This window comes from Cytobacillus luteolus (genome assembly GCF_017873715.1).
Classification (GTDB): domain Bacteria; phylum Bacillota; class Bacilli; order Bacillales; family Bacillaceae_L; genus Bacillus_BV; species Bacillus_BV luteola.
This window is the reverse complement of sequence record NZ_JAGGKM010000001.1, coordinates 865,073-922,162: the sequence shown is the minus strand read 5'-3', so window position 1 is coordinate 922,162 and position 57,090 is coordinate 865,073. Positions and strand designations below refer to the sequence as shown.

Here is a 57,090-nt window from a genome sequence, read left to right as displayed (position 1 = left end):
GATATACAGTTGCTTGATAATTACTTTATTGCTGCAACTTCTTCTAGCCAATCTTCTGTAGAAGGGCTTTATGCTGCAGGAGATATTGTAAAATATGACGGGAAGGTCAACCTTATAGCTGGAGCATTTCAAGATGCAGCTAATGCAGTAAATAAAGCAAAGCAATACATTCAGCCGGACGCTACGGCGGTAGGAATGGTTTCATCACATAACGAAGTGTTTAAACATAGAAACCGAGAATTAGTTCAACAACTAATTAAATAGAAAATAAAACAGTAGGTATCATCTTTTTATGATGATGCCTACTGTTTTTATTGTTTTAATGAAGGAGATCTAATTCTGGACTATCTCCGGTACTTTTTTCACATTCTTGAACAAATGGACAACTATTACATTCTTTAATTGAACTTTTTCTTTCATAGTCAGTTGGGTCAAGAAGTACTTTTTTCATATATTTAAGGTACATTATTCCTTGTACCAAGTCATTTACTGTAGGAGAATAGGTAAACGTCTCCCCTTTTAATAAGGTAACTACCTCAATTTTTTCCGGCAATTTACCAAATGCTTTATAGGAGAAGACCACTATTAAGTGGTTATATAGATGAATCATTTCTTCGTCCGCTTCTAGTAGGAACTTTTTAATTGTAAAGGATTTTTCGGACCACTCTGTTACATCAAGAGTTAATGAAAGCTGTGTTTCTAATTCTTCGATGTATGTACTGAGCTTTTCGTATAAAAAAATAGGGGGCACTTGTGTGTCTTTGGCTGTTAACAACTGAAGCAGGTGGTCCGTTGTCTGTGCTAGCACTTGATAGTAATGGTATTTTGAATCAAAAATAGATGAGTTGATCATACTCCACTGGCTCTCGATCAGTCTTAAAGCACTCAATTTATGTTGCTCTTCAACTGTTAGCTGATAAAACTTATGTACAACCTGATTAATAATGAATTGAACAGCTTGTCTCCATTTAATTTTACGTGTGTTTACGGATAAAACATGCTGATAATAAAATCGATAAGGACACTTAATAAAAGACTCTAAGTGATAATCTGTCATTGTCTGGATGGAAATTTGGAATTGTTTATTGATCGTCATTTATGTGTTCCCCACCTTTTTTGCATTATGTATTGTCTCCATCATGAGGTCCGCAAGTTGGACACTCGTTGCACTCAAAAGCATATTCGATATCCATTATTTCACTGTCTTCGATATGACCACACCATTCACAAATTAGCATGATGGAAACCTCCTATTGCTTTTAAGGATTGTGTATTTGCACTAGATGAAAAATTAGTGATAATGGTTATCACCATATCAACATTTTAAGTGATAACGATTATCAATGTCAATGTGATATTTACTGAAATCACAAAAAAAATTACTGCAAAACAAGTTGGAAAACGTTAGCAGAATGTTCACATTCCTATTTAGGTGGCTAGTTTTTTAAAATATAATTGGCTTAATAAATGAAGAAAGGAAGTGGACAATGGTTGAGTAGTATCAAGGAGCAACGAGTCTGAATCCTGTGCTGATTCTTACAGGTTGAGTAGTATGAAGGAGTAACGAGTCCGAATTCCCATAAAAAAATGAATCCCTATCTAAATGGGATTCATTTTACTAACGAAATAAGACTGTTCCTAGCCTTATAGTTTAACTATAACCTAAACCGCTCAATCGTCTTTTGCAATTGCTCGGCAAGACTTGTTAGTGAAGTAGATGCTGCATTTACTTCTTCCATGGAAGCAAGCTGTTCTTCGGAAGCTGCTGCTACTTCCAGTGTGCTTTTTGAAGCAATTTTTGCAACTTCAGCCATTTCACTCACATTAGCAGCCACTTCTTCAGAACCAGCACTGATTTCTTGAGACACGCTTGTAATCCCATGAATTTGTTCATTTACTTTTGTCATGGATAGCAGAATTTCTTTAAACTTTTCTGATGTATCTTTTGCCAGTGTCAACCCTGCGTTTACCTTTTCCTTCACCTCGGTAATAGACTTAACAGTGTTTCCGGAGTCGTCTTGTACATGCTTTACAATAGAGGTTATCTCCATCGCTGATTTTCTTGTTTGGTCAGCTAACTTTCGCACCTCTTCAGCAACCACAGCAAATCCTTTTCCAGCTTCACCCGCTCTAGCCGCTTCTATCGCTGCATTTAATGCGAGTAAATTCGTTTGTTCGGCAATCTCTGTTATAAGATGGATAATTTCATTAATTTCGTTTGAGCGTTCATTTAACTTTCTTACATAAAGGTCCGTTTCAGATACCGTGCCATGAATAGAATTCATTTGGTTTAAGGTATTCTCTACAAGTAGTGTGCCTAGGTCCGCTTCCTTGTTTGTATTTTCCGTTATATCTGCCAACACGAGTGCACTGTCAACTATTCGAGAAATACCAGCAGTCATTTCTTCCGCGGATACTGCTGATTTGTGTCCAATTGCAGTTTGCTGCTCCGCTCCGATAGATACTTGTTGGATAGAGGTACTTATTTGTTCAGCACCCTTCATTGTTTCATCCGCACTTGCCATAAGTTGTTCTGCAGAAGCAGCAACCTGGCTTGAACTATTACCTACCTCAGTTATAAGCTCTCGAAGGTTTCCTACCATTTTTGTAAAGGCTTCATTTAAAACATATACCTCATCTTTTGTTTTAACATTGACCTTCTCGATTATTAAATCACCGTTAGCAATTTTTTCTGCTTGTTTTGTAATCACTCTAATTGGTTTAACCATTCGGTTTGTAAAGAAGAATGAGAATGCTGAACTCAATAGTACTAATAGAACCACTGCAATTGTAGCAAATGACACAATTGTGTTTATCTTATTTTCTAACTTAATTTGTAATTCCAAGTATTCATTATTTATCTGAAACTTAAGTTCATATACATCATTTACGATACCCTTTGTTCGAAGTGATTCTCTCTTTGCTTCAGAGGCATCCTTATTAGCAACGGCCTTCTCGACTTTACCCGTTAAATCATTAAATTTATCATTAACTCGTTCAAACTTCTCTAACTGACTGTTAACTGTAATTTCTTTTTCCAGTTTAGAAATAATGTGACCTGTTTCTTCAAGGTTTTGAAGAACATCTCTAGAATTACTATCTGTTAAATTAATAGAAAACGAGCTTAAAGATTTTTCTACCAATTTAATGGAACCGTTCAATTGTTCAACATCAATTAAAAGACCTACAATTTCATCTGAAGATGACTTTACACTCCGTAGCTCAATGATCATATACCCAATAATCAACGTAGAAATAAAAAGTGGGATGATTGATAATAAGATAATTTTTTGTTGTAATTTCATGTCATTGTCTCCTCTCTTCAGTTATGGCTGAATCTTTATTTTTCCGTTTTTAATATCGTCACTCAACTGATTTAATAATTGCTCTTCGCTCTCAGTTAAGGTTAACACTCTGATAGGAGCAAGTCCTACTCCATCTTCCTTAATGCCAAGAGAAATATCCTTTTGTTCAAGCTTTTTGTTTTCAACCAGTTCTTTTGCCACATTATACACAGCTACATCAATGTTTTTTAGCATTGAGCTGACAACCGATCTTTCTGCTAAAAAGTATTGGTCACTGTCAACACCAAATGAATAGACACCACTTTTTTGAGTCTCTTGTAGGACCCCAACGCCAGTAAATCCTGCTGCCGGATAGATGAAGTCTGCTTGATTGGTAATCATGTTTCTCGCAATCTCAGCACCAAGTTTATCGTCACCAAAACTTCCTGCGAATTCAGAGATTACGGTAGCCTCAGCATTTACTGTCTTAACTCCTTCAATAAAACCTTTTTCAAACTTTCGTATAAGTGGAACATCCATTCCTCCCACAAACCCGACAACATTTGATTGAGTCTTCAAACCTGCGAGGACTCCTATTAGGAAGGATCCCTCTTCCTCTTTAAAAGTAATTGAATGTACATTTGGAAGTTCTGATACACTGTCAATAATTAAAAACGTTTGCTCAGGGTATTTCTTTGCAACGACATCTACTGCCTCTTGCATAGCAAAGCCTAAGCCAATCACAATTTCGTTCCCTTGTTCAACCAGTTCTTCTAACCCTGCCTCATAGGTTTGAGACTCGCTAATCTCTCTATAGTCAAAAGAAATATCCAGTTCGTCTCGAGCTCTTTCTAATCCTTCAAAGCCAGCGTCTGAAAAGGATTGATCTCCAAGACCAACATCTGATAACATAATCCCAATTTTAAGACGTTCATCAACTTGTTGATTTGTAGTTTCTGAGTTTGAGCAGCCTATAATAGAAGTAATAGCTATGAAAATAATTAATAAAATAGAAAACTTTCTCAACATGGTTTCACCTCAGTTTAGTTCTAGTTGTTTAATTTCATTGACATTTATCTCTTATATTAAGTAAGAGATAAATGTCACTTTATCTGATTGAGTTAATTTGCCACTTTGTTTTGTAATTCATTTATGTATGGGGATACACTTTCAGAAGTTACTATTTTAAAATACATTAATTCCTACACGATTAGTCGTGAAAATCAAAATAACACCTTAACTCCCAATTTACATCGACCATATATACCAACTATTAATAGCTATAATTGAAGTAATCGCTTTCAACTTATAAATAAAAATATTCATAATTATCCACCATAAAACTATCTTTATATAATAAGAATTCTTAACCTTCTATAAATTCATAATCTACTAGACAGTAAAAAAGGTGCAACCCCTTGATGAGGAATGCACCGTCTTCTACTATTAGAATCTATCATTATCTTATATATGAATGTTAACCAGCCAAAACCTCAGCCGAAATAGGCAGTGTAATGGTAAAAGTTGTTCCAACTCCTACATTGCTATCAACTTCAATCGTGCCACCGTAATTTTCAATAATTTGATAGCAAACCATCAATCCAATTCCTGTTCCTTTTTCTTTTGTTGTATAAAACGGTTCACCAATTTTCTTAATCAATTCTTCAGGAATACCACTGCCCTGATCGATCACTTGAACTTTAACCGTTTCTCTCAGATTTGTTACTCGAATGTTGATAATCCCGCCACTTTCCATTGCATCAATTGCGTTTTTTAATAAATTAATAAACACTTGCTTAATCTTTGTATCATCACAATTTACAAAGACATCATTATCATTACATTCTAAAATCAACTCAACATTTTTCATATTTGCTTCTGATATAAGCAAGAGTTTAACTTCGTCAATTATTTGGATGAGGTTATACGTTTTTCGATTTTCTGAATGCGGCTTAGCTAGAGATAATAGTTCACTCGATATTTGTTCAATTCGAGAAAGTTCATCTCCAATGATTGAATAATACATACTCTTCTCTTCACCTGAATTCTTCAACATCTGGAAAAAACCTTTAATTGAAGTAAGCGGATTTCGTAATTCATGTGCAATACTTGCAGCAAGTTCTCCAGCAATATTCATTTTTTCAGAACGAATAAGTAGATTTTCATTTTGCTTCTCTTTGGTTATATCTACAAAAGCATGTAAAATAGCCGCAGTATTTTCAAATGAAATATCAATGGACTTAACAATATAGTATTTCTCTTCGCCATTACTATGGATAAATTTATGCTTCTGCGTATTAGTTGTTGAGGAATCCACAAAAGCAGAATCATAACTTTTAAAGAAGGGCTTAAAAGAGGTCTCGTTCACTTGATTATTAAAATTAAACTGTACTTCCGTAAGTTTGTTGGAAAATAGAATCTTATTTTTATTCCTTATAATAATAGGAATTGGAAGTTCATTGATAATCGTTCTGAGTTTACTTTCACTTTCTTTAATTAGTTCACTTTTTAATTTAATTAAATGATTTTCTAGTATGAGGTGATTTGTTTTAGTTTGAAGATAGTTGTTTCTTTCTTCTAGTCTATGAAGTCGATCGGCATCTTCCATAGTAATCGTTTTATGATAATTCTTCCTATAGAAGGGCGACTTAGTATACTCATCATCTGTAATTAGATGTGTGTGACTTTTCAGCAGTTCATTTTGAACGTAGGCAGGAGTGGTTAACCCATTATAGCAACAAACCGAGATTACTCTCTTTTCACTAACGAATTGATCACAATTACATTCATGTGAAACTAAGCGTTCAATTGGGTCTTTTGAAGGGACAGGCACCCGACCCCATGTACGTATATGATAGCCACTATTTATATAAGGTTGTACGAGATTTGTTAGTTTTCCCCCCGCTCCATTATAGTTGAATAACTCTCCTTTAAAATAAAATTCATGGTCATTGATATAAATAATAGAATTTAATTGTCTGTCATGTAGATTCTTTGCTGAAAGGTATTTCTTAATATTAGTAATCATCTCATCTGTTTCAATGACAAAAACTACTTCTTCCCTCTTTATCCCTTCATGAATAAAGCTAACAGCATTTCGTACATATTGATTCGTTTCGTTATACATATATAAAATATGCCCTCCACTTTGAAACATTGAGGAATTGTTTGTCAATTTAGTAATCGGATCTATATTAGTCATATTTGTTTCACCTTCCACTATTTTCTAATTTTGTTCCCTATATACCCTATCAATCTATTGATAAAACATTTACTGTAAAAAAGTTTACTGTTTTTCAGCAAATTCAAATCATTTACCAAAAATCAACAATTATTTACCATCAATTTACAAGTCGTTATTATTATCTATACAATCCTTTGCTATATTTACCTAGGTTGGACATTCAAATCAATTTAGGGGGATTAATTTATGTTAAGAAAATGGTTAATCGTTTTTATGATGCTTACAGTAGCAACAATTATGGCTGCATGTGGGGAATCAGAAGAAACATCAACATCTACTACAGATAATCAAACAGCTTCAGAGACTGCTAAAAAAGAAGAACCTTCTGACAAAAACACAAAAATTGATGAGCTTAAAGTGAGCTTTGTACCTTCAAAAGATCCAGAGCAAATCATTACTACAACTGAACCTCTTAAAGGGTTACTTAAAGAAGAGTTAGCAAAGATGGGTTACGATGTTAGTGAGGTAACTATTGATGTTGGAACTACATATGAAGCTGTTGGAGAAGCACTAGCAGCTGGTACAACTGATGTAGGTTTAATTCCTGGTGGAACGTATGTTTTATACGATGATGGTGCTGAAGTTATTTTAACAGCAACTCGTGCAGCATTATCAAATGACTCAGACCAACCAAAAGAGTGGAACGACAATAAACCAACTGAAGGTTTAAAGGATAAGCAAGCTACTTATTACCGCAGTATTTTAATTGCAGGTCCGACTGAAAAAGGTCAACAACTAGCTGCAAAAGTGAACAATGGTGAAGAATTAACATGGGAAGATTTAGATAGCGCTAACTGGGCAGTAATGTCTTCTTCTTCATCAGCAGGTTATATTTACCCAACTTTATGGATGCAAGATAAATACGGCAAGAGTCTAACTGATCTATCTAAAGTGGTACAATCCGATTCTTATGGTAGCTCATTTGCTCGACTTGCTGCTGGTCAAGCGGATGTGATCGTAGCTTATGCTGATGCTAGAAGAGATAATGAAGGAAAATGGACAACTGATTTAGGACGTACAACTAGTATTTGGGACGAAACAAACGTCATTGGCGTAACTGCTCCAATTTATAACGATACAGTTAGTGTAAGCAAACACTCTAAAATCATGGATGAAAAGCTAAAAGCTGCTATCCAAGATGCATTTATCAACATTGCTCAAACAGAAGAAGGTAAAAATGTTATTGCAATCTATAGCCATGAAGGTTATCAAAAAGCCACTTCTGCTGACTATGATGGCGAAAGAAAAGCACAAGAACTTCTTAAAAGCCTAAAATAATAACTTCATATTTTTCTAGCAAAATGAGAACATCTCAACAAAAAAGTGATGTTCTCATTTTACCGTTTATACTAGTCTACTAAGATTGGAGTCTTCCATATGATTGAGTTTATTGGTGTCGAAAAAACATATACGAATGGCACGAAAGCATTAGAAAATATTGATTTGACGATTAAACAAGGTGAGTTTGTTGCGGTTATTGGATTATCTGGGGCCGGGAAATCAACGTTGATACGTTGTATTAACCGGATGCATGAAATTACTGGAGGAAAGTTGATTGTCGATAACGTCGATGTAACCACCTTAAAAGGAAAGCAGATCCGTCAGTTGCGCAGACGAATCGGGATGATATTTCAGTCATTTAATCTGGTAACAAGAACCTCTGTTATTAAAAATGTGTTAGTTTCATTTGTTCCAGATAACCCTTTCTGGCGCAGATTAACAGGAGTTTTTACGAAAGAACAAAAGATAAAAGCACTAGAAGCGTTAGATAAAGTAGGAATTTTAGATAAAGCATATGTCCGTGTTGACCAGCTTTCAGGTGGACAACAGCAACGTGTTGCCTTAGCACGTACACTTGCTCAAAATCCAGACATTATCCTAGCGGATGAACCAATTGCATCCTTAGATCCTGTTACCTCACGAATTGTAATGAATGATTTTAAAAAAATTAATAAGGAATTGAATATCTCCGTTATTATGAACATTCATCACGTTGAGGTTGCTCTGGAATATGCGGACCGAATCATCGGCATACGAAAGGGACAAATTGTGTTTGATGGTCCATCTAAAAAAGTAACTCAAGAGGTTCTTTCAGAGATTTATGGAGGAAAGATAGAAGAAGTTGAACACGCCATAGAGGAGAAGGTTGCCGCATATGTATGATAAAATCTTCCCTCCAAAACAAATGACCTTACCAAACGGAAAATTGGTGCTTGAGAAAAGATCACGCACCCCGCTTATTACACTTGTTATTATTCTAGCACTTTACGCATCCGTTAAGTTTACTGGATTTAGTATTCAAGTAGTCTTTGCACGAATTCACCATTTTTTCTCGATTATTGGTGATATGGTCCCACCGAATTGGAGCTACCTACCTGCTATATGGGGACCTCTTATGGATACGATAAAAATGTCATTATTAGGATCGATTCTTGGGGCAATTGTCGCATTACCCATTGCAGTTTTGTCTTCAAATAATGTGACTAAAAATAAAGGAATTGTTGCGTTTTTTAAAGTTTTTCTTAGTCTACTTCGGACACTCCCTTCACTTGTTACGGCGTTAATTGCAACATTTGTGTTCGGATTAGGTCCCATGGCTGGTACGGTTGCTATTTTTCTTTTTACAATCTCTTATGTTGGAAAACTAGTATATGAACAAATTGAAAATGTGGATATGGGAGCGTTCGAAGCCATGGAATCTGCTGGAATGACAAGAATTCAAGCGTTTCGATATGCGATATTTCCTCAAGTGCTTCCAAGTTATCTATCTACCTCTTTGTTCTGTTTTGAAGGAAATGTCCGTTATGCTGCCATCCTTGGATATGTAGGTGCTGGTGGAATTGGGCTTCTTATCAATGAAGGACTTGGCTGGCGTGACTATCAAAATGTGGGAATGATTGTTGTAACACTAGTTATAACAGTCTATCTGATTGAGACCGTTAGTGAACACTTCCGTAAAAAGTTAATATAAAGGAGTCGTACACGTTATGACAACATTAGAAAGGCAGCTTCTTGCTGCACCACGCAACTTTCAATACGTTTCGACTGTTTTGATCATTTTATGTATACTCTTTGCATGGTCGTTAACAACGATCAGTATTCAAACGATGGACGAAAATAGTCTTAAGGTTGCGTCTAATATTATTTATGGGTTAACCCACCCTGACTTAAACCTATTACTCAATGTGTCAAAACAAAGTGTTTTGTATTTATTAGTTGAGACTCTTTGCATTGCGTTCCTAGGTACAATTGTCGGATCCATTTTAGCAGTCCCACTCGCTTTTTTAGCCGCATCAAACATTGTCCCAAAGCCAGTTGCTTGGACCATAAGATTGCTACTTATATTCATCCGAACCATTCCAGCTCTCGTGTATGGTCTTATGTTTATTCGTGTAACTGGGCCGGGACCGTTTGCAGGAGTGTTAACAATTGGATTAACTTCAATTGGAATGCTTTCAAAATTATATGTGGATGCCATCGAGGAGCTTGATGTAAAAGTTCTTGAATCGATGACATCCATAGGTTGCTCAACCTTTGATAAAATCCGTTATGGAATCATTCCACAATTATTGTCCATCTTTATGTCGGTTATGATTTATCGATTTGATATGAATATGAGAGATGCCTCTGTACTCGGATTAGTAGGCGCAGGAGGTATCGGAGCTCCTCTTATTTTTGCAATGAGAGGATATAAGTGGGACCAAGTTGGATCAATATTGATTGGTCTCGTCATTCTTATTTTAATCATAGAGTTGTTTTCTACTAAACTACGTTCGAAATTAGTTAAAGGGTAAGTAGGGACGTAAAATACCTTGGTTCAACTTGATCAGCTAGTTCGAGCTACCTCTTGATTCAGACTCGTTTGGCTTGGGTCTTGCTCAACCTGTCCTAATTACCTATTGATTCGGACTCGTTTGGCGTACGTCTTGCTCAACCTGTCCGAATCATCTCTGGATTTGGACTCGTTTGGCGTACGTCCTGCTCAACCTGTCCGAATCATCTCTGGATTCGGACTCGTTTGGCGTACGTCTTGCTCAACCTGTCCGAATTGTCTCTTGATTCGGACTCGTTTGGCGTACGTCCTGCTCAACCTGTCCGAATCATCTCTGGTTTGGACTCGTTTGGCGTACGTCCTGCTCAACCTGTCCGAATCATCTCTGGATTCGGACTCGTTTGGCGTACGTCTTGCTCAACCTGTCCGAATTACCTATTGATTCGAACTCGTTTGGCATAAGTCTTGCTCAACCTGTCCGAATCATCTCTGGATTCGGACTCGTTTGGCATAAGTCTTGCTCAACCTGTCCGAATCATCCCTGGTTTCGAACTCGTTTGCCGTACGTCTTGCTCAACCTGTCCGAATCATCTCTTGATTCGGACTCGTTTGGCGTCCGTCCTGCTCAACCTGTCCAAATTCCTATGATTCGGACTCGTTTGGCTTTCGTCCTAATCAACCTGTCCGAATCATCTCTGAATTCGGAGGAACCTTTTATATATTAGCCTACAGCATGAATTAAAAAATAATGAATTAGAGAGAAACAAAAAGGAGAGTTTATCACTCACAAGAATAATATACTCTCCTTTCCTTTAGAATAACTTACTAGTTTTTAGGAAAGATACGTTGTCTACCCTCTACAAACTCTGTATAATCTCCTGCTTTTCTTTCTGAACAGTTTCTAAATGATTCTTATGTTCCATATACTGCTTATTTAATTTTGCTAAAATGTCATTTACTTGTTTGTACTGATATTCAATTTCGTGAGTCGCCTTATTTATTTTATCTTTGACCAAAAAATCAGCGATTAAGCCATCGAAGAAGAAGTCCGCAAACTTTAGCATACCTGAAATATTGATTTCCACATCCGCTTGTTGTTGTACATCTAATAGTTCCTTTTGAAACTGACGCATGCGAGTTTGCGCGCGATGTACATTACGTTCAGCATCATCTATATGTTGATGCTTAATCATATCTGAGATGAAGCCCCCACCAAGCAAATCGACAGTTCCCCAGCCTCCCGCTTTTCCAAGTGAATCTATCGCTTCCTTAAGCGCACTTTTGACGAGATTTCCTGCATCAATTGCTTCTTTTAGTTCTTTTAAATGAGTGTTAACTGCACCTTCTTGCTCACTCAATTCTAATATCTTTAAGGACTCAGAAGATGAACTTTCCTTAATCATTTCTTCCTTTTGTAAAAGTAACTGTTGGTACTCATTATCTGTGGATTTTAGTTCAAAGAGTTTGTTACGAATCACAAGCATTTCATCATCAATTTCTCTTTTTGTTTTTTCAGCTTCTGCCAGCTTATGTTGTGCTACTACTAACTCTTGTTTTTCTTTTGATAACTTTTCATTCTTTGTGCCTGCTAATGTTGCCAAAAGATTTGTTAAAGTAACGCGTTCTAACCGAGTTACATCTTTTTTTTCAGATTCTAATTGTCTATGTAACTGCGAAATTGTCATCTCAATGGTTTCTAATTCCTGCTCATAATCCGCAAGCTGAACTCGATATTTCGTTGCTTTCCTCAATTCACCTTGCACTTCAACTATCTTTGCATTTATCTCTGAAAACATGAAATCCCTCCCATTTGTTAACTATATTTACGAATGAGGGGGGGGAAATGTTTCATTATCTCTTAATTTGATTTGAATCAATCACCATCATATTAAAATATACTCTACCAACACAAAATAGAATGGGAGTTGTCTGTCGACCGACAACTCCCATTCTATTTGAATTATTTTTCTTCTTTTTGTGCTATAAATGTTTTCAGAAGAATCTTTAACTCTTGTACTTCTGCTTTTAGCTCTTTTATTTCACTGGTATCGTCTTTAATATCTTGTGTCTCTTTCTCTACTTCATCGGTAATCTTTTGTGCATTATTAACGATTTCCCCAACAATTAAATTAATCATAATAAAGGTTGCAACTACTATAAATGATACGAAATATAACCAAGACCATGGTTCCTCTTTAAACAGAGGACGAAAGATACCACTTGCCCACGATTCTAATGTAAATATTTGAAATAAAGTAATGGTTGAAAGTTGTAGGTTACCAAAGTATTCTGGATTAATATTCGAAAAGAAGGCTGTTCCAATTATAGCGTATACATAGAAAATAATAGTCATGAGTATTAAAACACTACCAATAGTTGGTATTGCCAAAAATAGGGCTTGAACAATACGTCTCAAAGAAGGGAAAAAAGTAATTGTCCGTAATATTCTTAGCACCCTAAAAATACGTAAAACACTAACAAACGGTGTATTATAAAGTATAATACTTCCGACTATAATAACAAAGTCAAAGTTGTTCCAAGCACTTTTGAAGAATTTAGATCTTTCAACATACAGTTTTAAGAGAAGTTCAATTGCAAATATGGCTAAAATAATCCAATCTAAAATGAAGAAAATATCTTTATTTGGTTCATATAGTGAAGGATATGTTTCTAAGCCTATTAATACAGCATTTATAATAATTAAGTATGTAATAAAATTTGTAAAGAATTTGTTATAAACTATTTGAGAGATTCCTTTTCCTGTTATACTCTGTTCTGTATCCACTTTTTTTCTACCTTCCCTATTCAATAAAAATATTTTAAAATCAATTCTTTAGTTTCCTAACTTTTCTATTTCTTACCCCGGACATTATACCTCTCAACTCATATAATGTCTACTTAATTTATAAGAACACAGGACTGATAAAGGGTTTCTAATTCACTCACCCTTTCCTGCTAAGATTTAGTATTTAAGTGGTATCCGGTTAAAAGTCAGTCACAGAGTTCTATGGCAAATACATTTCCCAAATAAAAACAACTTCCCCGTCTTTTTCAAATAATTGAAGGAAACCTCGATGATTAACAACTTGCTTCCATTCTACTTCTTTTAATCTTGAAGGATCACTAAGTAAAAAAATAGGTACGTCTTTTGATATACTCACTGTTTTTGTTCCTTCACTTGTTTCTTCTAAACGAAAACCATTAGGAGCCTCATCATCTTGGATTTTATTTGTATATGTAACGTCTAAAAGTAATTTTTCATCTTTGATTTCAGCCTTATTTAACATCGCTGTTTTTGAAATAGTTGTTCGTTGGATTAATTGGGTTAACATATATACATTATCGTGAAAATTGACGTTAGACTCCTCCCGTCTAATGAGGTTTTCACTTAGCACTTCTAACTCGTTCACCTTTGTTAATTGTTCCTGGTGTTCTTCAAGTAATGATTGTTGCTGCTGGACTTTCAATTCAAGTTCTTTCACCTTAGAATCTAGTTCATTTACTAAACCATCGGATTGTGTTACTGGCTCCTTATTGGTACAACCTACAGTGAATAATAGAGACAGAACACCTATCATTGCTATTAAATTCCTTTTTGACAAACTAACTCCCCCTTAGCGCTTTTAAAACAGATTTTACCTAGCATTATTTTAACAAAATTATCCAAAATAGTGTTATCTATTTTAAGCTAAACTAGTCCTCTACCTATACAAATATTCTTTTCTTCTCATAGACTATGATAAGGAAAGGGGGAAGTGTATAATGCCATTTGGACCTTTTTTTCGTCCAGGACCAGTTTATCGCCGTGGGTTTCGTCGTGGTTTTAGAGGCGGATTTGCACCAGGATATGTACGTGGATTTCGTCGAGGATTTAGACGTGGATTTTTTGGACCTTTCTAAAAAAGAAATAGATTAAAATCTATTAAGATGACAACTCCTTTCTTATTAGTTAGAGGGAGTTGTCATTCACCTATTTTTACAATAAATTAGATTTGATAGAAACTATTTTTTTCAACACTATACTCTGCATTAGTATTTTTAATCACGATATCAAAATTCTTATGATACGGATGCATGAACACTTCATATTGAATTCTACGTTCTTCATGGGATTTTTTTAAGTAATTGATATCCATTCCTCTTTCAGTAATATCCCGTACACTTCTTCTAGAAAACTCAGTTTCACCATCAGTATAGAAATAAATTTTTAAGTCATATAATTCGGGATTTGTAAAAGCAACCGTCATGCCTTCTACTATATTAATTCTGTTCTGAGTAGAAAAGAGTTTACTTTCTGAATAATGGGTACCCATCGTATAAAAATCTAGCCCTTCTCTCATCATATGTACATCTCTTTCTAATGCATATGAATTATGTGCTGCAGGATGACACGCAGTCATTTTATCTTGGTGTTGCTCATGGTTATATTCATAACTGATCGTTGTGTATTGTCTTAAATGCCCTCCGATAATATAGGGGTCTGTATTGAGAGCGTTCACCTCATCTCGACCCAATAGCTCAATAAGCTGATTCGTAAACGTTGTTTTTCCAGCTGCTCCGTGACCTGATATTCCAATGATCATTCTTTTACTCTCACTCTTAAGTCGTTTAGCAATTTCATGTATTACCTTTTCCATGTTCTCCCCCGTAATATGTATTATTTTCCTATTATACATTCTTTGATCCTCTTAGCGACACTCCAATCAAGTAAACGAAAATTTTTAAACAATCCGTAGTTTTCCACTATTTAGGAATAAACTTTTGAATTCTTCACAACCTATAGTAATGCTCGATATTGATGGAAAGGTACGTTGAACATGATTACTCAGCAAAAACCACCTTTAGCCAAAATTAGTTCTTTAGGTATCAACTTTATCCAACAACAAAATCCCATCATGATTGCATGGTGGTCTGCAGTCTTTCCTGGTATTGGTCATTATTTACTTAATCATTATTTAAGAGGAACCTTATTAACTTTAACGGAAGTGATAATTAATACACTTGCTCACATTAATGAAGCGATGGTCTATTCATTTTGCGGGCAATTTGAACTTGCAAGAGATGTTCTTAACCCTAATTGGGCATTCGGATATCTAATCATTTACTTAATTACGATTTGGGACTGTTATCGCTCCACCATTTCGCAAAACAAATTATGTCATATCGCCTATTTTGAGAATTATCCTGTTCCTAGGAAAGCAACTAAACCAACAGCACTTCAATTTCTGGAGAAAAAAAAGCCAATCATAGCTGCAATTTACTCTTTTTTCTTTCCTGGCTTAGGTCAACTCTATAATCACCAAACTTTACTAGCCTTTTATGCCATGTTTTGGTGGTGGGTATACATCGTCTTATCTGGTATCCACGTGTCTCTTCTGACATTAGTACTTGGCAATCTAAAAGAATCAAGTACGATGCTTCATCCTCATTGGCTATTATTTATGCCATCCGTTTTAGGCGGTGCTATCTATCAAGCTTATGTCACAACAATTGAACACAATCGACTTTTTCGAATTTCACAACGTCAACATCTCATAGAACGATATGGAAAAAACAGACTAAATATCCTTCAAAGCAGGAGTTTCTACTATGATCATAATGGGGACCTTTAAACAATCAATTGAATTAGAACAAGCATTAGCCGTGCTAGAGAATAAGTTTGTTCCTCGCGAACAAATACTTGTTGTTTTTATGGACGAAAACCCATCAAACTCTCAATTGAAAGGTAGAACAAAAAGCATACGTTCAAACGGTTTTGAGGTTGGCCTGGCAACTGCTACTGGATTTGCTGTCGTCGGAGCAAGTGTTGGGTTTAAGCTAACGCCTGGCCCCATCCTATGTGGACTAATCGCAACCATTATAGGATACTTTATTGGCTATGGTATTTATTATTTTTTAAACAAAAATAAAGCTTCAATTCCTTCAGCTAGAACGTTGACTGAAGTCACCGTCATGATTCGCTGTAAAGAAAATGAAGCTTCCCTAATTAAGGATGTCCTTTGGAAATATCAAGCTCTAACTGTTGGCCTAGTGAATGACGATTAATTTTTGAAACTACGGTTTAAATAGCACAGGCAACACTTTATCTTACATCACTTACTTCTAGATCCCTTTAATAGCAGCTTGTTCCTCAGAATTGATGTTAACATTATGATACTAGCTATGCCAATTATAAATAGAAGTAACTGTGAATTTGTTAAAGACATTGACTGTGCAAAATCGAGTGAATACGCTAAAGAAAATGAAGTGAGTATCTTCGAAATAGCCGCGATAATTACAAATTTCTTAATGTTAACTCCACCTAATCCTGCTCCAACACAAATTATTTCATCAGGCAAAATCGGGATAATAAATAAAATTAGTAAAATACTTGTTTCATTTTTCGAAACATATCGCTCATATTGCTGAATTTGTTTTTCTTTTACAAATTTTCGAATTAACTTTTGTCCACCTATTTTTGCAATGAAATACATTACAATGATCCCAGATAGAGTACCAGCAAAACTGATACAAGCTGCTGGAAATGCCCCCAATATAGCACTACCAGCTGTGACAGTTGCTGCTTCTGGTATTGGTAGCAAAATCGGTTGTAAAAAGCAGATTAAAAAGAAGATAAGAGTTGCAATGAACTCATTTCCATGTAACAAACTTTCCATTCCCAAAAACTTCCTCTCGTGACTGTTTCCTATGATTATAGAGAAGAAATCTTAAGAGTTTGGTGCGCAATTTCTTAAATATTTCTTAATATTTACAGATTTTTTCATTTCCACCATCATTTGTACTAACTTTAATACATATTTTTCAAAACCAACTAATTGACGAGTAATTCAGTTCCTTGTTACGATAAGGAAATCGAATAACATGATCAGTGGGGTCAGATCTCTTGTTCCATGATCATTCAGAGAGGCGAAAACTACATGAATACACCTACAGGAACAAAACGGTTACAACTTGCATTACTTCTAGGATCACTTGGTCTTCTTGGTCCATTCACAATCGATATGTATTTACCATCTTTTCCTACGATTGTGGAGGATTATGGAACAACTGCGTCTTTAGTACAAATCAGCTTAACAACCTGCCTATTAGGACTTGGAGTAGGTCAATTATTTATCGGTCCCATGAGTGATGTTCTGGGTCGACGAAAGCCACTGCTTATTTTCCTCATCATGTATTTAGTAGCTTCTGTTATATGCGCCTTTTCTCCATCAATCTATCTCTTTATTGCAGCTCGTTTCTTACAAGGTTTTGCAGCTGCTGGTGGTCTTGTTATTTCTAAAGCGATTGTTCGGGATATTTATAGTGGAAAAGAATTAACTAAGTTTTTCTCTTTATTAATGTTGGTTGGTAACCTAGGACCTATTGTCGCGCCAATTGTTGGTGGAGGAGTTCTGGCAGTTACTGACTGGAATGGTGTATTTCTCGTATTAAGTGTTGTGGGCATGGTGATATTTTTTACTGTTTTATTTAAACTTGAAGAATCTTTACCTGTAGAGAGACGTGTTCCTAGTAATCTAGCTCAAGTGCTAAAGAATTTTGGTTCTTTATTAAGAGACAGAGAGTTTCTTGGATATGCACTTACACAAGGCTTTATGATTGCAGGAATCTTTGCTTACGTATCTGGTGTCCCTTTTGTTTATCAAAATATTTATGGGGTGTCTCCTCAAGTTTTTAGTTTTCTATTCGGAGTTAATGGTCTCGCATTAATTATTGGAACCCAGTCGGTTGGGCGTTTAGCAGATCGAATTTCAGAGAAAGCCTTCTTGAAATTCGGATTGTTCCTATCAACAGGAGCAGGCACTGTTTTACTAACAGCTCTTCTTTTAAAAGCACCACTTCTAGCAGTTGCTATACCTATTTTCTTCTTAGTCTGTTCCATTGGGATGATTGCAACATCTTCCTTCGCATTAGCACTTGAGTCACAAGGACATATTGCCGGAAGTGCATCAGCACTCTTAGGTGTTTTACCTTTTGTACTCGGTGCGATTACATCACCTTTAGTAGGAGTTGCAGGAGAATATTCGGCCATTCCAATGGGTGTCGTAATCTTATCGGCAAGCCTGCTATCTCTCCTTGCCTATTTTGGACTGGTACAAAGAGCATCCTTACATGTACAACCAGCAAATAGGACGTTGGGTAGTTAACTTCTTTTTTTAAAAAATAAACACCTCTTATGTTGTACAGATAGCTCTGTAAACGTAAGGAGGTGTTTTTTATAATACTTTTGCAATGATTTTAGGGATATATTTAAGGTGAATTCTAATGAGAAATGACTTTATTCGCCAATTGCAGCTATATTCTCGTCTTTCTCTGAAAATACTCGCCATTCTCCCTCATTTATTCGTCTTTCGCTCCCATTTTCTCGCGTTACTGAAGTAAATACTCGTATTCCTTTAAAAAGACATGAAACCGAACTAGCACCTTACATACTTCCGTTTGAAACCCAACTGCCCTCTATCAATACCCTTTTGAATCGTATCAGATGCAAGAAGAATACTGCTTTTTTTATTATCTCGTCTAATTTCGACTGGGCCAATTGCCTCTGCAGTTTTAACCGCCTGATCATGTAGTGGTAAATAGGATATCCCGACAGTGTAAACAAAATTATTCATAGAAGATTTCGTTCGATCTGGTGAATCGTGAATTGTTTTTTCTACCTGTTCCAGCATGCTCGCAATCTTACTTGTGTCAAATTCATCATCTTTACGATTACCTAAAAGCCAGCAGTAGCAACTCCAACCAGCTGACATTTTAAGATTCTCACCGCTTGCAATCCATTTATCTGCAACAGTTTGAGCAATATCGGATTCTGACAGAGTTACTGCAACGACATAATCAGAAAGCATATAAAAATAAGCTCCATCGATCCAACGCTCAAAATCTTCTTCAGTCATTGCCTTTGGGTCTGCAATGATACCCGCAAAATACATGGCATCATAGTTTCCAGTGGCATATAGTTGCTCTGCCAAAGGCTGGTCTTTCTTAATTTTCTTAGCTATCGGCTTCATGGCACCAGTAGCTACTCCAAATAGAGGCTCATGCGCTCCATTACTTAAATAAGATTTCTTTGTTCGCTCTTTACCTAGTGCTTCCAATTCCTGCATAACTGTTTCTAAATCCAAAGGTTTTCACTCCCTTCTCTATTGTACTTCCTACTCCATTGTAACCATCCACCAGATTCTATATCAACATGAGCCTAAGCCCGTAACCATTTCAACATTTCCTTCGGAGTTGCATTTTTACCGTACATTAAGATTCCTACTTTAAAAATCTTTCCTGCAAGCTTCATAAATATCCAAATGCTTACTAGTAAAATAGCTAAGGAGATTGCGATTTCTACTAATGGCCAACTTTCTAATAAAGTAAGACGTATCAATAATACTCCCGGTGCACTAAAAGGTATATATGTTCCAACTTGTGCAAGCACTCCACTTGGGTCACTTATTACTGGACCAATAAAGACAAATGGAAGAAAAGGTAGCATCATTACCAACCCTTGAAAGTTACCTGCCGATGACATATCAGCCATCGTCGCTCCAACGCCAACAAAAATAGCGGCGAAAAGGAAGTATCCCAATATGGCTATTGCTATATATAGGAGAACCTCTGGGACTAATAAATACTCAAACAAAGGAATGTCTAGCTTCCAAAGTGCTATCGGTAATCCAAAGCTTAAATAAACAACTGCCTGTATCATTCCTAGTCCAAAGTATCCTATTATTTTCCCTTGCATTAATTCACTTGGTGTTAATGAAGATAAGATAATTTCTGCAACTTTATCTTTCTTTTCTTGAGAAGCACTTTGAAATATATACATTCCTGAGAATATAATAGATAATAAGATGATCCCAGCAAATGCTCCGGGTACTATACGTTCAAATGAATTTACACCTACAGTTTTATCACTACCTTCATGGATTCCTTCTTCTTTAAAAGATGCTTCCTCAAATACAATCCCTTTTGAAATCGCGGTCATTTCTTCATCTGATAAACCTAACTGTTGCATTTGTACCATCTTTATAGGTGCTGCGAATGCCTGAACCTGACTCATAAAATTGGGATTCATGTCTTCGCTCGTATAAACTGAAAGAATACCACTTTCATAGGAAGATTGCTCAAGTAAAATATAGGCAGTATTTTCCACCTTTTCCAATTCTTCTACGACTACTTCTTTAGCTTTATCAGTTTTCTCCAATTCCACATTCAACTCTAGAGCCAGAACCGTTTCTTCGAGGGTGTCAAATACTCCAATGTTATCATTAATTAGAACTCGTGATGCAGGCTCTTCCTTCTGTTCTGAATCCCCAAATAAACTTCCAATTAACATAAAGCCTAAAAATAATAGTGGTGTTAAAAACAACCCAATAAGGAAGGATTTATTTTTCATATTTCTTTTGATTTCCCATTTGGCCACTTTCAAAGCATTACGCATTCAGTTCAGCCCCTTCCTTTAACATATTTTTATCAGTTGCAATATCAATAAATATTTCATGAAGTGAAACTCTATCTATTGATAATTCATTGATTTCCAATGTCTCTGGTAAATTTCTCAACCAACTCGCTACCTCTACGTCTTTCATTAAGTACAAGATAAGGGTATCTTCCCTTTGCTCTACACGTTGGACTTTAGGTAACTTTTCAAGATCTTCAACTCTATTTCTACCTTTAATTGTGCACTTGAAATTTGCGTACTCCTTTTTCACGTCATCCATCGTCCCATAGATCACCTTTTCCCCGCGATGGATTAAAAATAATCGATCACACATCTCTTCAACTAGATTCATTTGATGAGAGGATAATAGAATCGCAGTTCCACCAGCTGCTAGATTCCTAATTTCTTGCTTGAATAACTCCTGACTAACTGGGTCAAGTCCAGAAAAGGGCTCATCTAGAATCAAAAACTCTGGTTCATGTAAAATGGAGGCGATAAACTGAACCTTTTGCCCCATACCTTTTGACAATTCCTCAAGAGAAGCTTTGTCTTTCCCTTCTAGTCCAAATTTTTTAAGATACAAAAGGGCCCGTTCTTTCGCTTCCTTGATTGGATAATCCTTTAACTCCGCCAAGTAAAGAAGAATATCCATTACCTTCACATTTTTATAAAGACCACGTTCTTCAGGAAGATAACCAATCTTATTTCGCGGGATTTCCTTATTTCCTTTAAACGTAATGTTTCCTCCGTCCGGGTACATAATCCCCATAATATTACGTATTGTTGTAGATTTCCCTGCCCCATTCGGACCAAGAATGGCCATAATTTCACCCTTATTCACTTCAAACGAAATATCTTTTAAAATTTGTGTGTCTTTAAATGACTTCTTTAAATGCTCTACCTTTAAAAATGGTTCCATTGTATCTTCCCTCCACCTTATTTTTTCTCTTATTTATTTCGAATAGATAAACAATACTTCCCATGCACTAGTAGTAAAACACTAGCCATTAGAATAATTGAGAAAACTTGGGATTCACCAGATGACATCGAATAAACAGTTGATAGCAAAATGGCCACAACTAATGCAACACTTAGTAAATTGTAGGACTTATAGAATCCGATCAGCATGACGTGCCTTTCACCTTCATCTGACGCTTCTAAAAGTTTTTCTGCGTAATTTTTTTCTGAAAACCTTGGCAAATTTCGCTCAGGGTAAATCAGTTGTGTAAGATGTGATACAAGCATTGATAACAGATAACTAATAAGCAAAAATAAGATAGCTAGAACAGTGAGAAAAATTTGTTCAGTAATAGTAACGGATATACTTAGAGCTAATAGTGAAAAAGTAAGACTGGACTGCACAAAAAACGAGTAATCTGTAAATTTTTTATAAATCAAGGAATCTACCTCATCTTCATCGTCTCCGTATACTTCCTTACTATTTAAATTCCTGATTTGTCTATAAAGCACCACGCTGATCACTAACAATATGAAAATAATCACTAAAAAAATGATTGTAATTGTACTCCCATGTACAGTGAAATCAAATGTAAAATTATTGAGTAATAATGTAACAACAACGAATCCAATCACAGCACTAAAAAATAATGGTATCCACTTTTTCATGTTATAATTCATCCTCCTCTATTAAAAATACATTCTCAACAGGTTCATTAAATATCCGTGAAATCCGAACCGCGATTAATAATGACGGTATAAATTCTTCACGTTCAATTAAACTAATGGTTTGTCTTGATACCTTCGCAAGCTTTGCCAGTTGGGTTTGATTTAACCCATGCCGTGCACGAAGCTCCTTCAGTCGACTTTTCATATTCGCATCACCTCATATCTCAAGTGTAAATGATATTTATCATTTTGACAACTATATTTGTCATTTTGATAAACATAAAGGTCATAAATCCAAAAAAAAAGCGTGACCCAACTCAGATCTACGCTCCAATTTTAATGTCTTATTACGTGTCAGTTAAACTTATCTCCTGTTCACAGGAATATACTTCAGCCAGAATCTCCATACAGACTTATATCGTTTTTCCTTTATTCTTTGCATCAGCATCCAAACTAGCACCTATTGCAATACCTATACCCATTCCAAGCGGTAAACCCATTGCAATATTATCAAATAAAGTTAACCCAAAAACGAGCCCAAAACTCATCCCAATTGACATGTAGATTGCTAGATAATGTCCCTCAGCAACAAACTTATGTTTTTTCTGTAAGTGAGAAACAGTGTGCTCAATGAATTGTTTAAGTTGTTTACATTCATGGTCAGCTATTTTGTCTACATTAGATTCTAGCTGATTGAGATGATTCGTTAATTCATGAAATAGATGTTGACATTCCTCACAATCTGTAAAGGAATAAAGTTTTTCAACTACCCGCTCACATTTATCTAAATCTAGCTTTTTCAACATTGGTTTGCTAACAGTTTCTCTAATCTTCTTAATGATTAATTTTACATGCTCATTCTCCAATACAACGTCCTCCTAAAAATATAACTTCTTACTATCTCTTTATCTCACAATACTATTTCTAACGAGAAACCTTCCATTGAAGTAACCCATTCCATCTTATTACGCATAGACCCCTTATATAATGAGACGATAAATAAGGATGGTAAGATTAATTGAAATATGAGGAATTGAAAAATAGCAATGTTCATGATACCCACCCTCTCAAATTTCCCCAAAGCTTATTACAGTCTTATACGATAATACGACAGAAAGGTTTCATAGAGATTCCTTTGCAATTGACAAAAGCTCGGATTCTTATACAAATAGAAAAACCGCCGAAAAATTATGGCGGAAATTTTTTGTTTAGAAATTTTATCCGTATTAGCAAACTTCTTTATTGGTATTGTTTCTTCACTAATTTAATAAAAACGTTCCTATGATACTGATTGGTTTTTATCAGCTCCACATTTCTCGGATTAAGAAGGATCTTCTTAATATTCTTATCGTTCCAAATCACATTAGTATATTGTGTATTTTTATATAAATCCCTAAACCATGCTTCGGTACTTAGGTTTTCAATCGCTAATCTAAGTTTTGAATGTGATACAGGTTTCATTAAAATTGCATCTCCAATTAGATCAAAACAATGATCCATTTTATCACCGTCCCTTCTAATAACTAAGTCTATAAAAGAATAGATACAGAGATGACAAATTTATAAAATAACTGCTCTTTCAACTAATAACACTTCCCTATGGGTTGGGGCATTGATAAAAAAACACCTGATTTATATGATTGGGTAGGTGCAGGAATCTGTTTAATAGGGGTTTCTGTTATATTATTAGCACCACGACAATAATACCTACCACAAAAAAAGAGCTCTAACCAGAGCTCTGCTAAATTACGATGTTCGTTCTTTTTTCTGAAGTAACACTGTTGGTCATTAAAACTAAGTTGCTTTATAGGTATCATTCATCTAAAATCCATACTTTATGAAGTTTTCGAACGCCCTCCTCAATTTTATCTAATTCAATTCCACAAAAGCCAAGAAGAAATTCATTAGGAATTTTTTCGGTAGGCTGCAACCAAGTAAATGAAGCAGGGATAATTCTGATACCAGCTTTCTTTGAAAGTTCAACTAGCTCTTTTTCAGACTTATTACTTTCTAATTGTAATAAAACATGAAACCCTGCATCTTTTCCAATTAACTTACCTCTCGCCTTAAAAGTTTCCTGAACTGATTTGACTACGAGGTCATGCTTCGTTCGATAGATTTTTCTCATTTTACGAATATGTTTTTCTAGATAGCCTCTCTTCATAAAAAGCTGAAGTACCTTCTGATGAAGTCTTGAGGATGACTGGTCTACTATCATTTCATTTTTATGATAATGATAAGACTCTACTAATTGTTCTGGCAGAACCATATAGTTTACACATATTGCTGGAGATAGAATTTGTGAAAAACCTCCCAAATAAATAACATTTGAATTTTTCATTAATCCTTGAAGAGAGGGTATTGGCCTTCCATAATATCGAAATTCTCCATCATAATCATCTTCTATAACAAAACCATCTACTTCCTTTGCCCACTCAAGTAGTTGCAGTCGCTTAGAGATTGGCATTGTCATGCCTCTTGGAAACTGATGAGACGGTGAGACACAGACGAGTTGAAGGTTATTTTCATAGATTTCCCTAATAGTAATACCATCGCCTTCCAAAGAGATAGGAATGACTTTATAGTTATGGTTTCTGAAAACAGATGGCAATGTTAAATACCCTGGATTCTCTACTCCCATACTTGTTGTATACGATTTAAACATAATTGCAAGCAATGAAATTAATTGAAACTGATTGGCCCCTATCACGATTTGTTCGGGAGTACACTTAACTCCTCGATATTGATGTAAATACTTAGCGATTTCACACCTTAACTCCATTTCCCCTTGTAAATCTCCATAGAAAAGAAGACGTTTATGTTCCTGTTGAAGAACTTCTGTATATAATCTTCTCCATATTTGAAAAGGAAAGTAAGAAAAATCATTCATTGAAAAGTGAAAATCAAACGGATATTCCGTTGCATCAAACATAGGGTAGCTTTGTAATGGTGGCCGTATATTCATATTCTCTTTATCCAGGCTAAATACTGGTTCCGGCAGATCTAATACAATATATCCACTCTTGGGTTTACTTTCAATAAACCCTTCTGCCACCAATTGAAGATAGGCATTTTCAACTGATGTAGTACTTACACTAAGAAAATTTGAAAGCTTTCGAATTGAAGGAAGTCTTGTATTCTTTGTAATTTTCCCAGTGACTATTTCATTTTTAATATAATTGTAGATTTGTACATAAAGTGGAACATCAGTGTTCTCGTCGATAAATGGAAGTATTGGCATTTTTATCATCTGTCCTTTTAATAATTGTAAATCTGTATATTTTTTGATATACAGTTTTGTGTTATTTATTATTATAAGTTAATTAGTTTGATAATTCACACTCTTTTATTGAAAATAAATGATTTGAAAAGGAGTTATGATTAGATGAAACATCAAATCTTAAATGAAATAAAGAACGTAGAAGATGAAATTGTCTCATTATTATCTCAAATGATTCAAATCCCAAGTGTTAACCCACCAGGAGAATATGAGGCGATATGTGACTTCCTTTATGAAAAATTAACAAGTTATGGCTTTGACGATGTTTATGTTTTACCTGTCCCAGAAAACCTAATCAAACAAAAGGGTCTACAGACGAACAGACAAAATTTGATTGCAACATTAAAAGGCGATGGTACTGGGCCTTCACTTATTTTAAATGCCCACTTAGACACAGTCCCAGAAGATGATCATAGTATGTGGACATTTCCACCATTTTCGGGATTGATTCATGATGGAAAAGTTTTTGGTCGAGGGGCAACTGACTCTAAAGGCCGACTTGCAGCTTATATTGGTGCTGCACTTGTACTTAAACGAGCAGGCATTCCTCTATCCGGTGATCTTATCATTGCTGCAACTTGTGATGAAGAAACGGGTGGAGAATTAGGAGCAGGCTACTTAGCAAGTAATGGATTAATCGAAGGTGATTTTGCGCTAGTAGAAGGATATAGCCAAGAAATTATCCATGCGATGGCTGGTATGACTCAATTAATCATTAAATCAGTCGGAGTTCCTGCCCACTCTGGTTTTAAATGGAATGGAATCAATGCAATTGAAAAGATGGCAAAAGTAATTAATGGCTTAGAAAAATTACAATCCGATCTTATGAACGAACCATCCAACATTAATGGAATGAAGTATACAACTATTAACGTTGGCGTTATCTCTGGCGGAACAAAGTCGAATGTAGTTCCTGGAAGTTGCGAAATTGAAGTGGACTTACGAATCATTCCAGAACATTCTATTGATTCAATCGTTGAACGTATCGAGAACATGGTATTTAACTTAAAAGTAGATGACCCAGATATGAATATCATTATTCAGAAAAAAGGGGAAGCAGAAACAACACCGACAATCATCGAACGCAACCATCCGATTATTGAAGCTCTCCAAAAAGCGAGTATAGCAATGAATAATGTTGAACTACCAATAGTTGGAGTTATGGGGCAATCTGACTCTAGATGGTTTATTCAAAATGGAATTCCTGCTATTAATTATGGACCAGGAACTCCTACAAACCGTTTACATGGATATGATGAATATATGGAAATCAGTGATCTTCTTAATACCGTGAAAGTCATTTCATTATTTTGTCTAAATATAGTAAATCAAACAGTAGAAAGCGAGGTTAAAAGATGAGGACAACGAATCAAATAGAAGTAGAGCCTTTTTTAAAAACATTATCTATTTCTGCTTTTACAATAAACAATACCGAAACTGAACTCTATTTAAGCATGAATAAAACGGGCACATATAATCTGTGGAAAATGAATTTATCAGATCAAAACAAGTTAAGCCAACTTACTTTTCATAATCAAAAAACGTCCGAAATAGCTGTTGTACCTACTAAAGATTCGAATTATGATACCATCTATTTTACTAGTGATAGAGATGGGAATGAACTATCTCATATATACACTATTACAACAAATGGAGAAAAATGGAAGGATATTAGAACCAATCAAGAAAGTATGTATTTCCTTACAAAAATTTCAGAGGATGGAAAAAGACTATATTACTCTTCGTCAAAAGACAATCCTCTTTATCTATCTATCTTTTCCTATGATTTAATCAGTAATGAAGAAGTTGTATTACATAAAGGAAGCGAAGCAGAAACTAGACTTTTAGATGTAAGTCCTAATGAAAAGATGATTGCCTACTTTGTACGGAAGAACCATAGCAATATGAAGCTCTATATCAGAAATGAAGAAAGCGAAATTGAAGTCATTTCAAACCCGGTTGAACCGTATAGGATTTCTAATCTTATCTTTATCTCTAATGAAATTGCCTACTTTACCACCAACTATATGGAGGAATATACGTACCTTGCTAAATTCGATCTTTCTTCTGGACAATTTGAAAAGGTAATAGAAATCGATAAAGAAGATATTGAATATCTACACTTTAACCCTTCTACTCATTCTGTCTATTTTCAAACAAAGTCTGGCCCTGTCGATAAACTTTATACCTACCATTTAGAAAATAAAATAGTAAAAAATATCAATCTTCCAACTGATACCATCCAGCAATTTTTTATAACTGAAAACGGAAATATCTATATTTGTGGTTCATCTCCAACCATACCTAGTAGCATTTATAAGAAAACGCCATTAAATGATTGGGAGTGTATACTAGAAAATTCTGTCCCTAATATCCCAACTAAAACGCTAGTAAATCCAGAACGTATGACATATAAGTCTTTCGATGGTGTAGAAATAGAAGCAATGTATTATAAAGCAGATGAATCTATTAGCAACAACCATACGATAATTTATACACATGGTGGCCCTCAGTATAACGAACAAAATAGTTACTTTGGACTTTTTCAATATTTACTCCAACAAGGTTTTAGTATTTTTGCTCCTAACTTTCGAGGAACACCTAATTATGGAACCTCTTTTCTGAAAATGATCGAAAGAGATTGGGGTGGTGGACCACGTTTAGATATCCTTTCTGGAATCGATCAGCTAATCGAAGATGGGAAAGCAACTGAAGAGAAAATTATTACTTTAGGCTTTAGTTATGGTGGATATATGTCCCTTCTTTTATTTGGACGCCACCAGGATAGATTTAAAGCATGTGTAGACGGGTTTGGGCCTAGTAGTTTATTTACTTTGATTCAGACATGTCCACCACATTGGGCAGAACGAATGGACACATGGATTGGTAACCCTACTCGAGATAATGAAAAATTAATAGAACACTCACCTATTTCTTATGTAGACAATATTCGTAAGCCCCTCCTTATTCTTCAAGGAGCGAATGATCCACGAGTAAAACAATCTGAGTCCGATCAAATGGTTTTAGCTTTACAGAACAAAGGAATAGATGTTGAGTATGAAGTATTTTATGATGAGGGACATGGTTTTTCAAAACTTGAAAATGAGATATATGCCTATAAACGTATTAGTGAATTCTTAATGCGAATAACTGAGGAATAGAAATAGAGATAGAGATGTATCTAGTATGCGAATAAATGAAAGCCAGGGATCCTAAACCCCTGGCTTTTTCACACCATAATCTCTTTAGCTTCCGCGTCGTCAGCCTTATGTATAAAATAAGTTAACATATTGAATATCATTGTCTTTTGTTGGTACGTCATCCATATCGTTCCTATTTCAGATGATAAAGCTTCGGTTTCTCAGGCATATAAGGTAATCCTCCAACAAATTATTTATACTCAACCTTTTGCAATCTTTAGGTTTTACCTAGTATGGAAAATCATGAATAAAAAATTTGATGGTACATAGTTAGTTAGCATTTTAATTCAATGGAAAACAGTAGGGTTCATTACTTTCTAATCTTTTCAATTACTTCAATCCTCCAGGCTTCCTCTTTGTTTTCAAACATACCTTCTCCCTTAGCCATGACAAACTGATAATTATAATGTTTTATGTCTTCATTCGTTTGATAAGTTAGGTATACTTTATTCCCTTCGGCCCTGAATTTCTTTAGTTCTTGAATTGCATTAGGAACCCATTCAAAACTTCTTCCGTTAAACAAGAATTCGCAAGGACATGTAGCATCAGTGCCTGAATAACTAAAACCAAGACCTCTTGTATTTAAGAAATAGTCGTGTGTCTCCTTGAAAGTTTTTGAAACCTGATAGGATTCAACCGTACTTATCGCACCAAGAAAGTCTTGATAATTAACTGTCGTCTTTAATCCTTCAACTTCTTTCTCTAATTCTGAAAGTTCACCTACTAACCTCTTATTCTCATGTTCTAGTGATTCTACCGAGTTTGATTTATTCTCATCTTCCTTCTCTAGACTAGCGACCTGTTCAACTAACTTGTCCTTTTCACTTTGCAGTATCACTGCTTCTTCAGAAATACGATGGTTATCAAACATTGCAATCCCTGTTATGATTACTAAAATAACTAAGGCATACGTTTTTACGCTTTTCTTCAAATGAAAGACCCCTTCCAACATTAAAACTAGATTAAATGCAATAATACTATAACTATACGGATAAAAAGATGTGAAGATTCAGTTACCCTTATTTCGTATTGTTAACATGCAAAAAAGAGCCCTATGATGAGCTCTTATCTGTTTTATTTTATATTCAAAATACTATTTGGTATCAAATGCCATTACTTCTGATATAAAATCGTTTGAGCAACTCCGATAAAATACTCTGATTCAACAATAATATGATGCAAAACAACTTTGGCTGTTGGATTCGAGCTAATCGGTTCACTTTCTTCCATCAGTACTCGGCAAAAATTAATGAATAGTTGACTCTGCTGTAAGCAAAATGTAACAAGCTGCATGATATCTTGATAAAGTGCCGGGGAAACTTCCCCTTTTGAACGTTTAACTGTTTGAATATACCTTATTACTTGTTGATGTGCCTCAGCAAAAGCTTTTTCCCATTCCTTAAGAGCCTCAACATACTTCTGTTCAAGATTTCCTACAAGCTCTCGAATAACAACTGTATGTTCCTCTTCTTGGTGCTTCCAAAACTCAGCCTCATCAAGAACTCGCAGCGGCATTTGGTTCCCATAATAATATTGCATAATCCGTCCCCCATTCTATTAATCTCGTTTACTATATATTCCATAGGACATAGATATAGAACGTAAATAGGGCATCACTGCTTTTTTCAATTGATCCACTTTTAGCCGTAATTCAAGTCACCTATTCTTTGATATGCTATATAAAATTTAACACCTAGTTACTTTAAAATTCTGCAAGAAATTAAGCCTACTTACCTTAACTGGCGTTTAAATACTTTACTTGCGATGAAGAAAGCGATAACCATGATGCCTACGCACCAGGCAAGCGCGGTCCAGATACCATTACCAACAGTCCCTTCATACAAGAGGGCACGAATCGTATCTACGATTAAAGTCACGGGCTGGTTCTCAGCAAACGTCCGAACAATACTAGGCATCGTTTCGGTGGGTACAAAAGCAGAACTGATAAACGGTAGAAAAATTAGCGGGTATGAGTAAGCTGTGGCCCCTTCCAAAGACCCTGCTGTCAAACCAGGAATGACCGCCAGCCATGTCAGCGCCAGCGTAAACAGCACAAGTATCCCAATTACCGCGAGCCAATCCATGATATCAGCATTAGAACGGAAGCCCATCAATAGTGCGACAAAGACAACCACCACAACTGTAAGCGCATTAGAAACAAGCGAGGTCAACACATGAGACCACAATACAGACGAGCGCTTGATTGGCATTGTAATGAATCGCGCCATCAGCCCACTCTTCACATCCGTAAAGAGCCTTAAAGAAGTGTAAGCGACGCCTGATGCAATTGTGATCAGCAAGATTCCGGGTAACAAATAATTAACGTAGTTGTCCGTGCCTGTCTCTATAGCACCACCAAATACATAGACAAACATCAGCATCATCATAATCGGTGTAATCGCCACTGTGATAATTGTATCCGGGCTACGCATGATATTGCGCATTAAACGCCCTAGTAGCACCCCTGTTTTACTTTTCATTTACATTTCCTCCTTTTTTGCCGATGATTGCTAGGAAAATTTCCTCCAATGTCGGCTGCTTCTCGATGTATTCCACTTTCGCTGGCGGAAACATCATCTTAAGTTCGGTAAGGGTACCAGTCGAGATAATTTTCCCACCATGTAGAATGGCAATACGGTCCGCCAGTTGTTCGGCTTCCTCTAGGTACTGAGTGGTCAGTAAGATGGTCGTTCCACCGCTGGCAAGCTCCTTGACGATTTCCCAGACTTCAATTCGCGCTTCTGGGTCAAGCCCTGTAGTCGGTTCATCTAGAAAAATGACTGCTGGATTCCCTATCAGGCTCATGGCAATGTCAAGCCTGCGCTTCATCCCACCAGAGTATTTGTCAGCACGGCGGTTGGCTGCTTCCGTCAAGTTGAATCTTACAAGCAGATTGTCGGCGACTTGAGCAGGATCGGACACTCCCCTTAACTTGGCAATCATCATTAGATTTTCCCGCCCGGTTAGTATGCCATCTAAAGCTGCAAACTGACCTGTTAGGCTGATGCTCTGGCGAACACGATCCGGCTGACGCAAAACGTCAAAGTTGCAAATATTTATTTCGCCACCATCTGGCTTTATTAATGTTGAAAGGATGTTGACTATTGTTGTCTTGCCCGCTCCATTTGAGCCCAACAGTGCGAATATTTCACCACGATGCACATCAAAATCCACCCCCTTCAAAACTTCCCTCTCTTTGAAGGATTTTTCTAACCTCTTTACAGAAATTGCTGGATTGCTCATAATTTTCCTCCTTATAAAAGTGCAACAAAGCTTCTTGAAAGAACCGGAAATTAGGTAGCTTTGTCTGATAGGCACGCTAGTTACTCGAGTACAACAAAGTTGAGTAATTATCCGGTCAAGAGCCTTGTGTAGATAGTTTAAATTTTCAAAAATGAACTACTTAGTGTGACAGGTATTCAGTATCACTTACTACCGATGTAAAAAATTACTGAATAGGTGAGATGCCAATTCTCATTAAATAATCATCTATTCAGTCGATATTTTCTATTAAATTTGCTATTTCCCAATCGTATCGTTCAACTTCTGGCGATATTTGTCTTTCCAAGTTTTTGTGTCCTTCACCAGTTCGTCGCAAAAAGCGGCCACGTCCTCACCCGTGAGGTCAGTGACTTTCCTACCATCCACAGCACCTTCCTCGAAGAGATCAAGAATAGCGCAAAAAATACGACTAGTTTCCTTCCAATCAGTGAGGCCACTAGCGGTCCACATGTATTGTTGGATGGCTTTGTAAGCGTTATGGTATTCATTTGGAAGTGCTTTTGCACGCGCCTCCATTGCCTTCCATTCTCGTTTTTCTTCTAGACTTCCAATAATTTTTTCTAAAAAACTCATCTTACTTCTCTCCTTTTGATATCTTTAGTTTTGAGTTCGTTAATTTTACTTGAAACGAATTCCCATTTTGTCCAAAAAACTTCAAGTTGCTTTTGACCTGCTGCATTGAGTTTGTAAAATTTTCTAGGTGGCCCCATAGTGGATGGCTTTTTCTCGATGTCTACTAGATTGTTTTTCTCAAGCCTCATGGTAATCGTATAAACAGTTCCTTCAACTACATCAGTGAAGCCAAGTTCTCGAAGCTGTTGCGTGATTTCATAACCGTAAGTTTCTCCACGACTGATGATTTCAAGCACGCACCCCTCAAGGACCCCTTTAAGCATTTCCGTAATATTTTCCAAGAATTCACCCCCCATTGTATTTCACATACTTTCTTTATTACTATGTTTCACAGGTATTTTGTACTACTGATATTCAGTATTACTTACTACTGGTATATAGTAATGCAGAATAGTGTCACTTGTCAACAATAAAACGTGAATGGGGAAAGTTTTTCCCATTTATAACAACAAAAATAGAGGTACAAAATTGTACCTCCAAATATTCTGAATTTGTTATTTTTTCCTTCTAAGTCCAAACGGATAAATGTTAAAAAGGAACCTCTTAATTTAACGATTAATAAGCTGTTTCTTCGTTATTAAGATTCAACTGCCAGATTGTACCGAATTTATCAGTAACTTGACCATAGAGCTTTGCCCAAAAGGTTTCTTGAAGCTCCATGCCTACTGTTCCACCTTCTTTAAGACGATTAAAAACAGATTGAAGCTTGTCCGCGTCAAAAGAATGATAAGCTAGGCTTATGTTGTTTCCAACCGTAAACGGTGAACCAGGGAACGTATCTGAAAACATCACATTACTACCTTCAACATTGATGCGAGCATGCATAACTAAATTCTTCGCTTCTTCCGGGAGTGGATATTCTGGGTTTGGAGGGTTCTCTCCAAACGTCATAATTTGTGGTTGTTCCGTCCCAAAAACTTCAGCATAAAACTCTACTGCTTCACGACAATTTCCATTAAACGTTAAATAAACATCAACAGCCATTTCATTCACTCCCTATTATATACTACACATTTAAATGAATCTTCTTACATTGTAACCATTAAAAGCTATAGATAACATCTTTTCTTTTGAACTTTGGGAAGGGTTCTATTAAAACAGAGCCAGAGATCATCCTATAATCTCTGGCCCTTCTACATTCATATACATTTCCTTTAACATCTTTTTCGCCCGAAGCATCCTTGTTTTTATCGTAGAAAGGTTAATATTCAAATGTTGTTCGATTTCTTTCAATGATTGATTTTTAAAGTAGTAGAGCCTAAGAACCTCTTGATATTTCGAAGGCAGCAATTTTAATTTATCTAAGACTTCTTCTTGATCACAACGGTCTAACACCTCTGATTCTGGTGTAAATTCTTCCTTATCCATAAAAAGCTCGATATCTTCATGCAGCACATCCCTCTTGCGGTAGCCTTTTCGTAAATAGTCTATACAATGATTGGTAGCAATTCGATACATCCACGTATGAAAAGAGCATTTACCGTTAAACGTTTTATGTGCTAAATAGCATTTTATAAGAATTTCATGGGTAAGATCTTCCGCTACATAGTTATCTTTGACATATGAAAGTGCAATGGAATATACCTTCTGTTTATATTCTGTATATAGCTCATTTACTTTTTGTTCATCTAGTAATTCCGGTTTCATAGTACCCCTCCTCTTTCCCTAGAAAAAGAGATTACATTCCTGTATAACAATTCATCCCTCTAAAAGTAGGAAGGAAACTACCGTTCATGTATCTACTATTTTACAAATAATTGATGCAGATATATTTCAAATTTAACTTTCTCATTTAATGAATCTTTGAAAACGACTTGGCCGCTAAAAAGTTTTTCACCCGTGCTAACATCAGCTACAATTACAAACATATTCCCATCTGCATTCATTTGGGATGAAGCAGCATAGAACTTCCCGTCTTTAACGGTCACGATTGGTTGGTATATTGGACCTATTACGCTTGGCAGTTGAATACGAAAAGCTTTATCAGCCTGATTTTCTCCTAAATGATATGGAGTGACAACAAGCTCTTGCCCATCTATGCTCGTATGGTAAAGTGTACCATCAAATGAACTAAGTTGAGTCTGATTCAAACTCAAATCTGATATATTTAATGTTTCTTTTTCTTTTGATAACAGGTTAAAAGAGACGATTTCATGAGTGGCCTCTTCTACTCTAGTAGATTCCATGTCTTCAGTTATTTTTTCTTCAGTGATTTGAAAAATCAAGTTTTCATTCGCTTGTGTAGGACTTGATTCAATTAACTGAGCATAGGTATAGGTATTATCTTGACTCTTAGTAAATTGAAGAATCGATTCTTTATGGCTAATTTTTTGATTTTCTAGATCGATTGTATAAAGATAATGCTCGCCATAAGAGTTATGATTACTCTTCATATTATTTCGGGTAATAAGAATTAAATCGTCCTCGATTATTTGTACATCCTCCACATGAATATAATTTAATTCTTTGCTGTCAGGAACTTTAACCATAAACGAATTAATCTTATTATTTCCTTTATTTAATACAGAAATCTCAAATGAAAAATCACGGGATCTTAATGGACCAACATCTTCTACCATTGCATAAGCTAGAACCTGATCATTTTCAAAATACGATTCAACCCATGTACTTTTACCACGCATGAAGCTACGATATTCTTCTTGTAACTCTTTAATCACCATCTGGTAAGATCCTATCACTTGATTTAGAAAGGAACGACTGTTGTAGACAGATCCTTCTGCACTGATTTTCACGTTTGAACTTACATAGTTCATATAGGACATATCTGTATAAGATCCCTCTAACACCAATGACTCTATCTCTTCGGGATTACCGCTTACAGTTTGAATCTCAAACTCTGGGAATTGTTCCTCTGACCAAGCCGAATTCACATAGAATGTTCCTAAGCTAAGCACGATTACAGCGATGATTGCAGTAGTTTTCCAGTATTTTCTCATGTTCCACACTCCTTAAACGGTAATCTTTTTCCTTAATAAAAATCCACTCAACAGAACGGATGCTGCGAATACAATCACACCCATTAAGACGACAAGTACAAACAATTCAACTGGATAGAAAAATTGATTAAAAACAAACTCGTGTAATAGAATTGGTAGAATCAATAATAGGATAGCTGCACCGCCGTACAATACACCCGCAAAAATCCCTTTCCACTTGAAACTTCTTTCTAATAGAATCGCTGTGAATAGAATTGATACACCCATTAATCCTGCTCCATAAAATAAAATCAGTTCAATAAAATTACTTGGAATAATAATCGATAATTCAGGCATGCTGGTTAAAATTTGAAGGACACCTATGTCGCTCCTGAACTCAGCTGGGACCATCAGTTTCATGACCCACATTTCAATAGGCAGGAAAATAAGTTGAAAGGCAACCAAACCAACAGTCAGGATTAGGATTGTCGTAATCTTGGCAAAAAAGATATTCAATCTTGTTGTTGGAAGCATCAATAATCGGTAAATAAATGTATTTTTTCCAACCCAATCACGGTACCAGATCAGGAAGATATAAAATCCTACACCAGCCACACATAATGCGATAGGACCCATGAACCACGTACTTCTTACAACTTGTAGAAAACTCATTTGGCCGTAAGACGCTAGAAACTGAGCACTTGATAGCATCTGTTCATACATTTGATCATTCGCAATCGAGAGATATCTTCTTGATTCAACAACCACGCCTATCATTTGTAAAACAAGTGTTATTCCTAGTAAAACTGCAAATAGTTTGGCAACTCTATTAAATTCAAAATTCACTAACTTCATGTAATTCATCATCTCTGATACACCTCTCTCATCACATCAATGACAGATTTTCCTTCCAATTCACGAGCATCTTCTGCGCTAAACTCTTTTGTAACCATTCCATCATCAAGCAGGACTACCTTATCTAGTAAATGCTCAATATCTCCTATTTCATGTGTCGTTATGATTACGCCTCGATTCTCAATCAAATGACTCGTGAACACATTGGCGATTTCCTCACGACTGAACATGTCAATTCCAGAGAACGGCTCATCCATTAATACATAATCAACGTCAAGTGCTAAACCAAGTAAAAGATTGACCTTTGCTTTGTTTCCTTTTGATAAAGAAGATACTCGATCACTTTGATTTAATCTGAAAAAACCAAGTAATTCGTTCGCACGCTCCTGATTCCAACACGTATAGAAATCTCTCATAAACTCCATTGACTCTGCAATCGTCATATGTGGAAGCATCGTAATAGCATCAGGAATAAAGGTAATTTTTTCGAACGAATGTTTATCTAATGGTTCCCCATCGATTAAGATTTGTCCTTTACTAATGGGAGTAAGGGCCATAATTGCATTTAAGATAGTTGTCTTCCCCACTCCATTTATTCCAATTAAACAAGTGATTTCACCCTTGTTTGCTGTAAAAGATACACCCTTTAAAATTTTCTTAAACCCGTATTTCTTTTCAACACCTATTACTTCAATCATGATTAAGCCTCCTTATCGTGGGCAGTCGTATACTTATCTCTAACCAGTTCAAGAAGCTCCTCAACTGGCGCATTAATCGAACGAACAGAGGTAACAAACTGATCAACCGCTTCAATAAGCAGCTCCTCTCTAACCTTACCTAATACCTTACTATCTGTTGTGATTTTACTTGGGTAATTCTTCTCTGTATAAATCAACCCTTGTTCCTCCATTTCCTTATACGCCCTTTGCGCTGTATTAGGATTTACTTTCATTCGGTTTGCGAGCTCCCGTCTAGACGGAATTTCTACTCCTGGCTCCAATTCTCCAATTGCGATCTTTTCCTTAAAATAACGAACTATCTGCAAATAGACTGGATCACGGTTATTAAAATTTACATTCATCGAAACAACTCCTATACGACCTATTAGATGTTACCTAACCAAGGTGTGTGTATTAAGCGGTTCATACATCATAGGTGTATTATATGGTTCATACACTTTACTTGTCAATCCTATTTTGTAAAATTATTCTAATAGTAAGCATTTAACGTACTAGAGTTGAAGATGAAACAGAGGGACGGACCCAATGTTTGCTCCGTTTAGCGAAACGAAAGAAACATGAGGTCCGTCCCTCTGTTTTAATGTAACCGAAATTTTGTGTTGGTTTAGGTGCTCTCTTGCTAGTTAATAATAAAGCTAAGATGTTAAATATTGCAGGGAAGGTGAAAGTGTTGAGTCAGGTCGATTTGTTTGAGTCGCTTGTTGAGAAAAGAGTACAGTTTAATAATGAGATTGATCAATATTGGGAGCAGTTTTCGAACATAGATACATGGCAGTTTTGGGCGTGTGTGGCTATGTTAATCATACCTCTAATTATTTTGTTTGTATTGCTAGATCGAACAAGAGTATTTGAAATAGGTTTTTATGGTTTTTCTATCCATGCTATCACATTATATTTAGATACATACGGCATAAAAGAAGGGTTATGGGGATATCCTTTCCAATTGTCACCTTATATTGTTTCTAACTTCACGTTAGATGCTTCATTGATACCTGTTACCTTTATGCTCATTTATCAATTTACTTTCCATAGAAGTAGGTTATTCTATATTTCTAATCTAGCAGGTATTATTGCGTTTGCATTTATTCTTAAACCAATTTATGAAAACTAAATTTCTTTTGGATGGCTCCTCATATGAATTATATAAAGCTCTCTCTATATTATTTAGCTGCCGTTTTTACTTCCATCATACTTGTTAAAATTTTTCACTCTCTTTATAAACCAAAAGTGTAATGAAACACTCGCTTTTGGTTTATAAAATTATACGCTTAAGTAGTCAGTTTCTAAGAAGCATAGGAATCGACTTTTTAAGTTTAATATTGCATATTAAGCTGTAGCCTCGTTAATTACCCTTCACCGTAGTATTCAGCAAAATATAAAAAAACAAATCTCCTTACAAGATAGTTTCTTAGCTCTCCTTGTGTCGCTGTTTCAATTGGTGGTTTTGTTAGGGTATATGCTTTAGCATTTAGTTCAGCAAATTTATCTTTATCAACTTCATTATGATAAACATCATCAATAATCGCTGAAGTTAAAGCGGCTTTTGGATATCCCATAAAAAACACTTTTGTTCTTAGTGCTGTATTTGGTGTTGAGTGTAATAATAAAAAAATTACTGCTACACCTATTAAAAAGATTACCTCTTTCTTTAAAAACAACTTTTTGATTGCTTTTATCACTTAAATAAATACCTCCTTACTCAAAATTGTATAGCTATCCTGCTAGTTCAATGAATAATCCCTACAACATTCCCCAGAGTAAATTAATCTGAGCAGTAAGGAAGTAAAAAAGCAATCCTATGGAAACCACCTTGATTATTTGTTTTGGAGACTGATATAAAACAAAAATCATGGCTATCCAGAGTGAAAATTCAAGTATATATATAATATCAAAATACCAAAATCCAAATGCAAAAGCCTGCCTTGAAATAAACATGATTTCTGGTTAACATCTCTTTCTTTATTTACGTTTCAAGGGATTGAACTTTTCAATGCCTTTATTGAACTTTATAAAGAAAATAAGTAATGGATAACTTTTCTTGTTAAGTGTATAGGTAAAAGCCAGAGATTCTAGTCTCTGGCTTTTTTTCGTCAATCTATTTATGGAATATTCAGCCTGCTATTAACCAATAATTTCTTTTGCAAGAGGTGGTTTTTCCATCCATCCGTGTTTAATTAGAAGTTTAGTGCCATCTTCTCCATACTTTGCAACTTCCGCAGCTAGTCGAGTAAAATCTAATCCAATGTCTCGTTTTATTGAATTAGAAATCGCATTTCCATAATTACTAAGTCCTTGGGCATTTAAAAAAGTAACTAAAGTAAGCATTAATTTTTCTGAAAAAGGAGGTTCTTTAGATGATGTGACACCTGTATTCCAAGTATTAGGAACTGGTATCTCTTGTTCTTTAAGATGTTTTGACATTAAGTCTATATGCTTCTCGGCAATATCTTTGCCTCTTATAAAATAGTCTCTTAATTCTCCCTTATCAGTTATTTGGACAAAACTACTTATTAGCGATTGTCCTATTGCATTTGTCATAAGATTATAAAATATACTTGCTATCTCAATTCCAGCAAGAGGTCGTTTATCATTAAACCATCCATTTAAGAAGCTCTCTTTTTTTATAAATTCTACTTCTGTTGGAACAGGAATATATGGAGCTCGTATCCAAAGCCCCTTGGATAGCAACATCCTTCTTGAGTCTTCTAGTAAGATTAATGATTTTGTTAATAAGTTTTTATAAAAATCAAAAATGTCATCTCTTGCAATTGTATTAATGGCTAATGATGCATAATTTAAATTCCCTTTACCGACAAACCACTGAAAATAGAGTATAAAAGGATCAGTGTATAATCTATCAGTTGTAGTAAGAATGTCTGAATCATTAATCCCAACAGGTATTGGGATATTATCTTTACTAAATAAACTTTTTAATGAAATCAGATTATTTTCACATGAATCCAATGCAAATTTATTTACTTTTTTTATTTCTGGATCTTCCACTATTTTATCAAAATAGGTTAACATACAGTGGTTTAATGTTTCAGCTTGGTAAGTAGACCAAAGATATCCAATTTCAGAAGCAGTCATATCAATTTTGATATTCTCCATTTTCTATACCACCCTTCTTATTATAAAGGTAGTATCTTCAAAATAATTACCATTTATGAAAGTCAACTCTTCATACCTAGCTACTGATTGCAGCTTACTCACGAGAAGAACGCATGGTATATACTATGTCATATGGGGTAAATTAAATGGCTGTAATCAACTTAAACTAATTATTTTTCTAAAAAGCTAAATCTACTAAAACTTGATATTTCCATATATACCTCGTTTCTAATCAATCCCATACGACATGTTTGCCCTAGAAAACGTAACGTTTGCGCCACTTCTACCCTGACAAACATCAACCTGTGCCTATGTCCCATGAACCAACTTTTAAATTTTTCATACACTGTTTATAAATGAATTAAGTAGGGTGTTTAAATGGAACATGATAATAAAAAAATTGAAAAGGTTGATGTGGCATCTCACGCTAAGGAAAAGCCCACAAACCAAATCGCAGTTCAGCACGCATCTTCAGGGAATAATGAGGCCAAGGCAACAGTAATTCAATATAACCTTAATACTACCTCTGATCATATCTATAGTATGATTATGTTGTACATGACTAGTTTACTTCAACAACGAACACATTCAGCGAGTTCAAAAGAGTTTGAAGAAAAGGTAGAAAAAGTAGAAAAATGGATAGAAGAATTGATAGACGAAGAAAAAGCATTTCGCAAAAGAGTGTTAGAGGAACTATCAAAACAAAAAACAGATTGATAAAGCAGCTCCTTATACAAGGGCTGCTTTTTCACTTTGCTACATAACTAGCAATCCTTTACTAGAGATACAGCTACGACTTGACTTTGTTGGATAAAGACAAGCTGATTTTCTTCAAAAGGTCCAGTTGCTTCGGTTAACCGAATAGGAATTGCATCAAAGTCTTCTGGAAAAAGATCTTCGATTGGGTTTTCGGCAAGTTCAACTCTAAATCCTCTAAATTCCGAACCATCAACTGTCAATATTAGAAGCTCTTTCATCATGTTTAATCCCTCCTCTCAATTTATCTATATGTTTTACTAGTAGAATTTCTTGGACAAAGAGCCATTCTCGTAAAAATGTGTTTTCACATAGTTAGTTCGTCCATACATGTCCTACTTGCGAGGAATAACATATAATTGAGCACCGAAAGGAGGAACTAGTATGGAAAATGAAAAAAATAAAAAAAGTAAGTTTGCAGCAGCCGATGCTGATAAGCTGTCATCAGCTGCGGCTAGTGGTGGACCTGATGGTGGAAGTGCCGCAGCTTCTAGTGCTAAAGATCATGCAGCAGGTGCGGCAGGTAGTGATGATGCAGCAGCTGCTGCAACCGATGCTGGTCGTCATGCAGCAGCTGCTGCCGGTAATGACGATGCCGACGCTGCTGCAGCCGACTCCGATTCAAGTAGACATGCCGCAGCTGCTGCTGGTAATGAAGATGCTGATGCTGCCGCATCTGATGCAGCAGCAGGTGAAAATTCTTCTTCAGCTGCAGGTACTACATCAGCAGCTTCCAGTGGGAAAAATGCTGCAGCCGCTGCAGGAGCAAATGCTGATGCGGATGCCGATGCCGATGCTGACGCGGATGCCGATGCTGACGCTGATGCCGATGCCGATGCCGATGCCGATGCTGACGCCGATGCCGATGCCGATGCCGATGCCGATGCCGACGCGGATGCCGATGCCGATGCCGATGCCGATGCTGACGCCGATGCTGACGCCGATGCTGATGCCGATGCAGATGCTGCTGCGGATGCCGATGCTGACGCCGATGCTGATGCCGATGCCGATGCTGCGGCTGCCGCTGCTGCAGGGTCAGCCACAAACATTGTCGTTCAGTCTGTGACCTCAGGAAACAATACAGCAAGTAACTCAATTACTATTGAGTAAATGTATTATAAAAAGAAAGGAGGATAATAATGGGTAATGAAGAGGAACGTAATGGTGCACCTGAGGAAAAAAGCTCAGAACTAACATCAAAGAATGCAGACGCGGATGCAGATAAGCAGTCAGCTGCTGCTGCTGGTGGGGGTACGGACGGTGGCGATGCAGCTAGTGCAAGTTCAGGAAAACATGCAGCTTCAAGTGCTGGGAGTAATGATGCAGGAGCTGCAGCATCAGATTCTGAAATTCATGCAGCCGCCGCAGCAGGTAATGATGATGCAGATGCTGCTGCAACTGATGCTTCATCTAATCGACACGCTGCCGCAGCTGCAGGAAATGAAGATGCCGATGCTGCTGCAGCTGATGCCGCAGCTAGTGATAATGCTTCATCAGCTGGAGGTAATACATCATCGGCAGCAAGCGGTGTGAGAACATCTGCTGCAGGTGCTGCCGATGCCGACGCGGATGCCGACGCGGACGCTGACGCAGGTACGGATGCCGGAGCTGATGCCGATGCTGATGCCGATGCTGATGCAAATGCGGACGCTGATGCGAATGCTGATGCCGATGCTGATGCCGATGCTGATGCCGATGCTGATGCAGACGCTGATGCCGATGCTGCCGCTGATGCGGATGCCGATGCTGATGCTGATGCGGACGCTGATGCTGATGCCGATGCTGATGCTGACGCGGATGCTGATGCTGATGCTGCTGCAGGAGACGCAACAAATATTGTCATTCAACATGTTGCTTCTGGAGATAACACTGCTACAAATGATATTAAAATAAAAAGAAGATCATAGTTTTCTAGTAATCAACTACATTTATAAAAATGTCTAGAAACTCAGAGACGGTCCTTATGTTCTTCGCTTAGCGAAATGAAAGAAACATGAGTTCCGTCCCTCTAAGTTTTCAAGCTCAAAATTTATATTTCTTACTTAATTGGTAAATAATATCCATGAGGTGACGAAATGGAAAAGGATAAATTAAAACTCACATCCTCCGAAATAGGTACTTTGTGGGGGGAGTATGTGAACGGAACAATGACTGATGTTGTAAATCGATATATGGTCTCTATTATTGAAGATGAGCAAATAAAAAACATTTTTGAGGATGCTATTACTACATCTGAAAAACAAAAGAGACAAATCGTAACTTTTATAGAGAATGAGGGATTTCCAGTTCCGATTGGTTTTACTGAATCTGACCTTTTTAAAGGTAAACCGAGATTGTTCACAGATATTTTTTGCTTAAATTATTTACATATCATGACATTACATGGTTTGCTGGGGCACAGCACTTCATTAGGGGTATCGGTTCGTAAAGACTTAAGAGATTTTTATGACTCTTGTGATAACGATGCGAAAAAGATGTATCATCAAACCATTGAGTTATTACTTGAGAAAGGAAACTTTCAAAGAGACCCTTTATTTTATCCAGCTCAAAACCCTCAATTTATTATCAGTCAAGATTTCACAGATGGATTTTTCGGAAAGGGTAGAAAATTAGCTGCGACAGAAATCATTAGTATTTCTTTCAATCTTAAAAAGAGCATTATGGCTAAAACCCTTTCTATCGCATTCAGTCAAGTCGCACAATCGAAAAAAGTAAGAAAGTTTTTAACTGATTCTCAGAACACAGCTGATGGTCAAATAAAAACATTTTCAAAAATAATGCAAACGGATAACTTACCAGTTCCGAAATCTTTGGAAACAGAAGTGACTACTTCGACCGACTCTCCTTTTTCGGATAAGTTAATGTTGTACCATATCGGATTCTTATTCCAAGCTGCTCAAAACTATCATGGGGCAGGTCTTGCATCAGCCATGCGAACAGACCTTGTGACAGCATATGAGGGTACTATCCTAAAAAATCTTTTGGTAACAAAGAAATGGTTTAATCTCATGGTTCAAAATAAATGGCTAGAACAGCCACCACTTGCTCCTAACCGAACTGAAATTGCAAAAGAAGTGTAGTTAGAAACGTGGGGACGGACCTTACGTTTCCTTCGTTTTGCGAAACGAAAGAAACATAAGGTCCGGTCCCTATGTTTTCAAAATATACCTGGTATTATAAAAGCAAAAAATAGCCCGTTACCTATCCCATGTATAACTGCGGCAACCCAAGTGCTTTGGTATTTTTGCGCCATATATGATATGAGGAAGCAGGTTGGAATAAGAACAATATAGTTCCATTTCAAAAAGGCATGAAAAAAGAATAGCCATAATGTGGCATGAATAACCCATGCCCATTTCCCAAAGGCGAGTTCCTGCCTGGGGAGAATATACCCTCTCCACCAAAATTCCTCACCTAAAATATTGCAAGAAAGACAAACTAACCACACTAACAAAATCCACCAATTTCCTTCTAATGGAATGCCCATAAACTCAGTAAATGGTAAGACGAGCGTTTTAGTAGGGTCTATAAATTCAGGAAGGATTTCCGGTGGTGAAAATAACGGAATTGAAGCTAATATTTTACTAGTAAATTTTAATAATTCCTCTAAAACTATTATCAATAGAAATGTGCCTATTGATATAAGCCACATTTTTCGATTCATCGCTTGAAGACGAAATCTCTTTACTATTGCCACAATAGTGAAAGGATTTCCTTCAATCCTATATGCAATTAACGCTGCAAAGAATAATAACCCTAACAGCCCGTAAAGTGCTAAAGGAAAACTTAAGATTAATGGAACACCCATTCCATCTAGATAAGGTACACCGTAGTAAATGTTGATATACAGAATGACACTTGGAATACCAAAGTAAAGCAATGATTCACCCAAATACATTGGTTTTATTTCTTTAAAACTCACTTTTGCATTCTCCTCTTCTAACTTCTAAATAGAAGTACATTTCCTTCCAAATTATATTACCAGAAATAAACAATTACTTCAGTAATAATTTTAGCTCTAATGTTCGAAAAAAAGCTGGAAATCCCCAATTGGATCTTCAGCTTTTTCTCTAAAAAATTTATGAAACTGGTGATTTTCCCCTCTACAACGTCTCAAAAGGTCCTCGTATAGATCTACGATGCATTATGTGAGCTAACTAAAAAAATGCTTATGTTTTATTCAAACTTTTCGTTGTAATATTCACGTAATTCACGTGCATTATCTTCCCATACTATTGTACGACTATGGATTAATTGATCAAGAACATCCAAGCATCTATGCCATCCTGCCGCTGTATATATCGCCATTGTTCGGTCATCAAATGTGTGACAAAATGTCAAGATACATCCTTGATCCTCTTCATGTATGCTTATCTCTATCAAATCATCAACTTCCCGAAAACAAAAAGAATTTGGAGGGTTTAGTTCAGTAATAACTGCCTCATAAATTGATCCTTCACCATCATCGAACTTTATCTTTCCACCAACACTAATATTCATCTCTCCAGTTGCAAATGGATACCACTGAGTGAAGTAATCAGGATCCGTTATAAAACGAAATACTTTTTCGGGACTAAATGGATATTTACGTTCAAAAACCAAAACGTGTCTTCCTTCTTTTTCATGGAGACTGCCATAGGTACTCACCAATTTTACCCCCTATACTCGAATAAATTACAGTTTCAGTTTCATATACTTTCACAAGGCTGAGCATTCATATATTACTTTAGGCAAATACCTATTAAAAACATCAAAAAGGAAGATTTAGTTGCCATGAAACTCCAAAGCGATCATTTAGCCAGCCAAACTTTTTACTGAAACCATAATCGTTTAAAGGCATAAGTTCTTGCCCACCTTCACCCAGTTTCTCATAAAGATTCTCAAGTTCTTCTTCACTGTTACAAGTAATAAAGATAGAGAAAGATGGTGTAAATGTGAATTGATGCTTGACATAACTGTCAATACACATAAATTCCTGCCCTTTCAAGCTAAAAGTAGCCTGCATTACGGTCCCTTCAGGTCCAGCTTCATTAGCTCCATATCTAACAATGCTTGTAATTTGAGAACCCTCAATGATGGATGTGTAAAAATTCATCGCTTCTTCCGCGTTCCCATCTTGAAACATTAAAAATGGCGTTACCTTTTCCACTTTTATCCGCCTCCTAATTATTTGAAAAATTTATATGTAATATTAAGTATATTTCATTTCCTTGTTGAAGGAAACACACGGACCTTATGTTTGCTTCGTTTAGCGAGCGAAAGAAATTAAAGATTCGTCCCTCTGTTTTAAAAAAGAAAAATTCTACTAAAACTTAATGTTTTCTTCCACACTCGTTTAAAAATGACCCCCAAACGTCATGTTTGTCTCAAGGAAGCGTAACGTTTGAACTACTTCTTCCCTGGCAAACATCAACTTTACCAGTTGGATAGATTAGTAGGATTTGAATTATTGTATAGCTACCGGCGGAATACATGGTAAGCGCGCTTCCTTTAGGGAAGATCTATGTTGGACATTCAGAAAATGTCTTTTGATGAATTAGTTGAAGTTCACAGGCCTCTTATTTTGCATGTTTTAAAGACACTCCATATTTATAAGGATCATGAAGTGTATTACCAAGTGGGACTTGTTGGACTATGGGAGGCACAGTCTCGTTACAATCCGGAAAAAGGTGCTTTCTCAACATTTGCTTTTTCGATTATAAGAGGAAGAGTCTTAAGCAGCCTCACGAAGGAAAATCAATTTTACACTCGCTACCAACCTACAGAACACGAAGAGCAACTAGATGCCGCATATGATGAGAGTTCAGAAATCAAACCAGAGGAAGATATTCTAACCACCTACTGCTTCGACCTTACAGAAAATCAACGAAAATGGGTTATCGGAAAAATCATAGAAGATAAGAAAATCAAAGACATTGCCCTTGAACACGGAGTAACTGAGGATGCAGTTAAAACATGGAGACGTGAGGCATTAAAGAAGTTAAGAAAGACCGTGGCTGGAATGGATATTAGGTAAGCTATAAAACAATTTACCAAGAAAAACACTGGGACGGACCTTATGTTTGCTTCGTTTAGCGAAACGAATGAAACATGAGATCCGTCCCTCTGTTTACCCCTCTGTTTACCCATCGTAGTCGTAATACCAGATCCTATCACCAATTTTTCTAACAGTCCCCTTTTCAATTGCCTTTTTCCATCTACTAATTGAGATTTGATTAAGTGCCTCTCGTTCGCCGAGACTTCTGCTTCTACTTCGTTTTATACGCTCAGTACTTCTATTATTTATAATTTTATCGTTTACACTTTTTCGCTTGCAGTCAATATAATGACTTAATTCGTCTAACTTCATCTTTTTCACGTTCACCACTCCAAACCTATCAACAGTTTTGACAAGTATGGTAGATTTTATGAAATGTTCGTTACGATAAGAACAAAAAAACGAGTATAACTTTGAATTCTACTCGTTTAACCATTCTTTTATGAAATTAAAAGTTTTAGTACGTTTAGATTGTTCTATAAGATAATTCATATCAATATTATCATCTTGATGAATTAAAAACATTCTCATTGCCCACTCGTAATCCTCATCATCCTTCGGGTAACGCTTATTAGTAATTCCTTCTAACCTGTGAATAATAATATCCTCAATACCAATCACAAAAACCTTACGTTTATTTGGTAGTTGTAACTCAATGACTTTTTCATAACTACCTTCTAAAAAACTAGCAGGTACCTCTACTGCGATTTCTAAATCTGTGTGATACCATTGCCTTGATACTTTTGTAAAACCTAATTTTGTAAGAACCTTATTGAATTCTTCCCAACCATCACTTACAAAATCTATAACATGCGTTGTGTAGTCATTCCGTGTATATATTTCAACTGAAAAACCACCAACAATAATAGGTTTAATTCCCTGCCCTTCAAAATATTCAGTGAGCAAAGATGCAAATTCTATCATTTTTTGAAATTTCGGTTTACTTTTAATCATTTCGAGTTCTTTTGCTAAGTCATTAATTGTAATCATAGTAGAATACCCTCTCTCCTAATGATACTATTTTCCCTGACTCAACTGCCTTTTTCCATCTAGAGATTGAAATTTCATTTAGTGCTACAACTTCTCCTTTTGACCTAGTGCGTGATTTTTTTCTTCGGGTGTTAGTAGATGTTAGTTTTATTGTTTCATCTGCCTTCGCTCGATTACATAAAATAGAATTATCTATCAAATCTAATGTCAAGACTTTCAAATCTCTCACCTACCTTAATCCTTACTTTAACCAACTATTTCTATCATACATCTCATCAATACATGTGAAAAGATTTACTTGGAAAACACTGGGACGGACCTTGTGTTTGCTTCGTTTAGTTAAACGCAAGAAACACGAGATCCGCCCCTCTATTTCATCAAACTACCAATTTAAAAGCATATAGATTATTGAAATGAACAAGCCTAATCCTCAATATTTTACCGAGGATTAGGCTTTTCGTCTTCTGCAGAATTTATTATCTAATGCATAGTATCGTTGTACTGAGCGACAACATTCAGTTCCTTAATTTTTTTATGATGTTTTATCTTTTGAATATCGTATCTTATTAATATAGTTAGAAAAAGGGCAACGACTAACAATAACGTAAAGACTAAAAAGGCTGGGGTGTAAGTTCCGGTTGAATCATGAATATAAGACACGACAATTGGTCCGACAACTCCAGCTAAAGACCAAGCTGTTAAAATATATCCGTGTATTGCACCAAGCTCCTTCGTACCAAACATGTCTCCTATAAAAGCTGGAAGGGTAGCAAATCCACCGCCGTAAACTGTCATAATGCTAAAAATTAAAATCTGAAATAATATAACGTTTGTTACATGTGGCAAGGTTAAAAAGGCGAAAATTTGAATAGAGAAAAAGATTAAAAATACTGTAGGACGTTGAATATAATCAGATGCACTTGACCATCCAATTCTTCCCCCACCATTAAAGATACCCATAAGTCCAACCATAGAGGCTGCAGCTGCTACATTGAGTCCAACCATTTCTTGGGATAAAGGAGAAGCTACCGAGATAATCATAATACCGGAGCTAATGTTAATAAAAATCATTCCCCAAAGAAGCCAAAATCGTTTTGTTTTTATTGCTTCATTTGCTGTTAATTGAGCTAAGTCTTCTTTTGGTTTCTTTGTGTTACTCTCTTTTATCGTAGCCTGAACTTTAGGTGCCCATCCCTGTGGAGGTCTTGTAATATAAGAGGCACCAGATAACATAAGTATAAAGTAACATGTTCCCAAGATATAAAAAGTAGTATGGACTCCTACACTTTCAATTAACCTGGCTGCAATAGGGCTCGTTACGAGTGCCCCTGCTCCAAATCCAAATACCGCCATTCCTGTTGCTAACCCTCTTCGATCTGGAAACCATTTTACTAAGGTAGATACAGGTGAAATATAACCAATCCCTAATCCGATACCGCCAACTACACCATACATAATTAGAAATAGAGGTAATGACTCGATAGAAACAGCAAACCCCGCTCCAACTTGCCCTGTGCTAAATAAAACAGCTGCTATCATGGCAGACTTTCTAGGGCCTATTCTTTCAACCATTCGTCCAAAAGTTGCAGCTGATAAACCTAAAAATGCAATAGCAATAGTAAATGCTAAGGATACTTCTGTAGCTTTCCAACCTATAGATTCACCAATTGGTTTTGAATATACACTGTAAGCGTAAGTAGAACCAATAGATAAATGGATGGCTATAGCAGATATTGCAATTAACCACCGGTTCTTGTTAGTAATCATGCTCTCAACCCACTCTCTAGTTTCTTTACTTTTATAAGATGTAGAGGAGTATGTTGGGCAGAGAATAAAGGGAAGTTTGTTCACCACATTAACTCCTCTACTTATTAAAAAAGTAATTTGTTTTATCTCTATGTTTTTAATTTATTACTTTGTGAAATATTTCACAATAACTTTAGCAATACTTTCACAATCTGTTCATTAGTATGTGAATCATTTGTGTCAGACTCAATCACCCAGAAACACTGGAGAAACACTGGGACGGACCTTATGTTTCTTTCGTTTAGCAAAACGAAAGAAACATGAGAACCGTCCCTCTGTATCAAACTTAGGTCATTTTTAATAATAATAACGAACCCTATGGTGATAATAAGAACTACTGTATTCGTTTACCATTACTGGAATGTAAAGTGAGGTACTTCAATTTGAAGAAAAAATTAGTATTATTTATTCTAACATTGGCTTTATGGTTTGTTTTTGCAGGCCGGATTAATATCGAGGTATTTTTGTTGGGTACGATTATTTGCTCTATTATAGCGCTAATGATGGCAGATATTGTGTTTGGGTCAGTACAAATGAAATTTGGGATGAAAGGACTTTTTATTAAAGCATATTACATACTTTTAGTGATCTGTGCTCATATATTTGATGTATTTTTATCTGCAGTCAGAGTATCCATACAAGCATTTGCAATTAAGCCTTCATTTTCTCCCCGAATCGAAAGAGTAAAAACATCTCATAAAAATGGAAGCAGTACTGCAATTTCAGTCAATTTTATCACGATACCTCAAGGGTCTCTGGCAATGGATATCGATATCTCAACTAAAAACTATACTATTCACTGGATAGATGTTCACAGTGACAATGAAGCAGAAACAAAGAAAGCAGTTATCCATAAACATGAGAAGTTAATAGCTAAAATAGTTGATTAATTCCTCATTTACTGAATTTGGAGTGTGATCGTAGTGCTCTATTTAATACTAGCTATTGTGTTATTTGCTTTATTAACTTTTTATAGGGTCATTAAAGGTCCTAGTTTACCTGATAGAATCGTTGCTATGAATACAATAGGTGTCATGTTTTTATTAGTTTTAGTTTTATTAAGTTATTATTTCGATAGGAAAATTTTTATTGATGTGGCTTTAGTTTATGGGGCTTTATTATTTATCGTTGTATTAATTATGGCTAAATATTTAAGAAAACCAGAGGAAGGAGGAATTGGTGATTAATTTAATTACTATTTTAATACAAATAGTTGCTTATGTATTTTTCATAATAGGTAGTTATTTTTTGTTAAGTACTGCTGTTGGAATGATTCGTTTTCCTGATTTGTATACTCGGTTACATGCTGGCTCTAAATGTCTGATCGCCGGGGGTATTTCAGTTTTAATCGGGTGTATCTTGGTTGAAGGAATTAGCTTTGATTCTCTAAAACTCATTATAATGCTCACTTTTTTATTACTCACAAATCCGATAGCCACTCATGTTATAGTCCGTCTTTCAACTAATTTTGATTTAGTATCAGAAACAATCTCAGAAAATGATATTGATAAGTAATTGGAGGTAAAGTCGTGATAGATCTACTACTTAATTTGTTAATGCTTTTTTTACTAATTACCGCATTTTTTGTGTTTTTACAAAAGATATATCAACCTCAGTTATTACCATCCCCATATTTAGTGCAATTCTAGTCGTAATTTTTGTCATACTACAGGCTCCAGGTGTTGCTTTGGCTGAAGCGGTAATGACTGCTGGCTTAACAACTGTTTTCTTTGTTATTACGATACATAAAACGGAGTATGAATGATGAGTAGTAGCTTAAATGAATTGTTTAAAAACGTCTATAAAATAGGCCTTGTTGTAGCATTGGCCTTATTCTTATTACTTATATTCTTTGAAACACATAATTTTGGTAACGATGGTAAAAGATATCTATCTGAACACTATATATCTGAAGGGGTACAAGAAACAGGGGCGATAAATTTAGTTGCTTCAGTCCTACTTGATTACCGAGCTTTTGATACGTTGGGTGAAGCAACTGTGATATTAACTGCTGCTTCTATTTTAGCTTTTCTGGTTCCCGTTAGCATAGCCACAATGCAGAGTACTAAATTCACTGTGATTGTTGATACAACGATAAAAATGATACTCCCTTTTTTAGCAGTGTTAGCAGCGTATTTAATATTGTTTGGTCATCTAAGTCCTGGTGGAGGTTTTGTTGGAGGAGTTGTTCTTTCTATCATTCCGGTTCTACTGACAATTACCTATGGTGTTGAAGTTTCTGAATTTAAATTCAAACCTGCCAGAACAAAGTTAGTAGAAGATCTAGGAGCGATAGGTTTTATTTTACTGGGATTATTAGGAGTACTGACTGGAAGCAATTTTCTGGCAAACGGACAAGCTAATTTTGGTCCGGGAAATACAGGAGAATTGATTAGTGGCGGGTTAATACCTTACTTAAATTTAATGATTGGTCTAAAAGTAGGAGCTGGTCTGGTTATCATTTTTAATAGTTTAATTAAGGAGAAATAATAGTGGAAATACCATTTGTTGTTGTAATTATTTTATTCTGTCTAGGAATGTATGCAATACTCTTCCATAAAAATTTAATCAAAATTGCTATTGGATTTGCAATTGTAGAATCTACTTTGATTTTATTATTCATACTCGTCAGTTATAAACCGGGTGGAACTGCACCTATTTTAGACAAAGGATATGATACAGTCGTTGATCCAATTCCTCAGGCACTGGCCCTAACGTCAATTGTAATTGGGGGAAGTGTTACAGCTGTCATGCTAGCCTTGGTAATTAAGTTATATAAAAGATATGGAACGTTAAACATTGATGAGATTAGAAAATTGAGAGGATAATTTTTAGTTTCGGGAGGTTAATAAATGGAAGCGGCTGTCTGGGTTATCATCTTACCTTTATTAACCGCATTTTTTCTTGGAATATTTAAATATTATTTTAAAAAGATATTTTTCCCTCTCGTAACCGGTAGTGCGATCATTTATCTTTTTTTATTAATTTTAGTTATCCAGAATAGTGATTCCCCTAACGTTTATAGTGTTGGTGGTTGGGGCCGCTTGGGAATAAATTTAATGGTAGATCCTTTTTCCACCATGTTTTTGTTAATAATCGCACTATTATTTTTGCCAGTTATTATATTTTCCTTGAAATATATTAATATCACTCATAAACACACGTATTTTATTTTTACCTATTTAATGATAGCCGGTATTGCAGGAATGGTTCTTACTACTGATTTATTTAATCTGTATGTATTTTTGGAAGTGAGTTCTCTAAGCTCTATCGCTTTGACGGCTTTGAAAAATACGGATAAAGGAATAGAAGGTACTTTTAAGTATTTGCTAACGTCTACATTGGGGAGCTTTTTTATCTTACTCGCTACCATTTTAACTTACTATTTAACTGGAACTCTAAACATGGCAGAAATCTCTCTAGCTTTTATAGACATTCCTTTTAAGATAAAGAGTACACTTATGGCCTTTTTTGTTTTTGGTTATAGCATAAAGATAGGGTTAATTCCTATCCATGCTTGGCTACCAGATGCTTATGAAGATTCTCCTATCCCTTATAATGTCTTATCTTCGGGATTGGTGATGAAATCCGCTGTATATGCATTAATCAGAGTTTTATATATTATTTTTGGAATTGATTTTCTCAAAGAAAGTGGAATGTTAAACATTGGTGTTTTCTGGGGAGTCATTACATTTCTAATTGCTCATTCTTTAGCTTATCAGCAATCAAATTTAGTCCGGCTTCTTGCCTATTCTAGTATTGCTCAGATAGCGTATATCACTATCGGATTTTTTGTAGGGAGTGAAAGTGGATTAATCGCCGGAAGTTTTCATATTCTAAATCACGCCATCATGAAAGGAACTTTATTCTTCGTTGCCGGTATTTTTTCTTATAGTGTAAGCGCTGTTGATATAAAAGATATTAAAGGGCTAGGTTATAAATTCCCGGTACTTTCTTTTACTTTTGTCGTTGCTTCCCTTGCAATCGTCGGCTTGCCTCCCTTCAATGGCTTTATGAGTAAATGGCTCATTGTTGAAGCAGCTCTAGAAGCTGGTTATGTTAGTGCTGCCTTTTTTATTCTGGTAGGAACGTTTTTATCTTTAACGTATTACTTAAAAGTAATCATTACATTATATACAAAAGAAGAAAAACAACAACCAATGGAAGAACCAGGTTTAACTTTAAAATTACCGACTATATTCGTCGGCAGTTTATGTATTGTATTTGGTATAGTCCCTTCATTACCTTTACATCTACTTAATAAAATTCCGAACTACTTACTTGATAATGGGGAATACATTAGGATATTACTAGGAGGTTGAGGATGATTACTCCAGGTCTTTTATATATACTAGGTGCTTTACTCTTACTCTTACCTCTTAATTATAAAATTAAATACATCATTTCTTTGCTTATTACTGTAGGAGCCCTAATTATTACTTTTTATTTACTACCTGGTTACAGTTTTCAACTGGATTTTCTTAAGTACACTTTAGTTCCTTTAAAAGTAGATAATCTCAGCAAACTAACAGGATTCATTTTTGCGGTAGGTGGCTTGGCTGCTGTCATTTATTCAATGACGATATGTTCTCGGGCTAATTTAAGATTAATATTTATGTTTATTGGTAGTGCCCTGACTGTGGCTTTTGCCGGTGATCTGTTTACTCTCTATATTTTTTGGGAGTTAATGACCATTAGCTCATCTTTTCTTATTCTAATGACAAGTGATTTTACTAAAAAAACGGGGTATTATTATTTTCTAATGCACGTTGCAGGTAGCTTAAGTTTATTATGGGCAATCTTTTTACAGTATTCAGCTACAGGTAGTTTATCGTTGAATGCTATAGAGGCTGGAATCCCTTTTGTTATGATTGCAATAGCCGTAAAATTAGCCTTTGTCGGCTTCCATACGTGGATGCCTCCCGCTTACAGCAAAGCACCTTTTTATGTTGCAGTCGTCTTGTCAATCTATACGACAAAAGTGGGAGTATACGTCATGGCCCTTCTACTACCCGGTATAAAAATGTTAGCTTATGCCGGTGTTATTTCGGCTTTATTTGGAATTGTAATGGCCTTAAGGGCGTACCAAGTTCGTAAATTTTTAAGCTATTCCATTATGGTACAGGTTGGTTTTATGATTGTTGGTATTAGTATTGGTAGCGAAGATGGAATAGCAGGAGCAATGTTTCACCTGGTGAATCACATATTATATAAAACTGTATTATTTATGGCAGTGGGAGTTGTCATTTATACAACAGGGAAGGATACTTTTGAAAATTTAGCGAGCATTCGCAGAAAACTTCCTGTTACTTTGATAGCAACATTGGTTGCAATTCTCGGAATAACTGGAGTTCCTTTTTTTAATGGATATATGAGTAAAACCATTATTAAAGATGCTATACATGACCCATTTTTAACTTGGGGTTTTAACCTGATGAGTTTTGGGACTTCTCTCATGTTTTTAAAATTTATCTATTATGCATTTTTTAAAAAGAGCACGATTATCGTAGAAAAAAAGCCAGCCTTCAGTATGCAGGTAGGAATGGGTATTTTAGCTCTATTGATGATAGTAATTGGTATTAATCCTTTTCTGTTAGAGTATGTATCGAATATTCATGTGGATATTAACTATTTCGATACAAAGCATATGTTAAGTGGGATTAAGTCCATTCTCTGGTCAATAGCTGTTTTTATTTTACTAAAGAAATATTTAGTGAAGAACTATGAGAGACTTCTACACTTTGATATTTATCGAGGAATAGCTAAACTTTTTGTAGCTACAGGCAATAAGTTAAGTAATTATCATGATGGAAGGTTAAGTAGATATTTGGTATGGGCAGCTACCACATTAATAATATTGTTGTTATTGATGGTTTAAAAACACGGGGACGGATCTTATATTTGCTTCGTTAAGTTAAACGATAGAAACATAAGATCCGTCCCTCTGTTTTATTTGCTCAATTTGATTTTCCATATCATATGATCATACCCTTTGCCCCAATAATCCTTTAACCAGTAATCAGGTTCTCCAAATTTCTTTCTCCAGATATGTTGAGCATTACTATACCCACTATCTAAACAAAATTCCTCTATCCCTTTATTTTGCAAAATAGCATACATCTTGTTCAGTAGCAAATTCCCTACGCCAATCCTTTGGTAGTCTGGATGAACAAAAACTGTACCAACCTCCATTAGCTCTTTGAATTGTTCGTTTGTACAATTGATAATAAGATTACTTGTTGGTCCAAACTCAATTGAACCAATAATCTTACCAGTTCTATCATCCAAAGCTATCAAAAAAAAGCGTTTTTCACCGTTGCTAGAAAAGTCACTTTCTAAATATTTTTCTTTTACTTTAATTTCATCCCTAATATCATCCAATTTCTCTCCAATGCCTTCTTTAGTAAATGTATCTATAATCACAATTTTAAAAAAATCTATTAATTGCTCTCTATCCTCAATCCTAGGTCTTCTAATATCTACATTGACCACCAAAACAACCTCCACATACTAAAACTTCATTGTAATAATTCATTACTCCCTATTAAAAGTGTCTGCTTGATTAGATAGTCTTGAATTTCTTTCTTATGTAGTTATACCACTTACTTATATCTATTTAATATTTCTTCTGGAATATGACAATAATCATCTGGACATCTAGCTAATCGATCTTGATGTTCTTCTGCACTTATAACATAGTTTGTAAGAGGCAGTACTTCAACTACTATAAGGTCATAATCATCCCTCTCACTAAGAAACGCCTTCGCCTCTTTTAAGTGTTGAGGCTTTTCACTATATACTCCTGTTCTATACTTCTCGCCAACGTCCTGGCCTTGTTTATTTAAACTGTATGGATCAATGATTTCAAATAAATACCCCATTAATTCACTGATTGTTACAACCGTCGGATCAAATTCTGTTTTTACACACTCCGCGTACCCATCATAATCACCCTCAAGTGTAGGACTTGTTCCATTAGCTCTCCCCGCTTCTGTAAACGTAACACCAGGTAATGTTTTTATAAAAGCTTGGACTCCCCATAAACATCCACCTGCCAAATATACTACTTCCATAATAACTCTCCTCTTTGTTTATAAAATACTTTA

The 57,090-nt window shown here is 35.8% G+C and carries 67 protein-coding genes and 1 pseudogene (1 of these 68 running past the window's edge); 26 read left to right on the top strand and 42 right to left on the bottom strand.

Annotation, left to right across the window (positions count from 1 at the left end; all coding sequences use genetic code 11):
• Window positions 1-264, top strand: partial view of an NAD(P)/FAD-dependent oxidoreductase gene (locus J2Z26_RS04760; RefSeq protein ID WP_193533984.1) — the 3' end only. Its footprint begins 786 nt before the window's first position; the window shows 264 of its 1,050 coding nt (coding positions 787-1,050); its start codon lies beyond the left edge, outside the window; the stop codon is at window positions 262-264.
• 55 nt (window positions 265-319) lie between these two features.
• Here J2Z26_RS04760 and J2Z26_RS04755 read toward each other — a convergent pair whose 3' ends face one another.
• From J2Z26_RS04755 to J2Z26_RS04740, 4 genes are all read right to left on the bottom strand, one after another.
• Entirely contained in the window at window positions 320-1,096 is a 777-nt protein-coding gene (locus J2Z26_RS04755) for a PD-(D/E)XK nuclease family protein (RefSeq protein WP_193533966.1), read from the bottom strand.
• A 559-nt stretch (window positions 1,097-1,655) separates the two neighbouring features.
• A complete protein-coding gene (locus tag J2Z26_RS04750; RefSeq protein ID WP_193533965.1) occupies window positions 1,656-3,305 on the bottom strand; it encodes a methyl-accepting chemotaxis protein in 1,650 nt (549 codons plus the stop codon).
• A 21-nt stretch (window positions 3,306-3,326) separates the two neighbouring features.
• Complete coding sequence (locus tag J2Z26_RS04745; protein ID WP_193533964.1) at window positions 3,327-4,313, bottom strand: BMP family lipoprotein; 987 nt, start codon at window positions 4,311-4,313, stop codon at window positions 3,327-3,329.
• Window positions 4,314-4,761: 448 nt separating this feature from the next.
• On the bottom strand, window positions 4,762-6,486 hold the full coding sequence (locus J2Z26_RS04740) for an ATP-binding protein (RefSeq protein ID WP_193533963.1): 1,725 nt from the start codon (window positions 6,484-6,486) through the stop codon (window positions 4,762-4,764).
• Between the two features lie 228 nt (window positions 6,487-6,714).
• On the opposite strand from J2Z26_RS04740, the gene J2Z26_RS04735 reads away from it, so the two are divergent.
• The 4 genes from J2Z26_RS04735 (at window position 6,715) to phnE (J2Z26_RS04720) (ending at window position 10,322) form a co-directional block, all read left to right on the top strand.
• Entirely contained in the window at window positions 6,715-7,806 is a 1,092-nt protein-coding gene (locus tag J2Z26_RS04735) for a phosphate/phosphite/phosphonate ABC transporter substrate-binding protein (RefSeq protein ID WP_193533962.1), read from the top strand.
• A gap of 99 nt (window positions 7,807-7,905) precedes the next feature.
• The gene (gene phnC / locus J2Z26_RS04730; protein WP_193533961.1) at window positions 7,906-8,691 is read left to right on the top strand and encodes a phosphonate ABC transporter ATP-binding protein; all 786 of its coding nucleotides are present in this window, start codon (window positions 7,906-7,908) and stop codon (window positions 8,689-8,691) included.
• The gene (gene phnE, locus J2Z26_RS04725; RefSeq protein WP_193533960.1) at window positions 8,684-9,499 is read left to right on the top strand and encodes a phosphonate ABC transporter, permease protein PhnE; all 816 of its coding nucleotides are present in this window, start codon (window positions 8,684-8,686) and stop codon (window positions 9,497-9,499) included. Before phnC ends, phnE (J2Z26_RS04725) begins: the two co-directional genes overlap by 8 nt.
• 16 nt (window positions 9,500-9,515) lie before the next feature.
• The gene (gene phnE, locus J2Z26_RS04720) at window positions 9,516-10,322 is read left to right on the top strand and encodes a phosphonate ABC transporter, permease protein PhnE (RefSeq protein ID WP_193533959.1); all 807 of its coding nucleotides are present in this window, start codon (window positions 9,516-9,518) and stop codon (window positions 10,320-10,322) included.
• Window positions 10,323-11,157: 835 nt separating this feature from the next.
• Here the strand turns inward: phnE (J2Z26_RS04720) and J2Z26_RS04715 are convergent.
• The 3 genes from J2Z26_RS04715 to J2Z26_RS04705 form a co-directional block, all read right to left on the bottom strand.
• Complete coding sequence (locus J2Z26_RS04715; protein WP_193534056.1) at window positions 11,158-12,096, bottom strand: hypothetical protein; 939 nt, start codon at window positions 12,094-12,096, stop codon at window positions 11,158-11,160.
• Window positions 12,097-12,260: 164 nt separating this feature from the next.
• Window positions 12,261-13,085 carry an ion transporter gene (locus tag J2Z26_RS04710; RefSeq protein WP_193534055.1) on the bottom strand — a complete coding sequence of 275 codons (825 nt, stop codon included), beginning with the start codon at window positions 13,083-13,085 and terminating at the stop codon, window positions 12,261-12,263.
• A 220-nt stretch (window positions 13,086-13,305) separates the two neighbouring features.
• Window positions 13,306-13,902 carry a hypothetical protein gene (locus J2Z26_RS04705; protein ID WP_193534054.1) on the bottom strand — a complete coding sequence of 199 codons (597 nt, stop codon included), beginning with the start codon at window positions 13,900-13,902 and terminating at the stop codon, window positions 13,306-13,308.
• A gap of 160 nt (window positions 13,903-14,062) precedes the next feature.
• Here J2Z26_RS04705 and J2Z26_RS04700 point away from each other — a divergent pair, with 160 nt between their 5' ends.
• Window positions 14,063-14,200, top strand: coding sequence for a hypothetical protein (locus J2Z26_RS04700; RefSeq protein ID WP_193534053.1), 138 nt, complete (start codon window positions 14,063-14,065; stop codon window positions 14,198-14,200).
• 86 nt (window positions 14,201-14,286) lie between these two features.
• Here J2Z26_RS04700 and J2Z26_RS04695 read toward each other — a convergent pair whose 3' ends face one another.
• A complete protein-coding gene (locus J2Z26_RS04695; RefSeq protein ID WP_193534052.1) occupies window positions 14,287-14,937 on the bottom strand; it encodes a uridine kinase family protein in 651 nt (216 codons plus the stop codon).
• A gap of 180 nt (window positions 14,938-15,117) precedes the next feature.
• On the opposite strand from J2Z26_RS04695, the gene J2Z26_RS04690 reads away from it, so the two are divergent.
• Window positions 15,118-15,912 carry a hypothetical protein gene (locus J2Z26_RS04690; protein ID WP_193534051.1) on the top strand — a complete coding sequence of 265 codons (795 nt, stop codon included), beginning with the start codon at window positions 15,118-15,120 and terminating at the stop codon, window positions 15,910-15,912.
• Entirely contained in the window at window positions 15,890-16,345 is a 456-nt protein-coding gene (locus J2Z26_RS04685; RefSeq protein ID WP_193534050.1) for a hypothetical protein, read from the top strand. The genes J2Z26_RS04690 and J2Z26_RS04685 overlap by 23 nt, the downstream gene beginning before the upstream one ends.
• A 47-nt stretch (window positions 16,346-16,392) precedes the next feature.
• Here the strand turns inward: J2Z26_RS04685 and J2Z26_RS04680 are convergent, their stop codons facing one another.
• On the bottom strand, window positions 16,393-16,956 hold the full coding sequence (locus tag J2Z26_RS04680; RefSeq protein ID WP_193534049.1) for a TVP38/TMEM64 family protein: 564 nt from the start codon (window positions 16,954-16,956) through the stop codon (window positions 16,393-16,395).
• A gap of 261 nt (window positions 16,957-17,217) precedes the next feature.
• On the opposite strand from J2Z26_RS04680, the gene J2Z26_RS04675 reads away from it, so the two are divergent.
• The gene (locus J2Z26_RS04675) at window positions 17,218-18,444 is read left to right on the top strand and encodes a Bcr/CflA family multidrug efflux MFS transporter (RefSeq protein ID WP_193534048.1); all 1,227 of its coding nucleotides are present in this window, start codon (window positions 17,218-17,220) and stop codon (window positions 18,442-18,444) included.
• Window positions 18,445-18,714: 270 nt separating this feature from the next.
• On the opposite strand, the gene J2Z26_RS04670 is transcribed toward J2Z26_RS04675, so the two are convergent.
• The 7 genes from J2Z26_RS04670 to J2Z26_RS04640 all read right to left on the bottom strand — a co-directional run bounded on the left by J2Z26_RS04670 (window position 18,715) and on the right by J2Z26_RS04640 (window position 23,858).
• Window positions 18,715-19,422, bottom strand: a complete 708-nt coding sequence (locus J2Z26_RS04670) for a DNA alkylation repair protein (RefSeq protein WP_193534047.1) — start codon at window positions 19,420-19,422, stop codon at window positions 18,715-18,717.
• Window positions 19,423-19,496: 74 nt separating this feature from the next.
• Window positions 19,497-20,732, bottom strand: coding sequence for an ABC transporter permease (locus J2Z26_RS04665; protein ID WP_193534046.1), 1,236 nt, complete (start codon window positions 20,730-20,732; stop codon window positions 19,497-19,499).
• Complete coding sequence (locus J2Z26_RS04660) at window positions 20,725-21,651, bottom strand: ABC transporter ATP-binding protein (RefSeq protein WP_193534045.1); 927 nt, start codon at window positions 21,649-21,651, stop codon at window positions 20,725-20,727. The genes J2Z26_RS04665 and J2Z26_RS04660 overlap by 8 nt, the downstream gene beginning before the upstream one ends.
• A gap of 29 nt (window positions 21,652-21,680) precedes the next feature.
• Window positions 21,681-22,358 carry a DUF3169 family protein gene (locus J2Z26_RS04655; RefSeq protein WP_193534044.1) on the bottom strand — a complete coding sequence of 226 codons (678 nt, stop codon included), beginning with the start codon at window positions 22,356-22,358 and terminating at the stop codon, window positions 21,681-21,683.
• 1 nt (window position 22,359) lies between these two features.
• Entirely contained in the window at window positions 22,360-22,563 is a 204-nt protein-coding gene (locus J2Z26_RS04650; RefSeq protein WP_193534043.1) for a helix-turn-helix transcriptional regulator, read from the bottom strand.
• A gap of 208 nt (window positions 22,564-22,771) precedes the next feature.
• Window positions 22,772-23,224: a glycine zipper domain-containing protein gene (locus tag J2Z26_RS22080; protein ID WP_227413547.1), complete on the bottom strand. Its 453-nt coding sequence runs from the start codon at window positions 23,222-23,224 to the stop codon at window positions 22,772-22,774.
• A 373-nt stretch (window positions 23,225-23,597) separates the two neighbouring features.
• On the bottom strand, window positions 23,598-23,858 hold the full coding sequence (locus J2Z26_RS04640; protein WP_193534042.1) for a hypothetical protein: 261 nt from the start codon (window positions 23,856-23,858) through the stop codon (window positions 23,598-23,600).
• Between the two features lie 102 nt (window positions 23,859-23,960).
• Here J2Z26_RS04640 and J2Z26_RS04635 point away from each other — a divergent pair.
• A pseudogene (locus tag J2Z26_RS04635) lies at window positions 23,961-24,062 on the top strand (YnfA family protein); the annotation flags it as partial.
• 109 nt (window positions 24,063-24,171) lie between these two features.
• Here the strand turns inward: J2Z26_RS04635 and pdxR are convergent.
• A complete protein-coding gene (gene pdxR, locus J2Z26_RS04630; RefSeq protein WP_193534059.1) occupies window positions 24,172-25,599 on the bottom strand; it encodes a MocR-like pyridoxine biosynthesis transcription factor PdxR in 1,428 nt (475 codons plus the stop codon).
• Window positions 25,600-25,743: 144 nt separating this feature from the next.
• Between pdxR and J2Z26_RS04625 the strand changes: the two genes are divergently transcribed.
• Both J2Z26_RS04625 and J2Z26_RS04620 read left to right on the top strand, forming a co-directional pair.
• A complete protein-coding gene (locus tag J2Z26_RS04625) occupies window positions 25,744-26,997 on the top strand; it encodes a M20 family metallopeptidase (RefSeq protein WP_193534041.1) in 1,254 nt (417 codons plus the stop codon).
• Complete coding sequence (locus J2Z26_RS04620; protein WP_193534040.1) at window positions 26,994-28,799, top strand: S9 family peptidase; 1,806 nt, start codon at window positions 26,994-26,996, stop codon at window positions 28,797-28,799. The genes J2Z26_RS04625 and J2Z26_RS04620 overlap by 4 nt, the downstream gene beginning before the upstream one ends.
• Window positions 28,800-28,867: 68 nt before the next feature.
• Here J2Z26_RS04620 and J2Z26_RS22490 read toward each other — a convergent pair whose 3' ends face one another.
• The 13 genes from J2Z26_RS22490 to J2Z26_RS04560 form a co-directional block, all read right to left on the bottom strand.
• On the bottom strand, window positions 28,868-28,939 hold the full coding sequence (locus J2Z26_RS22490) for a hypothetical protein (protein ID WP_411797407.1): 72 nt from the start codon (window positions 28,937-28,939) through the stop codon (window positions 28,868-28,870).
• Between the two features lie 209 nt (window positions 28,940-29,148).
• Window positions 29,149-29,769, bottom strand: a complete 621-nt coding sequence (locus J2Z26_RS04615) for a hypothetical protein (protein ID WP_193534039.1) — start codon at window positions 29,767-29,769, stop codon at window positions 29,149-29,151.
• Window positions 29,770-29,951: 182 nt separating this feature from the next.
• On the bottom strand, window positions 29,952-30,377 hold the full coding sequence (locus tag J2Z26_RS04610) for a DUF2935 domain-containing protein (protein ID WP_193534038.1): 426 nt from the start codon (window positions 30,375-30,377) through the stop codon (window positions 29,952-29,954).
• Window positions 30,378-30,568: 191 nt separating this feature from the next.
• Window positions 30,569-31,318, bottom strand: a complete 750-nt coding sequence (locus J2Z26_RS04605) for an ABC transporter permease (protein WP_193534037.1) — start codon at window positions 31,316-31,318, stop codon at window positions 30,569-30,571.
• Window positions 31,308-32,081, bottom strand: a complete 774-nt coding sequence (locus J2Z26_RS04600; protein WP_193534036.1) for an ABC transporter ATP-binding protein — start codon at window positions 32,079-32,081, stop codon at window positions 31,308-31,310. Before J2Z26_RS04600 ends, J2Z26_RS04605 begins: the two co-directional genes overlap by 11 nt.
• Window positions 32,082-32,357: 276 nt before the next feature.
• Entirely contained in the window at window positions 32,358-32,693 is a 336-nt protein-coding gene (locus tag J2Z26_RS04595; RefSeq protein WP_193534035.1) for a DUF1048 domain-containing protein, read from the bottom strand.
• The gene (locus J2Z26_RS04590) at window positions 32,690-33,034 is read right to left on the bottom strand and encodes a PadR family transcriptional regulator (protein WP_193534034.1); all 345 of its coding nucleotides are present in this window, start codon (window positions 33,032-33,034) and stop codon (window positions 32,690-32,692) included. Before J2Z26_RS04590 ends, J2Z26_RS04595 begins: the two co-directional genes overlap by 4 nt.
• 274 nt (window positions 33,035-33,308) lie before the next feature.
• Window positions 33,309-33,737, bottom strand: coding sequence for a VOC family protein (locus tag J2Z26_RS04585; protein WP_193534033.1), 429 nt, complete (start codon window positions 33,735-33,737; stop codon window positions 33,309-33,311).
• 126 nt (window positions 33,738-33,863) lie between these two features.
• A complete protein-coding gene (locus tag J2Z26_RS04580) occupies window positions 33,864-34,400 on the bottom strand; it encodes an RNA polymerase sigma factor (RefSeq protein WP_193534032.1) in 537 nt (178 codons plus the stop codon).
• A 95-nt stretch (window positions 34,401-34,495) separates the two neighbouring features.
• Entirely contained in the window at window positions 34,496-35,710 is a 1,215-nt protein-coding gene (locus J2Z26_RS04575; RefSeq protein ID WP_193534031.1) for a hypothetical protein, read from the bottom strand.
• A gap of 12 nt (window positions 35,711-35,722) precedes the next feature.
• A complete protein-coding gene (locus J2Z26_RS04570) occupies window positions 35,723-36,556 on the bottom strand; it encodes a hypothetical protein (RefSeq protein ID WP_193534030.1) in 834 nt (277 codons plus the stop codon).
• On the bottom strand, window positions 36,553-37,242 hold the full coding sequence (locus J2Z26_RS04565; RefSeq protein ID WP_193534029.1) for an ATP-binding cassette domain-containing protein: 690 nt from the start codon (window positions 37,240-37,242) through the stop codon (window positions 36,553-36,555). The genes J2Z26_RS04570 and J2Z26_RS04565 overlap by 4 nt, the downstream gene beginning before the upstream one ends.
• A 2-nt stretch (window positions 37,243-37,244) precedes the next feature.
• Window positions 37,245-37,625: a GntR family transcriptional regulator gene (locus J2Z26_RS04560; protein ID WP_193534028.1), complete on the bottom strand. Its 381-nt coding sequence runs from the start codon at window positions 37,623-37,625 to the stop codon at window positions 37,245-37,247.
• Between the two features lie 329 nt (window positions 37,626-37,954).
• Between J2Z26_RS04560 and J2Z26_RS04555 the strand changes: the two genes are divergently transcribed.
• Window positions 37,955-38,395 (top strand): CBO0543 family protein, encoded by a 441-nt coding sequence (locus tag J2Z26_RS04555; protein WP_193534027.1) that lies wholly within the window; start codon window positions 37,955-37,957, stop codon window positions 38,393-38,395.
• Window positions 38,396-38,630: 235 nt separating this feature from the next.
• Here the strand turns inward: J2Z26_RS04555 and J2Z26_RS04550 are convergent, their stop codons facing one another.
• Entirely contained in the window at window positions 38,631-38,963 is a 333-nt protein-coding gene (locus J2Z26_RS04550; RefSeq protein ID WP_193534026.1) for a hypothetical protein, read from the bottom strand.
• 442 nt (window positions 38,964-39,405) lie between these two features.
• Window positions 39,406-40,395 carry a DUF3231 family protein gene (locus J2Z26_RS04545; RefSeq protein ID WP_193534025.1) on the bottom strand — a complete coding sequence of 330 codons (990 nt, stop codon included), beginning with the start codon at window positions 40,393-40,395 and terminating at the stop codon, window positions 39,406-39,408.
• Window positions 40,396-40,773: 378 nt separating this feature from the next.
• On the opposite strand from J2Z26_RS04545, the gene J2Z26_RS04540 reads away from it, so the two are divergent.
• Window positions 40,774-41,112, top strand: a complete 339-nt coding sequence (locus J2Z26_RS04540) for a hypothetical protein (protein WP_193534024.1) — start codon at window positions 40,774-40,776, stop codon at window positions 41,110-41,112.
• A gap of 47 nt (window positions 41,113-41,159) precedes the next feature.
• Here the strand turns inward: J2Z26_RS04540 and J2Z26_RS04535 are convergent, their stop codons facing one another.
• Entirely contained in the window at window positions 41,160-41,375 is a 216-nt protein-coding gene (locus J2Z26_RS04535) for a hypothetical protein (RefSeq protein ID WP_193534023.1), read from the bottom strand.
• A 167-nt stretch (window positions 41,376-41,542) separates the two neighbouring features.
• Here J2Z26_RS04535 and J2Z26_RS04530 point away from each other — a divergent pair, with 167 nt between their 5' ends.
• The 3 genes from J2Z26_RS04530 to J2Z26_RS04520 all read left to right on the top strand — a co-directional run bounded on the left by J2Z26_RS04530 (window position 41,543) and on the right by J2Z26_RS04520 (window position 44,231).
• Window positions 41,543-42,217: a hypothetical protein gene (locus tag J2Z26_RS04530; protein ID WP_193534022.1), complete on the top strand. Its 675-nt coding sequence runs from the start codon at window positions 41,543-41,545 to the stop codon at window positions 42,215-42,217.
• A 73-nt stretch (window positions 42,218-42,290) separates the two neighbouring features.
• Complete coding sequence (locus J2Z26_RS04525; protein ID WP_193534021.1) at window positions 42,291-43,058, top strand: hypothetical protein; 768 nt, start codon at window positions 42,291-42,293, stop codon at window positions 43,056-43,058.
• Between the two features lie 168 nt (window positions 43,059-43,226).
• Entirely contained in the window at window positions 43,227-44,231 is a 1,005-nt protein-coding gene (locus J2Z26_RS04520) for a DUF3231 family protein (protein ID WP_193534020.1), read from the top strand.
• Between the two features lie 77 nt (window positions 44,232-44,308).
• Here the strand turns inward: J2Z26_RS04520 and J2Z26_RS22375 are convergent, their stop codons facing one another.
• The 3 genes from J2Z26_RS22375 to J2Z26_RS04505 form a co-directional block, all read right to left on the bottom strand.
• Window positions 44,309-45,073, bottom strand: coding sequence for a CPBP family glutamic-type intramembrane protease (locus J2Z26_RS22375; RefSeq protein ID WP_193534019.1), 765 nt, complete (start codon window positions 45,071-45,073; stop codon window positions 44,309-44,311).
• A gap of 254 nt (window positions 45,074-45,327) precedes the next feature.
• A complete protein-coding gene (locus J2Z26_RS04510; protein ID WP_193534018.1) occupies window positions 45,328-45,798 on the bottom strand; it encodes an SRPBCC family protein in 471 nt (156 codons plus the stop codon).
• 103 nt (window positions 45,799-45,901) lie between these two features.
• Window positions 45,902-46,300, bottom strand: a complete 399-nt coding sequence (locus J2Z26_RS04505) for a VOC family protein (protein ID WP_193534017.1) — start codon at window positions 46,298-46,300, stop codon at window positions 45,902-45,904.
• 357 nt (window positions 46,301-46,657) lie between these two features.
• On the opposite strand from J2Z26_RS04505, the gene J2Z26_RS04500 reads away from it, so the two are divergent.
• Window positions 46,658-47,167 carry a sigma-70 family RNA polymerase sigma factor gene (locus J2Z26_RS04500; protein ID WP_209794302.1) on the top strand — a complete coding sequence of 170 codons (510 nt, stop codon included), beginning with the start codon at window positions 46,658-46,660 and terminating at the stop codon, window positions 47,165-47,167.
• Window positions 47,168-47,272: 105 nt separating this feature from the next.
• Here J2Z26_RS04500 and J2Z26_RS04495 read toward each other — a convergent pair whose 3' ends face one another.
• The 4 genes from J2Z26_RS04495 to J2Z26_RS04480 all read right to left on the bottom strand — a co-directional run bounded on the left by J2Z26_RS04495 (window position 47,273) and on the right by J2Z26_RS04480 (window position 49,945).
• Window positions 47,273-47,509: a hypothetical protein gene (locus J2Z26_RS04495; protein ID WP_193534015.1), complete on the bottom strand. Its 237-nt coding sequence runs from the start codon at window positions 47,507-47,509 to the stop codon at window positions 47,273-47,275.
• Between the two features lie 99 nt (window positions 47,510-47,608).
• Entirely contained in the window at window positions 47,609-48,178 is a 570-nt protein-coding gene (locus J2Z26_RS04490; protein ID WP_193534014.1) for a hypothetical protein, read from the bottom strand.
• The gene (locus tag J2Z26_RS04485; RefSeq protein WP_193534013.1) at window positions 48,165-48,407 is read right to left on the bottom strand and encodes a hypothetical protein; all 243 of its coding nucleotides are present in this window, start codon (window positions 48,405-48,407) and stop codon (window positions 48,165-48,167) included. The genes J2Z26_RS04490 and J2Z26_RS04485 overlap by 14 nt, the downstream gene beginning before the upstream one ends.
• A 251-nt stretch (window positions 48,408-48,658) precedes the next feature.
• Entirely contained in the window at window positions 48,659-49,945 is a 1,287-nt protein-coding gene (locus J2Z26_RS04480) for an L-lactate MFS transporter (RefSeq protein ID WP_193534058.1), read from the bottom strand.
• A gap of 422 nt (window positions 49,946-50,367) precedes the next feature.
• On the opposite strand from J2Z26_RS04480, the gene J2Z26_RS04475 reads away from it, so the two are divergent.
• The 8 genes from J2Z26_RS04475 to J2Z26_RS04440 all read left to right on the top strand — a co-directional run bounded on the left by J2Z26_RS04475 (window position 50,368) and on the right by J2Z26_RS04440 (window position 55,862).
• Window positions 50,368-50,874 (top strand): Na+/H+ antiporter subunit E, encoded by a 507-nt coding sequence (locus tag J2Z26_RS04475; protein ID WP_193534012.1) that lies wholly within the window; start codon window positions 50,368-50,370, stop codon window positions 50,872-50,874.
• Window positions 50,875-50,907: 33 nt separating this feature from the next.
• Window positions 50,908-51,171 carry a monovalent cation/H+ antiporter complex subunit F gene (locus tag J2Z26_RS22065; RefSeq protein ID WP_193534011.1) on the top strand — a complete coding sequence of 88 codons (264 nt, stop codon included), beginning with the start codon at window positions 50,908-50,910 and terminating at the stop codon, window positions 51,169-51,171.
• Window positions 51,164-51,499, top strand: coding sequence for a monovalent cation/H(+) antiporter subunit G (gene mnhG / locus J2Z26_RS04465; protein ID WP_209794300.1), 336 nt, complete (start codon window positions 51,164-51,166; stop codon window positions 51,497-51,499). Before J2Z26_RS22065 ends, mnhG begins: the two co-directional genes overlap by 8 nt.
• A 109-nt stretch (window positions 51,500-51,608) precedes the next feature.
• The gene (locus J2Z26_RS22485; RefSeq protein WP_411797406.1) at window positions 51,609-51,749 is read left to right on the top strand and encodes a hydrogenase subunit MbhD domain-containing protein; all 141 of its coding nucleotides are present in this window, start codon (window positions 51,609-51,611) and stop codon (window positions 51,747-51,749) included.
• On the top strand, window positions 51,749-52,474 hold the full coding sequence (gene mbhE, locus J2Z26_RS04455; RefSeq protein ID WP_193534009.1) for a hydrogen gas-evolving membrane-bound hydrogenase subunit E: 726 nt from the start codon (window positions 51,749-51,751) through the stop codon (window positions 52,472-52,474). The genes J2Z26_RS22485 and mbhE overlap by 1 nt, the downstream gene beginning before the upstream one ends.
• Before the next feature lie 2 nt (window positions 52,475-52,476).
• Window positions 52,477-52,812 (top strand): sodium:proton antiporter, encoded by a 336-nt coding sequence (locus J2Z26_RS04450; RefSeq protein WP_193534008.1) that lies wholly within the window; start codon window positions 52,477-52,479, stop codon window positions 52,810-52,812.
• Window positions 52,813-52,836: 24 nt separating this feature from the next.
• Entirely contained in the window at window positions 52,837-54,306 is a 1,470-nt protein-coding gene (locus J2Z26_RS04445; protein ID WP_193534007.1) for a complex I subunit 5 family protein, read from the top strand.
• Window positions 54,307-54,308: 2 nt separating this feature from the next.
• Window positions 54,309-55,862: a proton-conducting transporter transmembrane domain-containing protein gene (locus J2Z26_RS04440; RefSeq protein ID WP_193534006.1), complete on the top strand. Its 1,554-nt coding sequence runs from the start codon at window positions 54,309-54,311 to the stop codon at window positions 55,860-55,862.
• Window positions 55,863-55,933: 71 nt separating this feature from the next.
• Here J2Z26_RS04440 and J2Z26_RS04435 read toward each other — a convergent pair whose 3' ends face one another.
• On the bottom strand, window positions 55,934-56,476 hold the full coding sequence (locus tag J2Z26_RS04435; RefSeq protein ID WP_193534005.1) for a GNAT family N-acetyltransferase: 543 nt from the start codon (window positions 56,474-56,476) through the stop codon (window positions 55,934-55,936).
• Window positions 56,477-56,586: 110 nt separating this feature from the next.
• On the bottom strand, window positions 56,587-57,057 hold the full coding sequence (locus J2Z26_RS04430) for a peptide-methionine (S)-S-oxide reductase (RefSeq protein WP_193534004.1): 471 nt from the start codon (window positions 57,055-57,057) through the stop codon (window positions 56,587-56,589).
• Between the last annotated feature and the right edge of the window lie 33 nt (window positions 57,058-57,090).

What these genes read in the sequence shown, in the direction of transcription:
- J2Z26_RS04595 (WP_193534035.1), bottom strand. Translation starts at nt 32,693, where the DNA reads ATGAGTTTTTTAGAAAAAATTATTGGAAGTCTAGAAGAAAAACGAGAA.
- J2Z26_RS04620 (WP_193534040.1), top strand. Translation starts at nt 26,994, where the DNA reads ATGAGGACAACGAATCAAATAGAAGTAGAGCCTTTTTTAAAAACATTA.
- J2Z26_RS04685 (WP_193534050.1), top strand. Translation starts at nt 15,890, where the DNA reads ATGATCATAATGGGGACCTTTAAACAATCAATTGAATTAGAACAAGCA.
- J2Z26_RS04565 (WP_193534029.1), bottom strand. Translation starts at nt 37,242, where the DNA reads ATGATTGAAGTAATAGGTGTTGAAAAGAAATACGGGTTTAAGAAAATT.
- J2Z26_RS04650 (WP_193534043.1), bottom strand. Translation starts at nt 22,563, where the DNA reads ATGAAAAGTCGACTGAAGGAGCTTCGTGCACGGCATGGGTTAAATCAA.
- J2Z26_RS04660 (WP_193534045.1), bottom strand. Translation starts at nt 21,651, where the DNA reads ATGGAACCATTTTTAAAGGTAGAGCATTTAAAGAAGTCATTTAAAGAC.
- phnE (WP_193533959.1), top strand. Translation starts at nt 9,516, where the DNA reads ATGACAACATTAGAAAGGCAGCTTCTTGCTGCACCACGCAACTTTCAA.
- J2Z26_RS04600 (WP_193534036.1), bottom strand. Translation starts at nt 32,081, where the DNA reads ATGAGCAATCCAGCAATTTCTGTAAAGAGGTTAGAAAAATCCTTCAAA.
- J2Z26_RS04525 (WP_193534021.1), top strand. Translation starts at nt 42,291, where the DNA reads ATGGGTAATGAAGAGGAACGTAATGGTGCACCTGAGGAAAAAAGCTCA.
- J2Z26_RS04560 (WP_193534028.1), bottom strand. Translation starts at nt 37,625, where the DNA reads ATGAATGTAAATTTTAATAACCGTGATCCAGTCTATTTGCAGATAGTT.
- mbhE (WP_193534009.1), top strand. Translation starts at nt 51,749, where the DNA reads ATGAGTAGTAGCTTAAATGAATTGTTTAAAAACGTCTATAAAATAGGC.
- J2Z26_RS04445 (WP_193534007.1), top strand. Translation starts at nt 52,837, where the DNA reads ATGGAAGCGGCTGTCTGGGTTATCATCTTACCTTTATTAACCGCATTT.
- J2Z26_RS04690 (WP_193534051.1), top strand. Translation starts at nt 15,118, where the DNA reads ATGATTACTCAGCAAAAACCACCTTTAGCCAAAATTAGTTCTTTAGGT.
- J2Z26_RS04695 (WP_193534052.1), bottom strand. Translation starts at nt 14,937, where the DNA reads ATGGAAAAGGTAATACATGAAATTGCTAAACGACTTAAGAGTGAGAGT.
- J2Z26_RS04545 (WP_193534025.1), bottom strand. Translation starts at nt 40,395, where the DNA reads ATGGAGAATATCAAAATTGATATGACTGCTTCTGAAATTGGATATCTT.
- J2Z26_RS04745 (WP_193533964.1), bottom strand. Translation starts at nt 4,313, where the DNA reads ATGTTGAGAAAGTTTTCTATTTTATTAATTATTTTCATAGCTATTACT.
- J2Z26_RS04610 (WP_193534038.1), bottom strand. Translation starts at nt 30,377, where the DNA reads ATGCAATATTATTATGGGAACCAAATGCCGCTGCGAGTTCTTGATGAG.
- J2Z26_RS04585 (WP_193534033.1), bottom strand. Translation starts at nt 33,737, where the DNA reads ATGGCTGTTGATGTTTATTTAACGTTTAATGGAAATTGTCGTGAAGCA.
- J2Z26_RS04680 (WP_193534049.1), bottom strand. Translation starts at nt 16,956, where the DNA reads ATGGAAAGTTTGTTACATGGAAATGAGTTCATTGCAACTCTTATCTTC.
- J2Z26_RS04440 (WP_193534006.1), top strand. Translation starts at nt 54,309, where the DNA reads ATGATTACTCCAGGTCTTTTATATATACTAGGTGCTTTACTCTTACTC.
- J2Z26_RS04605 (WP_193534037.1), bottom strand. Translation starts at nt 31,318, where the DNA reads ATGAAAAGTAAAACAGGGGTGCTACTAGGGCGTTTAATGCGCAATATC.
- J2Z26_RS04700 (WP_193534053.1), top strand. Translation starts at nt 14,063, where the DNA reads ATGCCATTTGGACCTTTTTTTCGTCCAGGACCAGTTTATCGCCGTGGG.
- J2Z26_RS04735 (WP_193533962.1), top strand. Translation starts at nt 6,715, where the DNA reads ATGTTAAGAAAATGGTTAATCGTTTTTATGATGCTTACAGTAGCAACA.
- J2Z26_RS04740 (WP_193533963.1), bottom strand. Translation starts at nt 6,486, where the DNA reads ATGACTAATATAGATCCGATTACTAAATTGACAAACAATTCCTCAATG.
- J2Z26_RS04640 (WP_193534042.1), bottom strand. Translation starts at nt 23,858, where the DNA reads ATGGATCATTGTTTTGATCTAATTGGAGATGCAATTTTAATGAAACCT.
- J2Z26_RS04715 (WP_193534056.1), bottom strand. Translation starts at nt 12,096, where the DNA reads ATGTTTTCAGAGATAAATGCAAAGATAGTTGAAGTGCAAGGTGAATTG.
- J2Z26_RS04490 (WP_193534014.1), bottom strand. Translation starts at nt 48,178, where the DNA reads ATGATTACAATTAATGACTTAGCAAAAGAACTCGAAATGATTAAAAGT.
- J2Z26_RS04520 (WP_193534020.1), top strand. Translation starts at nt 43,227, where the DNA reads ATGGAAAAGGATAAATTAAAACTCACATCCTCCGAAATAGGTACTTTG.
- J2Z26_RS04625 (WP_193534041.1), top strand. Translation starts at nt 25,744, where the DNA reads ATGAAACATCAAATCTTAAATGAAATAAAGAACGTAGAAGATGAAATT.
- J2Z26_RS04575 (WP_193534031.1), bottom strand. Translation starts at nt 35,710, where the DNA reads ATGAGAAAATACTGGAAAACTACTGCAATCATCGCTGTAATCGTGCTT.
- J2Z26_RS04675 (WP_193534048.1), top strand. Translation starts at nt 17,218, where the DNA reads ATGAATACACCTACAGGAACAAAACGGTTACAACTTGCATTACTTCTA.
- J2Z26_RS04750 (WP_193533965.1), bottom strand. Translation starts at nt 3,305, where the DNA reads ATGAAATTACAACAAAAAATTATCTTATTATCAATCATCCCACTTTTT.
- phnE (WP_193533960.1), top strand. Translation starts at nt 8,684, where the DNA reads ATGTATGATAAAATCTTCCCTCCAAAACAAATGACCTTACCAAACGGA.
- J2Z26_RS04535 (WP_193534023.1), bottom strand. Translation starts at nt 41,375, where the DNA reads ATGATGAAAGAGCTTCTAATATTGACAGTTGATGGTTCGGAATTTAGA.
- pdxR (WP_193534059.1), bottom strand. Translation starts at nt 25,599, where the DNA reads ATGCCAATACTTCCATTTATCGACGAGAACACTGATGTTCCACTTTAT.
- J2Z26_RS04480 (WP_193534058.1), bottom strand. Translation starts at nt 49,945, where the DNA reads ATGATTACTAACAAGAACCGGTGGTTAATTGCAATATCTGCTATAGCC.
- J2Z26_RS04755 (WP_193533966.1), bottom strand. Translation starts at nt 1,096, where the DNA reads ATGACGATCAATAAACAATTCCAAATTTCCATCCAGACAATGACAGAT.
- J2Z26_RS04665 (WP_193534046.1), bottom strand. Translation starts at nt 20,732, where the DNA reads ATGCGTAATGCTTTGAAAGTGGCCAAATGGGAAATCAAAAGAAATATG.
- J2Z26_RS04655 (WP_193534044.1), bottom strand. Translation starts at nt 22,358, where the DNA reads ATGAAAAAGTGGATACCATTATTTTTTAGTGCTGTGATTGGATTCGTT.
- phnC (WP_193533961.1), top strand. Translation starts at nt 7,906, where the DNA reads ATGATTGAGTTTATTGGTGTCGAAAAAACATATACGAATGGCACGAAA.
- J2Z26_RS04530 (WP_193534022.1), top strand. Translation starts at nt 41,543, where the DNA reads ATGAAAAAAATAAAAAAAGTAAGTTTGCAGCAGCCGATGCTGATAAGC.
- J2Z26_RS04580 (WP_193534032.1), bottom strand. Translation starts at nt 34,400, where the DNA reads ATGAAACCGGAATTACTAGATGAACAAAAAGTAAATGAGCTATATACA.
- J2Z26_RS04540 (WP_193534024.1), top strand. Translation starts at nt 40,774, where the DNA reads ATGGAACATGATAATAAAAAAATTGAAAAGGTTGATGTGGCATCTCAC.
- J2Z26_RS04430 (WP_193534004.1), bottom strand. Translation starts at nt 57,057, where the DNA reads ATGGAAGTAGTATATTTGGCAGGTGGATGTTTATGGGGAGTCCAAGCT.
- J2Z26_RS04570 (WP_193534030.1), bottom strand. Translation starts at nt 36,556, where the DNA reads ATGATGAATTACATGAAGTTAGTGAATTTTGAATTTAATAGAGTTGCC.